Annotated in this window: 55 protein-coding genes and 1 pseudogene (1 of these 56 running past the window's edge); 26 read left to right on the plus strand and 30 right to left on the minus strand. The window is 63.7% G+C overall.

All coding sequences use genetic code 11. The features are described from left to right. Window positions 1-712: 712 nt before the first annotated feature. On the minus strand, window positions 713-3931 hold the full coding sequence (gene uvrB, locus GGR23_RS08530) for an excinuclease ABC subunit UvrB (protein ID WP_183365797.1): 3219 nt from the start codon (window positions 3929-3931) through the stop codon (window positions 713-715). A 188-nt stretch (window positions 3932-4119) separates the two neighbouring features. Between uvrB and GGR23_RS08535 the strand changes: the two genes are divergently transcribed. Continuing rightward, window positions 4120-4473, plus strand: coding sequence for a DMT family protein (locus GGR23_RS08535; protein ID WP_183365798.1), 354 nt, complete (start codon window positions 4120-4122; stop codon window positions 4471-4473). Here the strand turns inward: GGR23_RS08535 and GGR23_RS08540 are convergent. Both GGR23_RS08540 and GGR23_RS08545 read right to left on the minus strand, forming a co-directional pair. Next, entirely contained in the window at window positions 4463-5275 is an 813-nt protein-coding gene (locus tag GGR23_RS08540; protein ID WP_183365799.1) for an RDD family protein, read from the minus strand. The two genes, GGR23_RS08535 and GGR23_RS08540, sit on opposite strands and share 11 nt — an antisense overlap. Before the next feature lie 81 nt (window positions 5276-5356). Continuing rightward, window positions 5357-5764 (minus strand): acyl-CoA thioesterase, encoded by a 408-nt coding sequence (locus GGR23_RS08545; protein ID WP_183365800.1) that lies wholly within the window; start codon window positions 5762-5764, stop codon window positions 5357-5359. Between the two features lie 143 nt (window positions 5765-5907). Here GGR23_RS08545 and GGR23_RS08550 point away from each other — a divergent pair, with 143 nt between their 5' ends. From GGR23_RS08550 to GGR23_RS08560, 3 genes are all read left to right on the plus strand, one after another. Next, window positions 5908-7209, plus strand: a complete 1302-nt coding sequence (locus tag GGR23_RS08550) for an extensin-like domain-containing protein (protein WP_183365801.1) — start codon at window positions 5908-5910, stop codon at window positions 7207-7209. 123 nt (window positions 7210-7332) lie between these two features. Further along, window positions 7333-8262 carry an ABC transporter ATP-binding protein gene (locus GGR23_RS08555; protein ID WP_183365802.1) on the plus strand — a complete coding sequence of 310 codons (930 nt, stop codon included), beginning with the start codon at window positions 7333-7335 and terminating at the stop codon, window positions 8260-8262. Continuing rightward, window positions 8259-9020, plus strand: coding sequence for an ABC transporter permease (locus GGR23_RS08560; RefSeq protein WP_183365803.1), 762 nt, complete (start codon window positions 8259-8261; stop codon window positions 9018-9020). Before GGR23_RS08555 ends, GGR23_RS08560 begins: the two co-directional genes overlap by 4 nt. Window positions 9021-9023: 3 nt before the next feature. Here GGR23_RS08560 and GGR23_RS23175 read toward each other — a convergent pair whose 3' ends face one another. The 6 genes from GGR23_RS23175 to GGR23_RS08585 all read right to left on the minus strand — a co-directional run bounded on the left by GGR23_RS23175 (window position 9024) and on the right by GGR23_RS08585 (window position 11404). Further along, window positions 9024-9164, minus strand: a complete 141-nt coding sequence (locus GGR23_RS23175) for a type II toxin-antitoxin system RelE/ParE family toxin (RefSeq protein WP_246365292.1) — start codon at window positions 9162-9164, stop codon at window positions 9024-9026. After that, a complete protein-coding gene (locus tag GGR23_RS23180) occupies window positions 9124-9342 on the minus strand; it encodes a type II toxin-antitoxin system RelE/ParE family toxin (RefSeq protein WP_343066633.1) in 219 nt (72 codons plus the stop codon). The genes GGR23_RS23175 and GGR23_RS23180 overlap by 41 nt, the downstream gene beginning before the upstream one ends. Then, window positions 9287-9595 (minus strand): hypothetical protein, encoded by a 309-nt coding sequence (locus tag GGR23_RS08570; RefSeq protein ID WP_183365804.1) that lies wholly within the window; start codon window positions 9593-9595, stop codon window positions 9287-9289. The genes GGR23_RS23180 and GGR23_RS08570 overlap by 56 nt, the downstream gene beginning before the upstream one ends. A 61-nt stretch (window positions 9596-9656) precedes the next feature. Further along, the gene (locus tag GGR23_RS08575; protein ID WP_183365805.1) at window positions 9657-10358 is read right to left on the minus strand and encodes a retropepsin-like aspartic protease family protein; all 702 of its coding nucleotides are present in this window, start codon (window positions 10356-10358) and stop codon (window positions 9657-9659) included. Continuing rightward, entirely contained in the window at window positions 10355-10576 is a 222-nt protein-coding gene (locus tag GGR23_RS08580) for a DUF1289 domain-containing protein (protein ID WP_183365806.1), read from the minus strand. Before GGR23_RS08580 ends, GGR23_RS08575 begins: the two co-directional genes overlap by 4 nt. Before the next feature lie 48 nt (window positions 10577-10624). Further along, on the minus strand, window positions 10625-11404 hold the full coding sequence (locus GGR23_RS08585; protein WP_183365807.1) for an adenosylcobinamide-GDP ribazoletransferase: 780 nt from the start codon (window positions 11402-11404) through the stop codon (window positions 10625-10627). A 137-nt stretch (window positions 11405-11541) separates the two neighbouring features. Between GGR23_RS08585 and cobT the strand changes: the two genes are divergently transcribed. The 3 genes from cobT (at window position 11542) to GGR23_RS08600 (ending at window position 14689) form a co-directional block, all read left to right on the plus strand. After that, the gene (gene cobT, locus GGR23_RS08590) at window positions 11542-12558 is read left to right on the plus strand and encodes a nicotinate-nucleotide--dimethylbenzimidazole phosphoribosyltransferase (RefSeq protein WP_183365808.1); all 1017 of its coding nucleotides are present in this window, start codon (window positions 11542-11544) and stop codon (window positions 12556-12558) included. A 134-nt stretch (window positions 12559-12692) separates the two neighbouring features. Beyond that, complete coding sequence (locus tag GGR23_RS08595) at window positions 12693-14309, plus strand: phosphoethanolamine transferase (RefSeq protein WP_183365809.1); 1617 nt, start codon at window positions 12693-12695, stop codon at window positions 14307-14309. 2 nt (window positions 14310-14311) lie between these two features. Then, window positions 14312-14689: a diacylglycerol kinase gene (locus GGR23_RS08600; protein WP_183365810.1), complete on the plus strand. Its 378-nt coding sequence runs from the start codon at window positions 14312-14314 to the stop codon at window positions 14687-14689. Window positions 14690-14890: 201 nt separating this feature from the next. Here GGR23_RS08600 and GGR23_RS08605 read toward each other — a convergent pair whose 3' ends face one another. Beyond that, the gene (locus GGR23_RS08605) at window positions 14891-17236 is read right to left on the minus strand and encodes a protein kinase domain-containing protein (protein WP_183365811.1); all 2346 of its coding nucleotides are present in this window, start codon (window positions 17234-17236) and stop codon (window positions 14891-14893) included. Window positions 17237-17448: 212 nt separating this feature from the next. Continuing rightward, window positions 17449-18984, minus strand: coding sequence for a sensor histidine kinase (locus tag GGR23_RS08610; RefSeq protein ID WP_183365812.1), 1536 nt, complete (start codon window positions 18982-18984; stop codon window positions 17449-17451). Window positions 18985-19106: 122 nt separating this feature from the next. Between GGR23_RS08610 and GGR23_RS08615 the strand changes: the two genes are divergently transcribed. The 7 genes and pseudogenes from GGR23_RS08615 to GGR23_RS08645 all read left to right on the plus strand — a co-directional run bounded on the left by GGR23_RS08615 (window position 19107) and on the right by GGR23_RS08645 (window position 23368). Further along, on the plus strand, window positions 19107-19664 hold the full coding sequence (locus GGR23_RS08615) for a thermonuclease family protein (RefSeq protein WP_183365813.1): 558 nt from the start codon (window positions 19107-19109) through the stop codon (window positions 19662-19664). A 28-nt stretch (window positions 19665-19692) separates the two neighbouring features. After that, window positions 19693-20313, plus strand: coding sequence for a glutathione S-transferase (locus tag GGR23_RS08620; protein ID WP_183365814.1), 621 nt, complete (start codon window positions 19693-19695; stop codon window positions 20311-20313). After that, window positions 20310-20941: pseudogene (locus GGR23_RS08625) on the plus strand (uracil-DNA glycosylase family protein). The gene GGR23_RS08620 and the pseudogene GGR23_RS08625 overlap by 4 nt, the downstream one beginning before the upstream one ends. Before the next feature lie 158 nt (window positions 20942-21099). After that, entirely contained in the window at window positions 21100-21588 is a 489-nt protein-coding gene (locus GGR23_RS08630; RefSeq protein WP_183365815.1) for an Lrp/AsnC family transcriptional regulator, read from the plus strand. Between the two features lie 166 nt (window positions 21589-21754). Further along, window positions 21755-22498 carry a sulfite exporter TauE/SafE family protein gene (locus GGR23_RS08635; RefSeq protein ID WP_183365816.1) on the plus strand — a complete coding sequence of 248 codons (744 nt, stop codon included), beginning with the start codon at window positions 21755-21757 and terminating at the stop codon, window positions 22496-22498. 68 nt (window positions 22499-22566) lie between these two features. Then, window positions 22567-22776, plus strand: a complete 210-nt coding sequence (locus GGR23_RS08640) for a hypothetical protein (protein WP_183365817.1) — start codon at window positions 22567-22569, stop codon at window positions 22774-22776. Window positions 22777-22789: 13 nt separating this feature from the next. Further along, window positions 22790-23368: an AAA family ATPase gene (locus tag GGR23_RS08645; RefSeq protein ID WP_183365818.1), complete on the plus strand. Its 579-nt coding sequence runs from the start codon at window positions 22790-22792 to the stop codon at window positions 23366-23368. On the opposite strand, the gene GGR23_RS08650 is transcribed toward GGR23_RS08645, so the two are convergent. The 7 genes from GGR23_RS08650 to GGR23_RS08680 all read right to left on the minus strand — a co-directional run bounded on the left by GGR23_RS08650 (window position 23365) and on the right by GGR23_RS08680 (window position 29323). Continuing rightward, window positions 23365-24060 carry a DNA alkylation repair protein gene (locus GGR23_RS08650; RefSeq protein ID WP_183365819.1) on the minus strand — a complete coding sequence of 232 codons (696 nt, stop codon included), beginning with the start codon at window positions 24058-24060 and terminating at the stop codon, window positions 23365-23367. The two genes, GGR23_RS08645 and GGR23_RS08650, sit on opposite strands and share 4 nt — an antisense overlap. Next, a complete protein-coding gene (locus GGR23_RS08655; RefSeq protein WP_183365820.1) occupies window positions 24057-24926 on the minus strand; it encodes an NAD(P)-dependent oxidoreductase in 870 nt (289 codons plus the stop codon). Before GGR23_RS08655 ends, GGR23_RS08650 begins: the two co-directional genes overlap by 4 nt. 75 nt (window positions 24927-25001) lie before the next feature. After that, complete coding sequence (locus GGR23_RS08660; RefSeq protein WP_183365821.1) at window positions 25002-25817, minus strand: class I SAM-dependent methyltransferase; 816 nt, start codon at window positions 25815-25817, stop codon at window positions 25002-25004. A 54-nt stretch (window positions 25818-25871) separates the two neighbouring features. Then, a complete protein-coding gene (locus tag GGR23_RS08665; protein ID WP_183365822.1) occupies window positions 25872-26138 on the minus strand; it encodes an usg protein in 267 nt (88 codons plus the stop codon). A gap of 589 nt (window positions 26139-26727) precedes the next feature. Continuing rightward, window positions 26728-27558, minus strand: a complete 831-nt coding sequence (locus tag GGR23_RS08670) for an ABC transporter permease (RefSeq protein ID WP_183365823.1) — start codon at window positions 27556-27558, stop codon at window positions 26728-26730. Beyond that, the gene (locus tag GGR23_RS08675; protein WP_183365824.1) at window positions 27555-28358 is read right to left on the minus strand and encodes an ABC transporter permease; all 804 of its coding nucleotides are present in this window, start codon (window positions 28356-28358) and stop codon (window positions 27555-27557) included. The genes GGR23_RS08670 and GGR23_RS08675 overlap by 4 nt, the downstream gene beginning before the upstream one ends. A 185-nt stretch (window positions 28359-28543) precedes the next feature. Next, entirely contained in the window at window positions 28544-29323 is a 780-nt protein-coding gene (locus GGR23_RS08680) for an ABC transporter substrate-binding protein (RefSeq protein ID WP_183365825.1), read from the minus strand. Between the two features lie 403 nt (window positions 29324-29726). Here GGR23_RS08680 and GGR23_RS08685 point away from each other — a divergent pair, with 403 nt between their 5' ends. Further along, a complete protein-coding gene (locus GGR23_RS08685; protein ID WP_183365826.1) occupies window positions 29727-31910 on the plus strand; it encodes an OmpA family protein in 2184 nt (727 codons plus the stop codon). A gap of 468 nt (window positions 31911-32378) precedes the next feature. On the opposite strand, the gene mobB is transcribed toward GGR23_RS08685, so the two are convergent. The 4 genes from mobB to moaA all read right to left on the minus strand — a co-directional run bounded on the left by mobB (window position 32379) and on the right by moaA (window position 35501). Beyond that, window positions 32379-32894, minus strand: coding sequence for a molybdopterin-guanine dinucleotide biosynthesis protein B (mobB, locus tag GGR23_RS08690; RefSeq protein ID WP_183365827.1), 516 nt, complete (start codon window positions 32892-32894; stop codon window positions 32379-32381). Continuing rightward, window positions 32891-33502 carry a molybdenum cofactor guanylyltransferase MobA gene (gene mobA / locus GGR23_RS08695; RefSeq protein WP_183365828.1) on the minus strand — a complete coding sequence of 204 codons (612 nt, stop codon included), beginning with the start codon at window positions 33500-33502 and terminating at the stop codon, window positions 32891-32893. Before mobA ends, mobB begins: the two co-directional genes overlap by 4 nt. Next, entirely contained in the window at window positions 33499-34407 is a 909-nt protein-coding gene (locus GGR23_RS08700) for a DMT family transporter (RefSeq protein ID WP_183365829.1), read from the minus strand. The genes mobA and GGR23_RS08700 overlap by 4 nt, the downstream gene beginning before the upstream one ends. 104 nt (window positions 34408-34511) lie before the next feature. Continuing rightward, window positions 34512-35501 (minus strand): GTP 3',8-cyclase MoaA, encoded by a 990-nt coding sequence (gene moaA, locus GGR23_RS08705; RefSeq protein WP_183366360.1) that lies wholly within the window; start codon window positions 35499-35501, stop codon window positions 34512-34514. 456 nt (window positions 35502-35957) lie between these two features. Here moaA and GGR23_RS23425 point away from each other — a divergent pair, with 456 nt between their 5' ends. After that, window positions 35958-36083, plus strand: coding sequence for a hypothetical protein (locus tag GGR23_RS23425; protein ID WP_281375694.1), 126 nt, complete (start codon window positions 35958-35960; stop codon window positions 36081-36083). 77 nt (window positions 36084-36160) lie between these two features. Beyond that, window positions 36161-36544 carry a gamma-butyrobetaine hydroxylase family protein gene (locus tag GGR23_RS08710; RefSeq protein WP_183365830.1) on the plus strand — a complete coding sequence of 128 codons (384 nt, stop codon included), beginning with the start codon at window positions 36161-36163 and terminating at the stop codon, window positions 36542-36544. A 47-nt stretch (window positions 36545-36591) separates the two neighbouring features. Here the strand turns inward: GGR23_RS08710 and GGR23_RS08715 are convergent, their stop codons facing one another. Beyond that, window positions 36592-37059, minus strand: coding sequence for a MarR family winged helix-turn-helix transcriptional regulator (locus tag GGR23_RS08715; RefSeq protein ID WP_183365831.1), 468 nt, complete (start codon window positions 37057-37059; stop codon window positions 36592-36594). Between the two features lie 45 nt (window positions 37060-37104). Between GGR23_RS08715 and GGR23_RS08720 the strand changes: the two genes are divergently transcribed. Continuing rightward, complete coding sequence (locus GGR23_RS08720; RefSeq protein ID WP_183365832.1) at window positions 37105-38010, plus strand: alpha/beta hydrolase; 906 nt, start codon at window positions 37105-37107, stop codon at window positions 38008-38010. A gap of 69 nt (window positions 38011-38079) precedes the next feature. On the opposite strand, the gene GGR23_RS08725 is transcribed toward GGR23_RS08720, so the two are convergent. Next, window positions 38080-39147: a GGDEF domain-containing protein gene (locus tag GGR23_RS08725; protein WP_183365833.1), complete on the minus strand. Its 1068-nt coding sequence runs from the start codon at window positions 39145-39147 to the stop codon at window positions 38080-38082. A 224-nt stretch (window positions 39148-39371) separates the two neighbouring features. Continuing rightward, entirely contained in the window at window positions 39372-40979 is a 1608-nt protein-coding gene (locus GGR23_RS08730) for a fumarate hydratase (RefSeq protein ID WP_183365834.1), read from the minus strand. Window positions 40980-41221: 242 nt separating this feature from the next. Between GGR23_RS08730 and GGR23_RS08735 the strand changes: the two genes are divergently transcribed. Together GGR23_RS08735 and mazF are read left to right on the plus strand one after the other, a co-directional pair. After that, window positions 41222-41443: an AbrB/MazE/SpoVT family DNA-binding domain-containing protein gene (locus GGR23_RS08735; protein ID WP_246365160.1), complete on the plus strand. Its 222-nt coding sequence runs from the start codon at window positions 41222-41224 to the stop codon at window positions 41441-41443. Next, complete coding sequence (mazF, locus tag GGR23_RS08740) at window positions 41443-41802, plus strand: type II toxin-antitoxin system toxin MazF (protein WP_183365836.1); 360 nt, start codon at window positions 41443-41445, stop codon at window positions 41800-41802. Before GGR23_RS08735 ends, mazF begins: the two co-directional genes overlap by 1 nt. A 4-nt stretch (window positions 41803-41806) precedes the next feature. On the opposite strand, the gene fumC is transcribed toward mazF, so the two are convergent. Further along, entirely contained in the window at window positions 41807-43198 is a 1392-nt protein-coding gene (gene fumC, locus GGR23_RS08745) for a class II fumarate hydratase (protein WP_183365837.1), read from the minus strand. Between the two features lie 409 nt (window positions 43199-43607). On the opposite strand from fumC, the gene GGR23_RS08750 reads away from it, so the two are divergent. Further along, complete coding sequence (locus GGR23_RS08750; protein WP_183365838.1) at window positions 43608-45515, plus strand: L,D-transpeptidase family protein; 1908 nt, start codon at window positions 43608-43610, stop codon at window positions 45513-45515. A gap of 381 nt (window positions 45516-45896) precedes the next feature. Here GGR23_RS08750 and GGR23_RS08755 read toward each other — a convergent pair whose 3' ends face one another. Then, window positions 45897-46568: an HAD-IA family hydrolase gene (locus GGR23_RS08755; RefSeq protein WP_183365839.1), complete on the minus strand. Its 672-nt coding sequence runs from the start codon at window positions 46566-46568 to the stop codon at window positions 45897-45899. A 156-nt stretch (window positions 46569-46724) separates the two neighbouring features. Between GGR23_RS08755 and rpiA the strand changes: the two genes are divergently transcribed. The 4 genes from rpiA to GGR23_RS08775 all read left to right on the plus strand — a co-directional run bounded on the left by rpiA (window position 46725) and on the right by GGR23_RS08775 (window position 51095). Continuing rightward, a complete protein-coding gene (gene rpiA / locus GGR23_RS08760) occupies window positions 46725-47420 on the plus strand; it encodes a ribose-5-phosphate isomerase RpiA (protein ID WP_183365840.1) in 696 nt (231 codons plus the stop codon). Window positions 47421-47446: 26 nt separating this feature from the next. Beyond that, complete coding sequence (locus tag GGR23_RS08765) at window positions 47447-47983, plus strand: DUF2059 domain-containing protein (RefSeq protein WP_183365841.1); 537 nt, start codon at window positions 47447-47449, stop codon at window positions 47981-47983. 172 nt (window positions 47984-48155) lie between these two features. Beyond that, window positions 48156-49547: a glutathione-disulfide reductase gene (gene gor / locus GGR23_RS08770; protein ID WP_183365842.1), complete on the plus strand. Its 1392-nt coding sequence runs from the start codon at window positions 48156-48158 to the stop codon at window positions 49545-49547. A 174-nt stretch (window positions 49548-49721) separates the two neighbouring features. Continuing rightward, a complete protein-coding gene (locus tag GGR23_RS08775) occupies window positions 49722-51095 on the plus strand; it encodes a class II 3-deoxy-7-phosphoheptulonate synthase (protein WP_183365843.1) in 1374 nt (457 codons plus the stop codon). Between the two features lie 74 nt (window positions 51096-51169). On the opposite strand, the gene GGR23_RS08780 is transcribed toward GGR23_RS08775, so the two are convergent. Further along, on the minus strand, window positions 51170-51661 hold the full coding sequence (locus GGR23_RS08780; protein ID WP_183365844.1) for a hypothetical protein: 492 nt from the start codon (window positions 51659-51661) through the stop codon (window positions 51170-51172). Between the two features lie 224 nt (window positions 51662-51885). On the opposite strand from GGR23_RS08780, the gene GGR23_RS08785 reads away from it, so the two are divergent. Then, a complete protein-coding gene (locus GGR23_RS08785; protein ID WP_183365845.1) occupies window positions 51886-52308 on the plus strand; it encodes a GFA family protein in 423 nt (140 codons plus the stop codon). A gap of 12 nt (window positions 52309-52320) precedes the next feature. Here GGR23_RS08785 and GGR23_RS08790 read toward each other — a convergent pair whose 3' ends face one another. Together GGR23_RS08790 and GGR23_RS08795 are read right to left on the minus strand one after the other, a co-directional pair. Continuing rightward, window positions 52321-53247 (minus strand): hypothetical protein, encoded by a 927-nt coding sequence (locus GGR23_RS08790; RefSeq protein ID WP_183365846.1) that lies wholly within the window; start codon window positions 53245-53247, stop codon window positions 52321-52323. Window positions 53248-53441: 194 nt separating this feature from the next. Then, on the minus strand, window positions 53442-54947 hold the 3' portion of the coding sequence (locus GGR23_RS08795) for an LTA synthase family protein (protein WP_382340186.1). 375 nt of this gene lie beyond the right edge of the window; 1506 of the gene's 1881 nt are visible here — the last part of the coding sequence; its start codon lies beyond the right edge, outside the window — the gene reads right to left on this strand; the stop codon is at window positions 53442-53444.

The following is a 54947-nucleotide window of genomic DNA, read 5'->3' on the forward strand; positions in this document are numbered from 1 at the left end:
GAATATTATCCCACAGGTTTTGCTGCGGGGGATGAACGGGATGCAAATTTTTATCGGTGGAGAAACAGGGGGTTAGGGATTTGGGGGGAGTGGGGCGTGGAGTGTGCCGATGCGCACCCCCCTCTGTCGGCTTCGCCGACATCTCCCCCTCAAGGGGGGGAGATCATAGGCCGCGTTTGCCGATGCGCACCCCCCTCTGCCCCTGCACGGCGTTTCCTTTGCCGCACCGCACCCCCCTCTGTCCCTGCCGGGACATCTCCCCCTCAAGGGGGGGAGATCGACATTGTGGTTTTTGGTTTCCTCAAACAACAAACGTTTCACTTGCAGAAACGTCTGCTGGGGACTGCCCGCATCAACCCCATCCCGATCTCCCCCCTTGAGGGGGAGATGCCCGGCAGGGCAGAGGGGGGTGCGCAACCGCAAACGCGACGCTCAATCTCCCCCTCGCGGCGAGCGAAGCTCGTCCGCCCGGGGAGATGTCGGCGAAGCCGACAGAGGGGGGTGCGTATCGGCAAACTCCACGCCACGCAGGGCAGAGGGGGGTGCGGTGCCTCAAACGCAACGCCACGCCAGTCAGGGGGCGACGTGCAGGTGTTCAGGATCGAGGAGCGAGGAGCGGCGTGCCGAGGAGAGCGGAAGACCTCACCCCGGTTGGATGTTAGCGAAACCCGCCAGCATAGCTGCTTGGCTGGCAACTCTCGGCGCAAATCTCCTACCGTCCCGGCCGTCCCGTCTTGCCCTTTGTCCGGCCCTTGCGCTTCACGTCCACCGGGTCCTCGTAGGAGCCGACGCCGGCGCGGGCGCGGCGGAGGGGGGCGGGGTCGTCGGGGGTGCGGTCGGGCTGGCCTTCGAGCAGCGGGGAATGCCGCTTCGCGGTCGCCAGATGCTCCGGCGGCTTTGCCGGAAGGCGGTCAGGGGTGACCGGTTTTTCCGTGCGGCCCACCGTCATTTCGTCCAGCGTGTTCTTGCGGAACAGGGATTTGCCCGCGGGCTCCGCGATGTCGCGGCCCATCTCGTCCAGCTCCGGCTTGCGGAACAGCGGCTTCACGCCATCCGTGCCCGGGCCCATGTCGTCGAGCGAGGGTTTGGCGAAGTAGGAAGACGGGGTGCCCGCCGCCCCCTCATCCGGCGCTGACGCGCCACCTTCTCCCCGCCGGGGAGAAGAGGAGGCGCGCCCGCCTTCGGCTCCCGCAGCCTGCTGGCTTGCCTTCCCCTTCGGGCTTTCAGCCCTCGACGCCTCTGGGTTCTGCTTCCCCCTCGAGCCTTCGGCTCTCGACGCCTCTTGGTTCTGTTTCCCCCTCGGGCCTTCAGCCCTCGACGCCTCTTCCTTGGAAATCGGGTCGTCCATGGCGGCGAGTTCGGCGGCCTTGAGGCGCTTGATCTCGTCGCGCAGGCGGGCGGCCTTTTCGAAGTCGAGGTCGGCGGCGGCGTCGCGCATCTGCTTTTCCAGCGCGTTGAGATGGGCCTGCAGGTTGTTGCCCACCAGGTGCCCGCCATCGGCGAAGCCCTTGCCCGATGCGCCGGAGATGTCGGCGCGCACGTGGTCGCGCTCGTAGACGCTGTCGAGAATGTCGGAGATCTTCGCCTTCACCGATTCCGGCGTGATGCCGTTCAGGCGGTTGTATTCCATCTGCTTGTCGCGGCGGCGGTTGGTTTCCTCCATCGCCCGCTTCATCGAGCCGGTGATGTTGTCCGCGTAAAGAATGACCTTGCCGTCCACGTTTCGCGCGGCGCGGCCGATGGTCTGGATGAGCGAGGTTTCCGAGCGCAGGAAGCCTTCCTTGTCCGCGTCGAGGATGGCCACGAAGCCGCATTCGGGAATGTCGAGGCCCTCTCGCAGCAGGTTGATGCCGACAAGCACGTCGAAGGCGCCGAGGCGGAGATCGCGGATGATCTCGATGCGCTCCAGCGTATCGATGTCGGAATGCATGTAGCGCACCCTGACACCCTGCTCGTGCAGATATTCGGTGAGGTCTTCCGCCATGCGCTTGGTAAGCACGGTGACAAGCGTGCGGTAGCCCTTGGCGGAGGTCTCGCGGATCTCGCCCAGAACGTCGTCCACCTGGGTGCGGGCGGAGCGCACCTCCACCGGCGGATCGATGAGGCCCGTGGGGCGAATGACCTGCTCGGCAAAGACGCCGCCGGCCTGCTCCATCTCCCAGTTGCCGGGGGTCGCCGACACCGCGATGGTCTGCGGGCGCATCGCGTCCCATTCCTCGAAGCGCAGGGGGCGGTTGTCCATGCAGGAGGGCAGGCGGAAGCCGTATTCGGCGAGCGTCGCCTTGCGGCGGAAGTCGCCGCGATACATGCCGCCGATCTGCGGGATGGTCACATGGCTTTCGTCGATGAAGATCAGGGCATTGTCGGGGATGTACTCGAACAGCGTCGGCGGCGGCTCGCCGGGGCGGCGGCCGGTGAGATAGCGCGAATAGTTTTCGATCCCGGCACAGGAGCCCGTCGCTTCCAGCATCTCGATATCGTATTTGGTGCGCTGCTCCAGCCGCTGCGCCTCCAGCAGGCGGCCGGCGCGCTCCAGCTCGGCAAGCCGATGCTTCAGCTCCTCCTTGATCGCCTTGATGGCGCCGTTCAGCGTCGGCCGCGGCGTGACATAGTGCGAATTGGCGTAGATCTTCACGCTCTTCAGGTCGCCGGTCTTCTGGCCGGTGAGCGGATCGAACTCCGTGATCGAGTCGATCTCGTCGCCGAAGAGCGAGATGCGCCAGGCGGCATCCTCCAGGTGGGCGGGGAAGATCTCGATCGTGTCGCCCCGCACCCGGAACGAGCCGCGCTGGAAATCCATGTCGCGGCGCTTGTATTGCTGGGCCACGAGATCGGCGAGCAGCTGGCGCTGGTCGATGCGGTCGCCCACCTGCATCTGGAAGGTCATGGCGGTGTAGGTTTCCACCGAGCCGATACCGTAGATGCAGGAGACCGAGGCGACAATGATGCAGTCGTCCCGCTCGAGGATCGCGCGGGTGGCGGCGTGGCGCATCCGGTCGATCTGCTCGTTGATGGAGCTTTCCTTCTCGATATAGGTATCCGAGCGGGGCACATAGGCCTCCGGCTGGTAGTAATCGTAGTAGGAAACGAAATATTCCACTGCGTTGTTGGGGAAGAAGTTCTTGAACTCGGAATAGAGCTGTGCAGCCAGCGTCTTGTTCGGCGCGAGGATCACCGCCGGGCGCTGCGTTTCCTCGATCACCTTGGCCATGGTGAAGGTCTTGCCCGAGCCGGTGACGCCGAGCAGCACCTGGCTGCGCTCGCCGGAATTCAGCCCCTCGGTCAGGTCGCGGATGGCGGTCGGCTGGTCGCCGGCGGGCTTGTAGTCCGTGACCATCCTCAGCGGAATCCCGCCCTCCGATTTTTCCGGCCGGGCAGGGCGGTGCGGCACCCACAGCTTGCCGTCCTTGAACAGCGGATTGCCGCTCTCGATCAGCTTCGACAGCGCCTCGACGGTGGCGGTCACGCCGCTTTTCGAAAGCTGGTCCGCTTCCTCCAGGCTCACATCCATGCCGGCCACGGGGTTGAGCCCCGCCGCCGCGCGCGTCTTCGGATCGGTGGAGCCGCCCATCGACGTGCCGCGCGAGGATTTCATCGCGGTCGGTTCGGCGGCCTTGGCAGACTTTTTGCGGGGTTTTTCTCCGCTCACGCTGCCGGCGCCCTGCGCCTGCGCTCCGCGGGGGCCTCCGGCCGTTTCCCACTCGTCCCCGGCGGAGGTCTGGGTGCGGGCGGCGATTTCCACCTTCTTGCGGTGCTTGCCGGCCTTCGACGCGATCTCGCGCTGGGTCTCCATGCCGGAGGCTTCCGCCTCCGCCTCCAGCTGCTTTACCCAGTCGGATACGGAGCCCGAGAGCGGCGCGCCCTCGAAGGCGGACTGCGGCGCTTCTTCGAAACCGGAGGGACGGGACGGATTTTTCGGAGCTTTGGACATGCCCCGGAATATGGAGAGAGTCCCCCCGAAAGGAAAGGGCAAATGCGTACAAAAGGGAAACAAAAATTCAGGTGGCGGGCCGGCAAATCAACTCTTGGGGAGGTTGTCCGGGCCGGTGCTGTGCAAAGCGGCCCGGCACGCTATGTCATGGAGCCATCCAGGACCGATTCCATGCGAGGACCCCGCCCATGCCCTTTGCCCTTTCGCCCGCCGCCATCTGGCCCGTCGTCATGCTGCTGGCTTCCAACATCTTCATGACCTTCGCCTGGTACGGCCATCTGAAGCACAAGGGCACGGCCATCTGGCTGGCGATCGTGGTGAGCTGGGGCATCGCCTTCTTCGAATATTGCCTGGCCGTGCCGGCCAACCGCATCGGCTCGTCGGTCTATTCCACGGCGCAGCTGAAGACCATGCAGGAAGTCATCACGCTGGTGGTGTTCTCCGGCTTTTCCGTCTTCTGGCTGAAGGAAAGCCTGACGATCAACCACGCCATCGGCTTTGCGCTGATCGCGCTCGGCGCCAGCTTCGTCTTCAGGGCGTGACAACCCGGGTGCCGCTGAAGGTCTCGTAGTCGAGCTGGCCGGTATCGTGGTCGAAGCTGGCGAAGAACCAGTGGAACAGCACCGCGAGGAACAGCAGCCCTGCCAGCACGCCGGGCAGCATCACATACCACTCGCCGAGCGCATAAGCGCGGTTGACCGCCTCGGCCAGGCCGATGCCGGGCTCGCTCGGCAGGCGATGCACCAGCGGTGTCAGGGGCACGAGCACCGCGGCCAGCGTGGCGGCGAGGAAGGGCGCGATCTTCAGCGCCTCGCGGCGCAGCGCAAGCGGCGCGGAAAGGGGCTCGGCGCCCACGGTCTCCACCCTCAGCTTCATCACGCGCTTTCCGGGGCTTCGGCGTCCGCCGGCCGAAAAGACCGCGAGATAGCCGATCAGGATGACGTAGAAGACCGCCAGGCTCGCATTCTGCGACAGCGTGTCCGCAGGGCGGAAGCTGCCGTCGGGCTGGCGGGTCAGAACGAAGGTGAGGCGGCTTTCCGTGCCGTTCTCCCGCGAGCCGCGCGAAGCCAGCGCGACGATCTGGCGCTTGCTGCCGTAGGGCCAGGTGCCGATCTCGCAATCGGCCAGGATGAGCGAGTCGTAATAGTGCCGCGCAAAGGCGCTCATCAGCCGGTCGCGGATCGGCCCGGCCTTCAGGGTTTCGCAGGCGCTGGACTGGTTGACGGTCATCAGCGGCGGCATCAGCCCCGCCTTGACGAGCGGGACGGAGGCTGCGCTGCACAGAAACAGCACGATGAAGTAATCGATCCAGAAGGCCAGAAAGCGCCGCCAGAAATGGCGCATCGCCGGCCCCGCCGCCAGGGCTGCCCCGCCTTCGCCGGGCCTGTCCGCGATGTGCCCTCTTCCCCCCAAGGCCATGCGGCGTCAGCCTTCCGCCGGCACGGGCATGGGTTTGCCCTCGCCGTCGAGCGCCACCATGACGAAGGTCGCGTGGGTCACCTTTTCCATGACCGGGGTGAGGTAGCGCTGTGCCCAGGCTTCCACGTTGAGGGTGATGGAGGTGCGTCCCACGCGCTCGATATGGGTGTAGACGCAGAGCGTGTCGCCGATCTTGACCGGCATGGCGAAGGCCATTTCCTTCACCGCGGCGGTGACGACGCGGCCATGGGCCCGCTCGGCCGCGCGGATGCCGCAGGCAAGGTCCATCTGCGCCATCACCCAGCCGCCGAAAATGTCTCCGGCCGCATTCGCATCGCCGGGCATGGCGAGCGTCCGCAAGGTCAGCTCGCCCTGGGGTGTTGTCCTGTCTTCCACCGCATCAACCTCGTTCATCGGGAATCGCTTTCCTTCTTATAGCGGATAGAGACGGGGAGGGCATATGCTGCACTCGCCCGGAAAGACTCCCTTAACCATCCCGCCCTAGTGTGGGGAGGATTTGTGTGGCGGGTGTTCCGCCGGTCCGGAGTGGCATTCGTATGGCGTATCTTGCCCCCTTGCGGCGATCCCTGCTGCCGCTCCTCATTTCCGTTTCGCTTGCCGCCTGCTCGACCGACGGGCTGATGATCGACAGCAGCGCGCGCGTTTCCGCCATCGAGCCCCAGCCGCAAAGGCGGGCCCTGCCGGTGGCCGAAAGCCAGCAGACCTATGCCGCGCCCGTGCCGGTCGCCACCCAGGCCGCCGCCTATCCGCAGGCGGGCCTTGCCGCCCAGCCGCCGCGCGCGCTTCCCCCCATCGACAGCGACGAGGCGCTGGCGCTCAACGGCTCGACGCCCTCCGGCGGGCCGCAGCTCGGCGAACCGCCCCGGGTTCTCGGACAGCTCACCATGAACCAGGGCGGCCAGCTGGTCGCGCCGCAGGCCATGCAGCCCGCACCGGCCCAGCAGGTGGCCATGGCCGATCCGTCCGACCCCAACCAGCAGGGCGTGAGCATCGACGACGGGCTCGGCGTCGGTGGCGGCGCTACCAGCCTTGCGCAGGAAGAGGCGATGCAGATCGCCGAAACCAATCCCTCCGAACCGGTCGTGGGCGGGATCGGCACCGACAATCCGGTGGCCTATCCCTCGGCCCAGCCGGCCGATCCGCTTCTGGCAGAACAGGCGGGCTATCCCGAGACCGCGCCTGCGCCGCCGCGCCAGTCCTATCCGGCAAGCCAGCAGGTGGCCATGCTGCCGCGTCCCATCGACCCGACGGTCAACCCGGTGCTGCCGCCGCGCCCGGCGGCGATGCCCAATTCCGAAATTGCCTGCCGCAGCGCCTTGCAGAAGCTCGGCGTGAAATTCCAGGACGTGCCGGCAATCTCGAACGGCCGCGCCTGCGGCATCGCCTATCCCATCAAGGTCTACGGCTTCGCCAGCAACATCCAGATGAAGCCGGCGATCACGCTCAACTGCCAGGTGACCTACGCCTTCGCGCAGTGGGTGAAGAACGAGCTCAACCCCTCGGCGCGCTATCGCTACTGGTCGGGCGTGAAGACCATCATTCCGCTCGGCGGCTATTCCTGCCGCCGGATGAACTCGTCCGCCCGCAATCCCTGGTCCGAACATGCCCGCGGCAACGCCATCGATGTCGGCAAGTTCATCCTGAACAACGGCAAGGAAATCGACGTGCGCAAGCCGGGCTTCTTCTCGTTCCGGGAAAAGGGCCTGCTGAACGCCGTGCGCTCGGAAAGCTGCAAGTACTTCCACACCGTTCTCGGCCCCGGCAGCGACCCGCACCACAAGGACCACTTCCACTTCGACCTGAGAGCGCGGAAATCCGGCTATCGTCACTGCGACTGATGCCCCTTTCAGAATTCCTCAGCCTGCCCCCCTTGTTCTTGGCCTCGTCTCCCGGAGTTTCGGCGCTATAGTCAGGCGCGTTGCTGCGATTCCATTGCCTTTTCATCCAAGAACGGGGCCGCGATGCCGAAATCGATCATTTCTGTCGAAAGACTGACGAAAACCTATGCGAACGGCTTCGAGGCGCTGAAAGGCGTCGATCTGGAGATCGCCGAGGGGGAAATCCTGGCGCTGCTCGGGCCGAACGGCGCGGGCAAGACGACGCTGATCTCGATCATCTGCGGGATCGTCACGCCGTCCGGCGGGCGGGTGCTGGCGGGCGGCCATGACGTGGTGCGGGATTTCCGCGAGACGCGTGCGCTGATCGGCCTCGTGCCGCAGGAGCTCACCACCGACCAGTTCGAAACCGTGTGGAACACCGTGAGCTTTTCCCGCGGCCTGCACGGCAAGAAGCCGAACCCGGCCTATATCGAGCAGGTGCTGCGCGACCTTTCCCTGTGGGACAAGAAGGACTTCATGCTGCGCCAGCTTTCCGGCGGCATGAAGCGGCGCGTTCTCATTGCCAAGGCGCTGTCGCACGAGCCGCGCGTGCTGTTCCTCGACGAACCGACCGCGGGCGTCGACGTCAACCTGCGCAAGGACATGTGGCAGGTGGTGGGGCGGCTTCGGGAAAGCGGCGTGACCATCATCCTCACCACCCACTACATCGAGGAGGCCGAGGAGATCGCCGATCGGGTCGGCGTCATCGACGGCGGCCGGCTTCTGCTGGTCGAGGACAAGGTGACGCTGATGAAGAAACTCGGCGCCAAGCAGCTGATCCTCGAGCTTTCGGAACCGCTTGGCGCCATACCGGAAGCCCTTTCCGGCTACGGGCTCCGGCTGGAGAACGAGGGGCAGGCCCTGGTCTACGATTATGACGGCCATGACCAGACGGACCGCATCGGCCCCTTCCTGCAGGCGCTCAGCGCCGCCGGCATCTCCTTCAAGGACCTCTCGACCCGGCAGAATTCGCTGGAAGACATCTTCGTTTCACTGATTGGAGAGCGGGCATGAACTGGCAGGCGATGAAATCCATCTATCTGTTCGAGATGGCCCGCACCCGGCGCACGCTGCTGCAGAGCATCGTCTCGCCCGTGCTGTCCACCTCGCTCTACTTCATCGTGTTCGGTTCGGCCATCGGATCCCGCATCCAGAACATCGAGGGGGTCTCCTACGGCTCCTTCATCACGCCGGGGCTGATCATGCTTTCGCTGCTCACCCTCTGCATCTCGAACGGCTCCTTCGGCATCTATTTCCCGAAGTTCACCGGCACCATCTACGAGCTTCTCTCCTCGCCCGTATCGATGCCGGAGATCCTGGTGGGCTATGTGGGTGCGGCGGCCAGCAAGGGGCTGATCGTCGGCGCCATCATCCTCGGCACCGCCTATTTCTTCGTTGACGTGACGATCCAGCATCCCTTGCTGATGATCACCTTCTTCGTGCTGACGGCGATCACCTTCAGCCTGCTGGGATTCATCATCGGCATCTGGGCCACCAACTTCGAACAGCTGAGCCTGATCCCGAGCCTCGTCATCCCGCCGCTCACCTTCCTCGGCGGTTGCTTCTACTCGATCAACATGCTGCCGCCGCTCTGGCAGACGGTCAGCCACTTCAACCCGGTGCTCTATCTGGTCAGCGGCTTCCGCTGGAGCTTCTACGGCATATCCGACGTCAATCCCTGGATCAGCCTTGCCATCATCATCGCCTTCCTCGGCGTCTGCCTGGTGCTGGTGAGCTGGATGTTCCGCACCGGCTACCGGCTGAAGAGCTAAACCCTACTCCGCATCGAAGGACTGGGCAGCGACATCCTGCGCGCCGTGCAGGATGCGGAGGATCACGATGCGGTCCGGTTCGCGCAGGAAATAGATGCAGCGGTTACGGAAGGGTAAAGGCACGAATGCCCGGGCCAAGTTCATGCCGCGGAACCCCGGTAAAATCGACGTCGGCAATCCACTTCATCTTGGCCGTGATCTGATCGACCAGCATCGCCGCGGCCAGGGGGTTCGTTTTTGCGATGTGGTGCGAAAGGCGGGCGATATCACGCCGTGCGCGGGGCATCACCTCCAGCAATTTCCCCTTCGCTCGCGTCTTCATCCTCGGCCATGCTCATGATGTCGGCGTAAAGCTCGGCGGCGCTGCTGTAAACCTTGCAGCGCCCCGCCTCGTAGTCGTCGAGACCGAGCTGGATTTCGGCGCGCAGGCGTTCCAGTCGAACTTCATAACTCTCTAACATGGGCGTGTCGGCCTGTACAGGCGCGTCTTCGGGCGCGGGCGCACGCGGGCGGATGACGCCGTCGTCGAGCAGGTCGTCGTTGAATGGGCCGGGGCCGGGTCTTGCGCGCGCCATGGGGTGCTCCTTCCGAGACATCATGCCCGAGTGGGCGCGCGATGGCAAGGATTAGGCCGGGCTAATCCTTGAGCCGCAGCTCGTCGGTCTGCATGTGGAAGGAGGAAAGCGTCGACAGGAAGCTCATGCCGAGAAGGCTCTGGTCCATGGCGCCGCGGCGGGTGACGAGGGCAGGGATGTTCTGCCGGCGGATGGGCCCGAGATCGACCATGGAGAGATCGATGGGGGCGGCCGTGGCCTCGCCGTTGGCGGTCAGTACCCGGGTGGAATAGACGAGGTTTTCCGGGATGATGCCGACGGCGACGGCATCCTCGTAGGTAAGGGTGACGGTGCTGGCACCGGTATCCACCAGCATCGGGATATCCTGCGCATTGACGGTGACGACCGCGGTGAAATGGCCGGAAAGCCCCCGCGAGAGGATGACTTCGCGGCTGCCGTCCTCGCCGGTGACGGTGATGGCCCGGCCGGGCAGGAGGCCCGCCAGCATCCGCGCGCCGGCGCGCTTCATGTCCTCGCGGAAGAGGGAGGCGCCGGCAAGCACCAGGATGATCGCCAGCCATATCGACAGATGGCGGGCCGACTGGCCCCAGTTGCGGCGGCTCGCCAGAATGCCGGCGGCGAGCATGGTGAGGATCGGCAGGAGATAGACGAGCTGGCCCAGCTGCTGCTCGGACAGGCCCATGAGGCGGCTGTCCGGAGCCTTCATGAGCAGGATGAGCAATCCCGCCGCGAGAAGGGCAAGGGCAAGCCCGGCGCGCGTCATGCGGAACCGCTCTCCCGCGCCATGCGCTGGCGGCGGGTTTCGCGGCGCGGCTTGCGCTCCACCGTTTCGAGGCGTGCGGGCAGCGAGGCCATGATCTCGCGCCGCTCGCCATCGGTATAGGTGGTCCAGGCGCCGATTTCGGCGCGCGTGCGGCCGCAGCCGAAGCAATAGCCGGTCTTCATGTCGATCGAGCAGACGAGAATGCAGGGCGATTCCATCGTTCACCTTCGGAGGCTTCGTGCGCGCGGCTGCGCCTTGATAAGGCCTCAGGCCAGAAGCGCAAGCGTTGCGAGCAGCACCATATCAGAAATTTGTTGCGTTGCACCAATCGTATCGCCGGTATGGCCGGCAAGACGGCGGCCGATGTGGATGGTAAACAGAAACGTGGCGCCAAACCCCGCAAGAACCGTCACCGCCACCGCCGGCAGCGACAGGACGGGCAGCGTGAGGAGCAGGAAGGCCGCAAGCCCCGTGCCGACGGCCATGCGCAGCGCCGCACCGGTTGGCACGCCCACCCGCGCCGCCACGCCGTCCGCCTTGGCGGGAGGCAGGTGCCGCCAGTGCCAGACCATGGCCGACCGGCTGAGGGCCGCCGATCCCGCAAGGGCCAGGGCCGCCGCCGCCGGCGAGGCTTCGGTGATCAGCGCCGACAGCGCGGAGACCCGGACGAGCAGCGACAGGCCGAGCGCAAGCGCCCCATAGGTGCCGATCCGGCTGTCCTTCATGATCTCGAGCGCGCGCTCGCGGTTCCTGCCGCCGCCGAGGCCGTCTGCGGTATCGCCAAGACCGTCCTCGTGCAGCGCGCCGGTCAGCAGCACCAGAAGGCCGACGGCGATGGCCGCGGCGAGCAGCGGCGCCTCGGCATGGCCTGCCAGATAGAGGACCAGCGCCGGCAGCGCCGAAATCACCACCCCCGAGAGGGCAAATCCCTCCGGCGTCTTCTCCATCCTGCCGTCATCGCCCTCGAAATGATGGCCGGGCACGGGCAGGCGGCTGAGGAAGCCCGTGGAGCGGGCAATGCTGGTGATCAGTTCGCCAAGCGGCATGGCGGCATTTTCCTTCGAGAGGCGGGGAGACTGCGACAGCGAAAGCCGCTTTTGCGGTTGTTTGGCGCGCGCGCCCCGATTAAGACACGGAGCCAGAAAAACCTCATTCCCGTGCAAATTACAAGGAAGCCTCTTCCATGAGCCTCACCGGTCTGCCCTTCGACGATTTCCGTGCCCTGATCAAGGACCTGCCGGGTCCGAACCCGGTGGCGCTCGCGGCGGCGCGCGACCGGGACAGCCAGCTGACCAAGCCGCCGGGTGCGCTCGGCCGTCTGGAGGAGATCGCCTTCTGGCTTGCCGCCTGGACCGGCCGTGCGCCTGCGGTCACCCGTCCGCTGGTCGCGATCTTCGCCGGCAACCACGGCGTCGTCCGGCAGGGCGTCACGCCCTGGCCGTCCGACATCACCAAGCAGATGGTGGCGAACTTTTCCGCCGGCGGGGCGGCGATCAACCAGATCTGCCTCACCTACGATCTCGGCCTGAAGGTCTTCGATCTCGCGCTCGACATCCCGACCGGCGACATCACCTGCGAGCCGGCGCTTTCCGAGCGCGACTGCGCCGCCACCATGGCCTTCGGCATGGAGGCGATTGCCGGCGGCACCGATCTGCTGGCGATCGGCGAGATGGGCATCGGCAACACCACCATCGCGGCGGCGATCAACCTCGCGCTCTATGGCGGTACGGCGGAAGAGTGGGTCGGCCCGGGCACGGGCTCGCAGGGCGAGTTCCTGGAGCGCAAGATCAGGGCGGTGGAAGCCGCGGTCGAGTTCCACAAGGATCACCTCCACGATCCGCTGGAGATCATGCGCCGCGTCGGCGGCCGCGAGATTGCCGCCATGGCCGGCGCCATACTCGCCGCCCGCATGCAGAAGATCCCGGTGCTGATCGACGGCTATGTGGCGACCGCTGCCGCGGCCATCCTGAAGGCGGCCAATCCGTCCGCGCTCGATCACTGCCTGATCGGCCACGTTTCGGGCGAGCCCGGCCACCTGAAGGCCATCGAGAAGCTCGGCAAGACGCCGCTCCTGGCGCTCGGCATGAAGCTGGGCGAGGGCACCGGCGCCGCCATGGCCGCCGGCATCGTCAAGGCCGCCGCCGCCTGCCATTCCGGCATGGCGACCTTTGCCAGCGCCGGTGTTTCCACCAAGGACTGAGGCGAGCCCGCGCCCCGGCAAACGAGGCGCGCCGTCATAGATAGGCCGCAAAGCTTCTGCTAGACGGACGCCGGCAAAGCTTCCCGCGCATGACTCGCGCGGGAGGCGCATCGGCGCGACAGGAGGCCCTCGGCATGCGCATCTGGAGACCCGTCATCGGCAGCAGGACCGCAGCCTTGCTGGTCGGGATCTTTATCCTTGCCACCTGCAACCGGACCTTCTGGCCGATGCTGGTGGAGAGCTTCGGCGGCTTCACGCCCGTCGCCATCACCTTCGGCCTGTCGGTCTCGCTGCTGCTCCTGACCTTCTTCGTCGCGATTTCGGCGAAATACGTGTTCAAGCCGCTGGCGATCCTCTGCCTGCTGACGGCGGCCGGCGCCTCCTACTTCACCGATACCTTTGGCACGATCATCAACGAGCAGATGATCGACAGCGCCATGACCACCAACCAGCGCGAGGCGGGCGCGCTGATCAGCACGCGCTTCCTCGTCCACTTCTTCCTTCATGGCATCCTGCCGGTGCTGCTTCTCTTGTGGGCGAGGGTGCGGCACGAAACCTTCGGCACCAAGCTGCGGAACAATTCGAAGCTCATCGTTCCCATGCTGCTGGCGACCGGGGCGATGGTGTATCTTCACATCGGCTCCTACATCGTCACCATCCGCCAGAACAACCTGATGATGCAGACGCTGAACCCGGTCGCGCCCCTTGCAGCCGCCTACAACTATGCCAATACCCAGCTGACCCATGCGAATGTGGAGGTCCAGCCGCTCGGGACCGATGCCAAACGCGGCCCGGTCGCGACCGCCGCGCAGAAGCCGCTCGTGACGATCCTGGTGGCCGGCGAGACCGCGCGCGGCATGAACTTCTCGCTGAACGGCTATGACCGGGAAACCAACCCGAAGCTGAAGCAGCTGGACATCGTGAACTTCACCGACGTGACGAGCTGCGGCACCGACACCGCGACCTCGCTGCCCTGCATGTTCTCCGTCTATCCGCGCAAGGACTATTCCGAGGGCAAGGCGAAATCCACCCAGAACCTGCTCGACGTCTTCGGCCATGCGGGCGTCGCCACCCTGTGGTGGGACAACAATACCGGCAGCAAGGGCATTGCCGACCGCACCAGCTACGTGCCCTTCATGGACACCAAGGACCCCGTGCTCTGCCCCGACGACGAGTGCCGCGACACGGTGTTCCTGAAGAAGCTCGAGGAAACCCTTGCCGGGGTGACGAAGGATACGGTCATCGTGCTGCACCAGATCGGCAGCCACGGCCCGGCCTATTACCGCCGCTACACCGAGACGGAGCGCCTGTTCCAGCCCGACTGCCGCACGCCGGACCTGCCGAAATGCAGCCTCGAGGAGGTGCGCAATGCCTATGACAATTCCATCGTCGCCACCGATGCCTTCCTCGCGGCCGTGATCGATCTTCTGAAGGCCCATGACGACAGGATCAGCAGCGCCATGCTCTATGCCTCGGACCATGGGGAATCGCTCGGCGAGAACGGGATCTTCCTGCACGGGGCGCCCTATGCCTTCGCGCCGAAGGAGCAGACCCACGTGCCGATGATCGCCTGGTTCTCGCCCGCCTACCGGCAGCTCACCGGCCTCGATGCGTCCTGTCTTGCGAAAGGGACCGCGAATCCCTATTCCCATGACAAGTGGTTCCACACGGCGCTGGGCATGATGAATGTGGTGACATCGGTCTATGACCGGGATCTCGACATCTTCGCCGCCTGCCGTGCGAAAGGCTGACGATGAGCAACACGTTCGAAAAGCAGACGGGCATCCGCCACTTCATCGCCGCCGCGGGCTATTCGCTCGGCGGCTTCCGGCGCCTTCTCGGCGAAAGCGCCTTCCGCCAGGAAGCGCTGGCCTTCCTCGCCGGCATCGTGCTGCTGCCGCTCTTCGGCGCCGGCTTCACGCAGATGCTGGTCTTCGTCGCGCTGATGCTGCTGCTCTTCGCCTTCGAGGCGATCAACACTGCCATCGAGGAAATCGTCGACCGCGTCTCCCCCGAATATTCCCTTGCCGCCAAACACGCCAAGGACCTCGGCTCCTTCGCCTGCATGTGCCTCATCGTGCTGAACGGGGGTTATGTGCTGTATACGCTCTACGGACTGTGGTTCGGGTGAGGCGAGGCGGGGCGGGTGGGCCGACGCCAGAACGGCGGCTCTTCCAATGCACTGCACCGAAGCAGACAAAACCTTTGCAACAAAGTCAGTGACGGGCGATCACAAACAATCCGACGGTTGATAACGAATAGCTCGTAAACACATTTGAACAGACATCAGTAAGGCTCAAATTGTTCGGACCAGCACTTCCACTCTCGCATCTCAGCTCTTTTTGATCTCCACGACAGCGAAATCGATTCCGGACGCAGCCGCTTCAAGAGATCGTAAACTGGTTGGCACTTCAAACGTAAACTTAAGCTGATTGCCACCATGTACCGTGCCGGTGAAGTTTTCATCAACGTGAGCAAAGGTCATGGCCTTACTCTTGGCCTTGAATAACGCGTCAGATAGATCTCTGCCTCTTGTAACTCGATTACTGGTCTCTTTTAATGTGTGTCGAAGAACGCAAGTAATAACGCGACCGTCTGTGTGCATTTCAAGCGAGGTTCCAGCTGGAGATGTGTAGGTAGCCATCCTCATATTCATGTCGAAGTTTGCGTTAGAGACTGACGGTGAAATTCTACTAAGTATTTCAATGATGACAGAGTCGGCATCAAAAGGATATACGCCCTCACATATTCCTACCAATATTTTAAGAGAATCAATGAAGTCAGGGAGCTTCGGACGGTTTGTTTGTACTTCACTTGTCGCCCGGAAAACCAAATCTTCAAATAAGTATTTAGTAGATCTCCAATTCTTGCTAAATAAATTCGCGCTGGCGGCCTTGAGGCGCGCACCCCAGTCGACACGGCTAGATGCATTAGCAAGTGGGATCTCGCCAGAGACCATAAAGTAAAGAAGCATTGCTATGCCATACACATCAACCAATGCGGAGCGATTACTATATCTAGATTTAGCATCGATCTGTTCCGGAGCTAGAAAACCAAGGGCTTGCGACGCATTCATGTAAAATTCTGCGCCCGATGCGCCCTTGAACCAGGAGAGGTCGAAATCGAGTACTCTGATATCATTCTCTGTAACACCCTCCCAATATTCGCCCGTAATCATTATGTTGCTTGGTCTAAGATCTCTATGTAAAATAATTCTCTCGTGGGAGTGACACTCAAATATAATTTTTGCGATCCATAAGCATATATTTAGCTTATCCAGCGCAGAACGAGCCAAGCCATCATTTATATATTTATGAAGGTCAATTCCTTGAACGTATTCCATAATTATGCTTGGAGGTAGCTCCGAGGCATCTAGTATCTTTACGATTCCCCGGATGCCGCTTTGACTAAGAAAACGCATTGAATCGACGCCACGCCGGAAGCTGTTGAGCATAGCATCATCGTCGCGCACTTCCATATGAGCTACCTTTACGGCGATTGAGTTATCGGACGCGTCGAAAGCTTGGTAGACGCGTCCAAAGTTACCACGGCCAAGCTCAGCCTGTATTCTATTTCCCAGCCAGTACTGATTGGCATCGTTCGGGTTTACTCTAGTAGATATATGGATAGCCGTGTCATAAAGTTTGCAGAAATTTCTGTATGCGACGTAGTCGAATTCTCCGTTTTCTTGATAGAATTTCTTGGTAGCGGCCGATAGGTGTTTCCTTATAGTGTCTGGTTCTAGTTTTACAATTTCGTTCGGTGACGGAATGTCATCCTCTGGGGCCTTTACCGAGAAAACTGGATCAACTTTTTCTTCGGGAGACCTTGATTTTGTTAGCGTTAATACTAGTTCCCGAAACCCTTCTTCCCAGGATTTGTCCTCACCAGTATAGACGATGTTTAGAGGTAATTGCTTTATCAGATTTAGGTCTTCTTTCGACTGTTGCTTCTTAATCAAGAAGTAGTCACCGGTAACAAATCCAACTTTTCTGAGGTAGCTCAACTGACCCGAAACTGTAAGATCGTCTACACTTACACCATAGAATAAAACTAAGTTATGCGCGAACATACTCTTTAAGAACTCGAGGTAGGACTCTTGCTCTAGGAGGTTCTCTCTCTCTTCGTTTGTCAGAATCCATGATCTTGGAGTGTCTACGTTTCCATGTAGATCGACAATTAGTGGACGCCCATCGCCTAAACTGATCCGGCTGTTTGGCGCATCTATGCCTAGAAGGTGATTCTGCAGCCTTCCCGTTTTCCTCTGCACATAGGAAGTGTTTGCAAAATTATCGAGGTTAAAGGAAAGTAAAGCGTTAGGTTCTAGCTTCCAGACCTCTTTGTAGAATGTCGGTATGAAATTGCTATCAACATTTAGGTTGTTGCGCACCGCCACTTCGAAATGTTCCCCCATGATCTCCTTGAGGCGAGACATTCGATGCCAGTTAACAGGTAAACTTTTAATCTGTGAGTTTAATTCATCTGCTAATTTATGTCCAATATCAGTTTTAGCAATATCAAGATAGGAATCTTTAATCCGTACCACCAATTCGTCCCAAGTCGGCAGACCGCATTCCCGGGAAGCCCCAGCTCCACAAAAAATGACTAGACGTTTTGTTTTCTCTGAATAGACCTTTGCGAGGCGTTTAAATGAGGGCTGTTGCTCAAGTTGGCTCATTATACCATTTTCCTAGTGGTTGCTTCGCGCTATTTTGCGCGTCTCGCGGGTTAGTGCAAGCGTCCATGGTTTAGGGCGACGAGGTCTTCTTGATTTTTCGTTGATACGAATTTCGATACATCTGCTTTAGGCAAATCTTGTGGCCGAAAGGAATGTCCGAAACGACGGCATAAACCATCCCCTCCGCCACCCCGCCTGCTACCCGCACACCCTCACGCGAAGCTGCGTTTCTTGCGTTCCACGGCCTGGGCGTCCTCGACGGCGGGGACGGTCTGGAGGACGCGTTTGGCGGGGAGGATGGCGATCACTTCCGTGCCTTCGCGCAGCTTGGATTTCAGGATGAACTGGCCGTCGTGCTTGGCCATGATCGCCTGAACGATCGGCAGGCCGAGGCCGGTGCCCTGTTCGGCGCTCTTGATGGCGATGGAGCCCTGGCCGAAGGCGGAGAGCACCACGGGGATCTCGTCCTCGGGAATGCCCGGACCGTTGTCCTTGATCGCCACATATTGCCCGCCGGTGGAGGTCCAGCCGGCCTTCACCTGGATTTCGCCGCCCTGCGGGGTGAACTTCACCGCATTCGACAGGAGGTTCAGCACCACCTGGCGCATCGATTTCTCGTCCGCCCAGACATCGGGGAGGGAGGATTCGAAGACTTCGGTGATGGTGATGTTCTTGCCGCGGGCGCGCAGCTGCACCATGCCGATGCAGTCTTCCGCGATATCCAGCAGCGAGATCGCCTCTTCCTGCAGCTCGTAACGCCCGGCCTCGATGCGCGAGAGATCGAGGATCTCGTTGATGAGGTTCAGCAGGTGCTGCCCGGAGCGGTGGATGTCGTTGACATATTCCTTGTAGGTCGGGTTGTTGAGCGGCCCCATCACCTCCGTGGCGATCACCTCCGAAAAGCCGAGGATGGCGTTGAGCGGGGTCCGGAGCTCGTGCGACATGGAGGCAAGGAAGCGCGATTTCGCGAGGTTCGCCTCTTCCGCCCGCCGCCGCGCCTCGTCCGACATGGATTTCGCCGTCTCCAGCTCCGCGATCAGATCGTCCTTTTCCGACTGGAAGGAGAGCAGCTTGATGTTGGACATGTACATGCGGTCCGTCACGATCACGAAAAAGGCCACCGCGACGCACAGCATGGCCAGCAGGCCGACATCGAAGATGCTGCCGCCGAGCGCGGCATTGCCCACCAGCGTGACGATGACGGGGGCGAAGGTGACCGGCACCGAGCGCCGCAGCATGAAGCAGGACAGCGCCGTGAAGGACAGCACCACCAGAAGGATGGCGCCCTTGAACAGCGAGTAATTGTCCGGCGAGCAGGCGCCGCAGGTCTGGATCGAGAAGGCCGCCCAGCCGAAGCCGAGGATGGCCTGGCCCGACAGCAGCACGTGCTGCCACTTGCGTGCGTTCTCGTTGGTGATGTTCTGGCGCAGCGCAAAGCGCTGCAGCAGCGTGTTTGCCGCATGCAGCACCAGCGCCATGAAGGCCCAGCCGATCAGCCGCAGGTCGTCGTTGAAATAGGAGCCGACGATGGTGATGGCGACGATGAGGTAGGGGGTGATCGACGCGCTCTGCAGCGCCGTCGTCAGATGCATCACCAGCAGGTCGCGGTCGAAGGCGCGGCTGCCGTGGTCGCCATGCTGCAAGCGTTCGCGCGTCGCCTTCACCGCGCGGTTCACGGCGCGGTTACGGTGGCTGCGGGAACGGTCGACAATGATCTTGTCGGTCGATGAACTCACTTGCTGGGACATGAAACCGGTTGGCGAACACAGTGATGATCGCTAAACCTTAGCCACGAATTCTTAAGAAGATGCTGCCAGCAACCTTTTGTTTTCCATTTTTCTTAGGCGCCGGAGGACCCGTACGGCCCGCCATGTCCAGACGAAGACCTTCCTTCCGCATCTGGCGGGAACTCGCCATTCTCCTGATTTTTCTGGCACTTGCAGGCGGTTATGCACTTCTTTCGCGCAAGCCCGCGGCCTTCTTCACGCAAGGGCCGTTCGTGGCGGTCGATGGCGATACGTTAACGATTGACGGCATGCGGCTGCGCATCCGCGGCATCGATGCGCCGGAGCGCCGGCAGCTCTGCGGCGAGGGGCGGGCGCAATGGGCCTGCGGGCTGGAAGCGCGGCGGGCGCTGGCGGCCCGTCTCGCCGGCCTTTCCTGCGAGGTGAAGGGCCAGGACAAGTATCGGCGCCGGCTTGCCCGCTGCCGCATGCCCGCGGGAGACCTGGGGGCGGCGATGGTGCGCGAGGGCCTTGCGGTCGCCTATGGCGACTACGAGGCCGAGGAGGCGGAGGCCCGCCGGGCGCGGCGCGGCCTGTGGTCCGGGCCGTTCCTGAGGCCGGAAGACTGGCGCAAGGCCCACCGGCGCAAGGCCGAAATGGAGGATGTGCCCGACATGCTCGGTATCCTCCGATTCTGGTGGTAGAACCGATGGCACGGAAAGGAAGCCGGACATGAAGCTTTACGACGGCGGGCGGGCGCCCAATCCCCGCAGGGTGACCTATTTTCTCGCGGAGAAGGGCATCGCGCTCGAAACGGTGCCTGTCGACATGGGCCAGCTCGAGCACCGCTCCGATCTCATCAGCCGGCTGAACCCGCTGCAGCGCCTGCCGGTGCTCGAACTCGACGACGGCACCATCCTGACGGAGACGGTGGCGATCTGCCGATATCTGGAGGAGCTCCATCCCGATCCGCCGCTCTTTGGCACCGACCCGCTGGAACGGGCGCTGGTGGAGATGTGGCAGCGCCGGGTGGAGCTGCATTTCTTCATGGCGGTGGCGGCGGCCTTCCGTCACCTTCACCCGGCCATGCAGGGCTGGGAAGTGCCGCAGATCCCCGAATGGGGCGAGGCCAACAAGCCGAAGGCGATCGAGTTCCTGCGTCTTCTGGATGGCGAGCTGGCGGGCCGTGCCTTTGTCGCCGGCGACCGCTTCTCGATTGCCGACATCACCGCCTATGTGAGCGTGAACTTCATGAAGCTCGCCCGCATTCCCCTGCCGGAGGACCTGCCGAATGTTCGCCGCTGGCACGCGGAGATCGCGGCGCGGCCGGGCATGGGCTCCATCAAGCCGTGACGGAGACGCCTTCGCTCGAACGCCTTCGCCACGACATAAGCGCCTGCCGGCTCTGCCGCGATGCGCCGGCCGGTGGGCCGGAACGCCGGCTTCCGCACGAGCCAAGGCCGGTTGCCGTGCTGTCCCGGACGGCGCGGGTGCTGATTGCCGGGCAGGCGCCGGGTCTCAGGGTGCATGAAAGCGGACTGCCCTTCAACGATGCCTCGGGCGACCGGCTGCGCGCCTGGCTCGGCGTCGGCAGGGAGCAGTTCTACGATCCCGACACTTCGCCATCGTGCCCATGGGCTTCTGCTTTCCCGGCTACGACGCCAAGGGAAGCGACCTGCCGCCACGCAAGGAATGCGCGCCGCTCTGGCGGGCACGGGTGCTGGCGGCCATGCCGCAGGTGCGGCTGGTGCTGGCGGTGGGCGGCTATGCGCAGGCCTATCACCTGGGCGCGCTGGCCCGCGGCGGCATGACGGAGACGGTTCGCAACTTCCGCGTTTTTCTCGATCCGCCGGAAGGCCCCTCCATCCTGCCGCTGCCACACCCTAGCTGGCGCAACACCGGCTGGATCCGCCGGAACCCGTGGTTCGAGGAAGCGCTGCTGCCGGAATTATTTGCCCGCGTGCACGCGCTTATCAGGTGACACGCGCGCACAATTATTCTAATGGAAGGGCAATAGGGGAATGAAAATGCGAACGGTCCGAAAATGGTCGTTCGGTCTCCCGGGATATCGATTATGTGCTCCAAAGGGTTGCAGGCCGCAGCCCCGGAGTTCGGCCACGCCGAAGAAAGGATGCTGGAATGGATCGCCTCGACCGCAAAATTCTCCGTCTTCTGCAGGAGGACTCCACGCTCGCGGTGGCCGATCTCGCCAAGAAGGTGGGCCTTTCCACCACGCCCTGCTGGCGCCGCATCCAGAAGATGGAAGAAGACGGCGTCATCCGCCGCCGCGTGGCGCTGCTGGATCCGGCCAAGGTGAACACCAAGGTCACCGTCTTCGTCTCGATCCGCACCAACGCCCATTCCATCGAATGGCTGAAGCGCTTTTCGGAAGTGGTGGTGGAGTTTCCCGAGGTGGTGGAATTCTACCGCATGAGCGGCGACGTGGACTATCTCCTGCGCGTGGTCGTGCCTGATATCGCGGCCTATGATGCCTTCTACAAGCGGCTGATCGCCAAGATCGAGATCCGGGACGTCTCCTCGGCCTTCGCCATGGAGCAGATCAAGTACACGACGGAACTGCCGCTCGACTACATGGGCATCGACAACGTCAAGACCGGCGACGACTGAGCGACGGGTGCGGCCGGGCCTTCATCCGGTCTCGAACGGCCGTTGCGATGAAAGACGAGGCCGGATGTCGAGCGCGGCGCCGGCTTGCCCGCTGCCCCAATTTTTCCTGATGCTTTCTGCGGCCAAATCGGCGTAGGCTCCCTCCGGGATCAGGAGGGGCCGGTCGATGTCGTCTGTCTATGTCTATGCGTTCGTTTGCGTCTTTCTTGCGGGGATCGTGAGGGGTTTTTCCGGCTTTGCCTTTGCCGCGCTGGTGGTGATCTCCGTTTCCTTCGTGCTGCCGCCGGAGACCGTGGTGCCCGCGGTGCTGATCCTCGAGGTGATCGCCGGCATTCACCTGCTGCCGTCCATCTGGCGGACGGTGCACTGGCCGTCCATCACCATCATCGTCGTCGCCTCGATCATCGCCACCCCGCTCGGCGTCTATGTTCTCGCAAACGTGCCGGCCGAACCGATGAAGCTCGCGCTTGCGGTCATCACCTTTGTGGCGGCGGCTGTTCTGGCCACGGGCTACCAGCTGAAGCGCATGCCGCGCCCGGCGGAAACCGCGGCGACGGGGGCGGCGGCCGGGCTTCTCAACGGCGCCTTCGGCATCGGCGGACCGCCGATCATCGTGTTCTTCCTCGGCTCGCCGCTGGCGCTCGAGGCTGGCCGGGCCTCCATCGTCGCCTCCTTCCTTGCCATGGATATTGCCGGCCTCATCGCGCTCTTTGCCTTCGGCATGTATGACAGGGCGAGCCTGACGCTGACGGTGCTGGCGCTTCCGGCGCTCGTCGCCGGCGTCTATATCGGCTCGCGCCTCGTCGGCCGGCTCGACGAAAAGGCCGCCCGCAAGGGCGTCATCGCCATCCTGATGATCCTCTCGGTGATGATGGGCTATGGCAGCCTTATGGCCATCCGCGGCGGGTGAGGGGAGCTTCGGGGGGTGACAGCGACGGAAAATGATGTATTTTAGGGAAATGTGAGGAGACCATTTCCATGGCAATGCGCGCGCGCGACCTTCTGGACAAGAAGCGGGAACAGCTTGCCGTGCTCGGCAGCAAGGCCCAGGAAGAGGCGCGCGCTGCCGGTGTCAGCGCTTATTTTATCGATAAGAACAATCCTGATTTCATAACTGAAGAGCGCCCGGACGGAACCCGGGTGATTGTGGATCGTGTCGAACAGCCAGGGAAATTCGCCGCCGAATAGGCAGCCCGAATGCGTGGTTCTCGCCGGCCCAAACGGGGCCGGAAAATCCAGCCTCTACCGAACGATCCGGTTTGCCGGCGAATTCGTCAACGCCGACGATATTGCGCGAGGGCTCCGGCCGGACAGGCCGGACGACGCCGCCATCGAGGCCGGAAAGATAGCGCTTGAGCGCCTCGACGCGCTCGTCGCGGCCCATGACGACTTCGTTTACGAGACGACACTTTCCAGCCACCAGTCGATCCGGCTTCTGCGGGCCGCGAGGGATGCGGGCTATGCGGTTCTTCTGGTTTTCGTCGCCTTGCAATCGGCAGACCTCCATGTGCTGCGGGTAAGGCAGAGGGTGCTGCAAGGAGGCCATTCCATTCCCGAAGCGGCGATACGCCGACGCTACGACAAGACCTTCGATCAATTGCAGAGAGCCATTCCCTTCTGCACGGCAGCGGAGATCTACGACAACTCAGGCGAGGATGGGCCGAGGCACGTCGCATCCGTCGGGGAGGGGAGCGTTGCTGTCCTTCATGCCTCAGAGAACGCGTTCGACCTGCGCATTGAGGCCTGCCTTCGCGGTGCCGGCTGCCTGTTTCCGGTCTAACCCAACCCCACTTTGCGCAGGGCGATCCTGCCCTTCAGTTCGCGTGCGGCATCCTTGCCGATCCAGCGGGCGGTGCGGTCTTCGCTGGCGGCGAGCCTTTCGGCAAGCGCAAGCGCCGGGCCGTGGCAGCCGGGGCTCCGTTTGCCGATCTGGCGCAGCGCCCAGTTCACCGCCTTCTTCACGAAATTGCGGGGATCGGTGGCGTGGGCCTCGATCACGGGCAGGAAGGCGAGGAAGGTCTCGTCGGGCAGCTTCTTGAGGTGCACGGCGCTCCAGGCGATCATCACGAAACCGGTGCGGCGGACGAATTCCCTGTCGTCGGCAATGAATTCCGGGATCAGTTCCGGGCCGAGACCGGCGTCGGCGAAGGTGTCCGACCAGCTGTCCACCATCTCCCAGGAATTGAAGGTCGCGGCACAGGCGCGGGCCTGATCGGCGGTGATCTTCTTCGGCTCCTCCGTGTAGGACGCAAGGAGCCTTGCCTCGCGGATGCCGCTGTCCCAGAGCGCCAGCGCCCTTTCGTGGTTGCGGCGGATGATCCGGGCGATGGCCCGGAGATCCGTGTTCGATATGCCCAGGGCATGGTCCGTCACGATGCCGAAACGGGCCATGCCGGCCACGTTCTCCTCGTTGCGCAGGCTTTTCAGGTGCGCGATCACCTCAGCGGCGGTCGAGGAGGGGGAGAGCGTCATTTTTCGAGGCGCGCCAGAAGCGAGGACGTATCCCAGCGGTTGCCGCCCATGGCCTGCACGTCTCCATAGAACTGGTCGACGAGTGCGGTGACCGGCAGCTTCGCGCCGTTGCGGCGGGCTTCCGTCAGCACGATGTCGAGGTCCTTGCGCATCCAGTCGATGGCGAAACCGAAATCGTACTTGCCCTGGTTCATGGTCTTGTGGCGGTTTTCCATCTGCCAGGAACCGGCGGCACCCTTGGAGATCACCTCCACCACCTTCTCGATGTCGAGGCCGGCGCGCTTGCCGAAATGGATGCCCTCGGCAAGCCCCTGCACGAGGCCGGCGATGCAGATCTGGTTGACCATCTTGGTGAGCTGGCCGGCGCCCGCCGGGCCCATGAGGCCGACCATGCGGGCATAGGCATCGATGACGGGACGGGCCTTCTCGAAGGTTGCCTCCTCGCCGCCGCACATCACGGTGAGCACGCCGTTCTCGGCGCCCGCCTGTCCGCCCGAGACAGGGGCATCGATGAAGCCGAGGCCCTTCGCCCTTGCGGCTGCTTCCAGCTCGCGGGCCACTTCCGCGCTTGCGGTGGTGTTGTCGATGAGGATCGCGCCGGGCTTCATGGAGGAGAGCACGCCGTTTGCGCCTGTCGTCACCGAGCGCAGGTCGTCGTCATTGCCCACGCAGGTGAAGACGAAATCGGCATCGGCGGCGGCTTCCGCCGGCGTCGGGGCAGAGCGGCCGCCATGCTGCTTCACCCAGGCCTCGGCCTTCGCGGCGGTTCGGTTGTACACGGTGACATCGTGCCCGCCCTTGTTCTTCAGGTGGGCCGCCATGGGATAGCCCATGACGCCAAGACCGATGAATGCCACTTTCGCCATTGCGATCACTCCTCATAACGCATCCGGATTCCGGTGCCGAGGATTATCGGAAATGCTGCGCCGGCGAAAGCGGAATCAGGCGAGACGGGCCGTGACGAGAATGCCGGGCGAAGGCTCGCCCTCCTGCATGCGCACGTTGATGTCGAGCATCTCCACGATCTCGAAACCGGTGGCCTGCAGCCGTTCGCGGATATAGGCGGGCGAATGCACGAACCGGTGGAAGGGGTAGATCCGGTAGGGCTCGCCCTGCAGCTCGTCCTCGCCGCGCGTTTCGGCGGAAAAGATGAACAGACCCCCCGGATTGAGGTTCTCGGCCGCCCCGAAGAACAGCGCTTCCAGCCCGCCCAGATAGGGCACCACATCCGTTGCGGTGATGATGTCGAAGGGGCCGTCGTCATTGTCCTCGAGATAGTCCTCGACCTCCGCCACGTAGAGCGTGTCGTAGGCCTCCTTCTCGTCGGCGATGGCGACCATGTTTTCGGAGAGATCGAGCCCGGTGATGTCGTCTGCCATGTCGCGCAGCGCCGCGCCGGTGAGCCCGGTGCCGCAGCCGAGATCGAGCAGCTTGCCGAAGGGGCCGAGCTTCAGCTCCTGCAGCCGCTGGCGCACCATCACAGGCACGCAGTAGCCGAGCTGCTCCACCAGAATGTCCTCGAAGGCCTCGGCATGCTGGTCGAACAGCGTTTCCACATAGGCTTCCGGCGCCTTGGGCGGCGTGTCGCCACGCCCCAGCGCCGCCAGCCGCACGGCCACCCCGCCATGATCCTCGGGGTCGAGCGCCAGAACCTCGCCATAGGCGGCCACGGCCGCATCCACATTGCCGGATTTCTCCAGCGCCAGAGCGCGGTTATAGGCTTCCGCGAGAGCCTCTTCGTCGATCTTCTTTGCCATGCGCGCAGTCATAGGCCGCTGCCTTCTGCCGCGCAACCGGATTCAGCGGCCGGCTCAATGCAGGATGAACTCGCCCTTCAGCGCCCGCCACTCGTTGGGCCCGATCAGCTTGCGGTGGCAATAGCGCACCGAATGCAGCGGCCCATCGAGCTTTTCCTCCCAGAATTTCAGGAACTCCCGCATCTCCGGGAAATCCGGCGCGAGATCGTAATGCTGCCAGACATAGGTCTGGAGAATGGCCGGGTGATCCGGCAGGCGGTAGAGAATATGGGCCGTCGTCAGCCCGTAGCCACGCAACTGCAGTTCCATTTCCTTGTTCATGGTCACCTCTCGTGGTTTCCAAAACTCGAATGTCCATTCATGCGCCTGTCATCAAATGGAAACACCGGAAGGTTAACCGAAGCTTTACAAAGCCGGCCTGCGAGGGTCAATATGTTGTGAAATCAATGTGTTAGCAGCATGGGTGGGAGAGTGCTGCCAAAGGGGCGGGAGTGTGCCGTGCGGCACCCGCCTCTGTCCCTGCAAACCGTCGCGTTTGCCGTGCTGCACCCCCCTCTGCCCTGCCGGGACATCTCCCCCAGGCGGACGAGCTTCGCTCGCCGCGAGGGGGAGATCATCGGTGCCTCGCTCGATGTCGGGTTTGCCGTGCTGCACCCCCCTCTGTCCCTGCCGGGACATCTCCCCCTCAAGGGGGGAGATCGACCGTTATTTTAGGGTTTCCCCAGACAACCAGCGTCTCATTTGCTGAAACGGTGACGGGGGACTGCCCGCATCAACCCCATCCCGATCTCCCCCCTTAAGGGGGAGATGCCCGGCAGGGCAGAGGGGGTGCGGTGCCTCAAACTCGACATGGTGCGAGGCAGAGGGGGCTACCCAACCGCAAACTCCACCCCCGGCATCCCCCCGACACCTATCGCCGCAGATGGCGGGTGAGGCGGCGTTCGAGGTAGGCCCAGACGTGGCGGAGGGTTTCGACGATCAGGAGGTAGAAGATCGCGGCCCAGAGATAGGTCTGGTAGTCGAAGGTGCGCGAGAAGGCGTAGCGGGTCTGGCCCATGATATCGAGCACGGTGACGACCGAGACCACGGCGGAGCCCTTGATCATGAGGATGATCTCGTTGCCGTAGGGGCGCAGCGCGACGATGAGGGCCTGCGGCAGGATGATCTTGCGGAAGGCGACGCTGTCGGGAATGCCGAGCGACTTGGCGCCCTCGCGCTGGCCGCGGGGAACGCTTTCGATGGCGCCGCGAAGGATTTCCGCCTGATAGGCCGCGGTGTTGAGCGTCAGCGACAGGAAACCGCAATACCAGGCCTCGCGGAAGAACCACCAGAGGCCGACCGACTCCAGCTCCACGCGGAAGCTGCCGACCCCGTAGTAGAGCAGGTAGAGCTGGGCGAGCAGCGGCGTGCCGCGGAAGATGTAGACATAGCCATAGGCAATGCCGTTCAGCACCGGGTTCCTCGACATGCGCGCAAAGGCGATCGGCAGCGAGAGGATGGCCCCGCAGACGACGGAAACGAGCACCAGCGTGGCGGTGACGCGGATGCCGTCGAGATAGCGGGGGCCGTACTTGGCGAACTTCTCCGGATCCCAGCCCGTGACGATCATGTAGAGCAGGGCAAGGCCCAGCAGCAGCCAGATGGCCTGCGCGCCATAGCCGAGCACCGCGGAGCGGTTGAGCGGCGGGCGGTCGAGCTTCGGGGCAGGGCGGGCCGGAATGAGGGTTTCGGCGATGCTCATCGGGCGATCTCCGCACGCTTGGCCCAGCGTTCGACGAAGCCGAGCACGAATGAGGACAGGAGCGCCAGCACCAGATAGAGGCCGCAGGCGAGCAGATAGAAGAAGAAGGCCTGCTTGGAGACCTTGGCGGCCACGCCCGTCTGGCGCAGCAGTTCGGCAAGACCGATGACGGAAACGAGCGCGGTATCCTTCAGCAGGTTCATCCACAGGTTCACCAGGCCGGGCAGGGCGATCCGCACCAGCTGCGGCACGATGATCAGCCCCATGGTGCGGCCACGGCTGAGGCCGAGCGCATCGCCCGCCTCGTACTGGCCGCGCGGAATGGCCTTGAAGGCCGACAGCAGCACTTCCGAGCAATAGGAGGAAAACACCACCGAAAGCGCCACCATGCCGGCGACGAAGGCGTTGATCTCCACCCGCTCCTCATAGCCGACCCAGGAGAGGAAGCCCTGGATGAGGATCTGCGCGCCGTAATAGACGATGAACAGCGTGAGCAGTTCCGGCAGGCCGCGGAAGATGGTGGTGTAGATGCCGGCCGCGCGGCGCAGCGACGGCTCGCTGGATTGAAGCGCCAGCGCGATGAAGAAGCCGATGACGATGCCGAGCGGCAGCGTGGCAAGCGCCAGCGAAAGCGTCATCTTCAGGCCGAGCGCGATCTCGTCGCCCCAGCCGGTGTCGCCGCAGGCGACGATCGAGTCCGCCGGCAGGAAGGAAAACACCCCCACCGGCCCGCAAAGCGGATCCAATACATGTCCAAGCCAGCCCGTCAGCGAGCCGACCGCGGAGAATACTCCGTCCATCTCCCAATCCCCCTCGCACCGCTTTGGGTGCAGTCACCAGTTTCAGGCGTCTTGTGCGCCTTGTTGTGTATGGGCGTGCCCGTTTCGGGCGCGCGTCCATCAGCATAAACGAATTTTTCCCGAACAGGAAAGAAAATGGCGGAAGAACCGGTCTTCCGCCATGTTTCAGGGCATTTTCGGACGCCTTACTGACCGTAGACGTCGAAATCGAAGTATTTCTTGTTGATTTCCTGGTACTTGCCGTTTGCCCGGATGGCGGCAATGGCCTGGGTGAAGCGGTCGGCCAGCGCCTCCTCGCCCTTGCGGACGGCAATGCCGGCGCCTTCGCCGTTGATCGCGGGGTCGACGGGCAGCGTGCCGAGGATCTTGCAGCAGCTGCCGGCATCCGACTTCACCCACTGCGACAGGACCACCACATCGTCGATCACGGCATCGATGCGGCCGTTGGAAATGTCGAGCTTGTACTCGTCTGCGGTGGGGTAGAGCTTCAGCTCGGCGCCCTTCATGTGGGCTTCGGCGTAGTTGGCATGCGTGGTGGAGGACTGCGCGCCGAGCGTCTTGCCCTGAAGGGCGGCCTCGGTGGCCTCGGTCAGCGGGCTATCCTTCGGCACGGCAATGGCCGGGGGGGTGTTGTAATACTTCTTCGAGAAGGACACCTTCTCCTTGCGCTCCGGCGTGATCGACATGGAGGCGACGATCGCGTCGAACTTCTTCGCCTGCAGCGCGGGAATGATGCCGTCCCAGTCCTGGGTCACGAATTCGCAGGTCACCTTCATCTCGTCGCAGAGCGCCTTGGCGATGTCGATGTCGAAACCGGTCAGCGTGCCGTCGGCTTCCAGGTTGTTGAAGGGCGGATAGGCGCCTTCGGTGCCGATGATGATCTTCTCTTCAGCCATGGTGGCGCCGGCGGCAAATGCCAGAGCCGCAAAAGATGCAGCGGCCAGAAGGCGGGCAGACAATTTCATGGGATCCTCTCCTTTTGCAGGCACCGGTTTGTTGCGTTCCGGTGCTCCCCTTGTGGTTGGCGGACCGAAATCCGCGGCAACCGCATAATCTTACGCCCTCGCGACGAAAATCAATATTAATCACACCAATGATGTCGCAAAACGGAGATTTTGGCGAAAATTTCGGCTGTCCGCTCGCTTGGCCGGGGAAAAATCGTCCCGAGGCGATGAAGTCAAAGGGAACGCCCGAGCGCAGCCGGCGTTAACGGCCAAGTGAACGTGCCATTCATTCGCTATTCAGCCGGATGGCGCTACCCCTTGTTCTGGAATGATCGCCGGGAGCACCACATTGTCGCCAGGATATGCGGCAAGCTTTCGCCGACCCCCGCAATCGCGATTCTTTCGCGCCAAGAGGACTGTTGAGATGACGCTTCGATCCAAACTCTTTGCCACCGTGGCCCTGCCGGTGCTGTCGGTCTCGCTCGTCGTGGAGCCGGCGCTTGCCGCCGGAAACCAGGCCGGCCATCAGGGCACCTGGCTGATGGCCCAGGCGCTGGAAGGCGATCTGGACGGCGATGGCCAGCTGAGCCCGGAAGAGCAGCAGCTCCTCCAGCAGCAGAAGCAGGGTCAGCCCGAGGAACAGGCACCCGCCGAAGAACCGCAGCCCGAGCCGGAACAGGCTCCCGCCGAAGAGCCGCAGCCCGAGCCGGAACAGGCTCCCGCCGAAGAGCCGCAGCCCGAGCCGGAACAGGCTCCTGCCGAGGAACCTCAGCCCGAGCCGGAACAGGCTCCTGCCGAAGAGCCGCAGCCCGAGCCGGAACAGGCTCCTGCCGAAGAGCCGCAGCCCGAGCCGGAACAGGCCCCTGCCGAAGAACTGCAGCCCGAGCCGGAACAGGCCCCTGCCGAAGAACCGCAGCCCGAACCGGAACAGGCGCCTGCCGAAGAGCCGCAGCCCGAGCCGGAGCAGGCTCCCGCCGAAGAGCCGCAGCCCGAGCCGGAGCAGGCTCCTGCCGAGGAACCGCAGGCCCAGCCCGAGGAGCAGGCTCCTGCCGAGGAACCGCAGGCCCAGCCCGAGGAGCAGGCTCCTGCCGAGGAACCGCAGGCCAAGCCCGAGGAGCAGGCCCCTGCCGAGGAACCGCAGGCACAGCCCGAGGAGCAGGCACCTGCCGAGGAACCGCAGGCACAGCCCGAAGAGCAGGCTCCTGCCGAGGAACCGCAGGCACAGCCTGAGGGACAGGCACCCGCAGAACAGCCGTCGACGGATCAGCAGGGCGCCGAGCAGCCTGCCACCGAGCAGCCGGATGCGGCCGACACCGATGCAGCCGTACCTCCGGTTGAGGACAAGCTGACGGTCGAGGAAAAGCAGAAGATCGCCGAAGACCCGTCCAAGACCTCCGACACGGTGGTCCTGCCGGTGGATAACGGTGCTGCCGTTCTCGATAGCGACAAGGATGCCGATCTCACCGGCGGTGCAGAATCCCGCGAAACCCGCTCCAAGGAGCGCGAGCAGGTGGAAGTCGCCCCGCCGCCGGAGACGGATGCCGATGCCCAGGCCGCGCTGCCTGTGCTCGAGCCGGCTGCGGTAAACAAGGTGCTGGAGGAAAAGGGCAAGAAGGTCGAGCAGGCCCCTGCCTTCCAGATCCCCGGCGTTACCAATGTCAACAACAACGTGACCAACAACACGGTCAACAACACCGTGGTGAACAACAACACCACCAACAATACGGTGGTGAACAACGTCACCCAGGTGAACACCGTGACGGTGATCAAGAAGGAAGAGAACACCACGATCCTCAACGTGGGCAACCACATCGTGGTTCGCTCGGACGACCGCGAACGCCTGCGGATGGACAGCAACGACAGCTTCTACGAGCAGCTTTCGCGCGGCCGCAGCCGTGAAACCATCGTCCGCCCGGATGGCACGCGCCTCGTCACGGTCTACAACCGTTATGGCGACATCATCCAGCGCTCGCGGGTCACGCCCGATGGCGACGAGTATGTGATGATCTACGCGCCGGAGGCCGACTCGGAAGAACCGCGCCGGATCTATGACGCCGGTTACGACCTGCCGCCGATGCGCCTGACGGTTCCGGTCGACGACTACATCGTCTCCACCTCCCGCGAGCCCCGTGAGGATTACTACGCCTTCCTCGAGAAGCCGCCGGTGGAAAAGGTCGAGCGTGTCTACTCGATCGACGAGGTTCGCTACTCGGCCCGTATCCGCGACAAGGTGCGCCGCATCGACCTGGACACGATCACCTTTGCCACGGGCAGCGCGGAAGTGCCGCTGAACCAGGCGAAGACCCTGCGCAAGGTCGCCTCGGCCATGCTCAAGGTCCTGAAGAAGGACCCGGGCGAGACCTTCCTCATCGAAGGTCACACCGATGCCGTCGGCTCGGATCAGTCGAACCTGATCCTCTCCGACAAGCGCGCGGACTCCGTTGCCGCCCTTCTCACGGATGTCTACGGCATCCCGCCGGAAAACCTGGTCACCCAGGGCTATGGCGAGCGCTACCTCAAGATCCGCACCGCCAGCGCCGAACAGCAGAACCGCCGCGTCACCATCCGCCGCGTCACCCCGCTGATCCGCCCGGTGGCCCAGAAGTAAGGCACATCTTTTACCCAAGGACTGAAACCGCCCGGAGCAATCCGGGCGGTTTTTTCGTTGGGGGAAGAGGACGGGTTGAGGGGTGGCGTGGGGCGTCTGTGCCTTGCAAACCGTTGAGTTTGACGCACGGCACCCCCCTCTGCTCTGCAAACCGTTGAGTTTGCCGCACCGCACCCCCCCTCTGCCCTGCCGGGCATCTCCCCCAGGCGGACGAGCTTCGCTCGCCGCGAGGGGGGAGATCGGGATGGGGGTTGATGCGGGCAGTCCCTCGCCACCGTTTTGCGGATGAGACGCCGGTTATCTGGGGAAATCAAAAATTGCAATGTCGATCTCCCCCCTTGAGGGGGAGATGTCCCGGCAGGGACAGAGGGGGGTGCAGCCCGGCAAATTCGCCGACAGAGGGGGGTGCCCCCCCGCAAATGCAACCCCACACAAGGGGCAAACCGGCCTGCACCGCCAGGCGCGCGGTCAGCTCTGCCTGAGGCCGGTGATCCGTTCGACGAAGTCGGCGATGGCGGTGGTGTCGTCGAGGTCGAAGACGGGGAGGGGCGAGTCGCCGACGGGGTGGTCTGCGGCGATGGCGACGATGTGGGGGTCGCTGGGGGCGAGCGGTTCGCGGTTCTTGGCCTCCAGCCGGCGCGCCTCGATCTTCGGGATCGGCTCGCGCTTGTAGCCTTCGATCAGCACCAGATCGCAAGGGGCGATGCGGGCGAGGATTTCCTCGAAGGTGGGTTCGGGCGCGCCGCGCAGCTCGTGCATGATCGCGAAGCGCGTGCCCGACACGATGGTCACCTCGTGCGCCCCGGCCTGCCGGTGGCGGAAGCTGTCGGCGCCGACCTTGTCGATGTCGAAATCATGGTGGGCGTGCTTGATGGTGGAGATGCGGTAGCCGCGGCGGGTGAACTCCTCCACCAGCCGGACGGCGAGGCCGGTCTTGCCGGAATTCTTCCAGCCGGAGATGCCGAAGACGCGGGGCTTGGTCATGCCATGATTTCCCGAAGGGCGAGCGCCCGGCGGTAATCGTCGGGCGTGTTGATGTTGAAGAAGGGGTCTATCGCGCCTTCTCCAGTCGGGATCAAGGGGAATGACACCGCGCGATGCGGATGCCGGCGGATGAAGGCCTTGAGGCGGCGGTTACCGGGGTCGGAAAGCCAGTGCCGGAGATCGTCCTCCAGCGCAACCGGCCAGAGAGCGAAGGCCGGGTGCCATTCGCCGCCGATTTCCGCAACCGCGATGGCATCCGGTTCGGTGGCGGCCGCGCAGAGGGCGGCGACGAGGGTTTCCGGGAAGAAGGGCGTGTCGGCGGCAATCGTCACCACACGGGAAAAGCCGAGCCGCCGTGCCTGTGCAAGCCCGGCGGCAACGCCCGCCAGAGGCCCCGCATATCCGGCAATATCGTCCGGGATCACGTCGACGCCCGAAGGCAGGCCGGCACGGGAGCCCGCATTGACCGCTACCCGCGCACACTGGGCGCCAAGCCGCGCGAGCGCGTGGCCGAGAAGCGTATCGTCGCCGAAGGGAAGGGCGGTCTTGTCCTGCCCCATCCGCCGCGACAGGCCACCGGCCAGCACGATGCCGAGGGGCGCGCTCATCCCTCCATCACCTCGGGGCTCGGTTCCTGGGCGAGGCGGCCGTTGCGCCGCGCTTCCCGGTGGAAGGTGTAGAGGCCGGAGGCGACGACGATGCCGATGCCGATACCGGTGAGGAGATCGATCTTCTCCCCGAAGAACAGATAGCCCCAGGTGAAGGCCACCAGCAGGGCCGTGTAGCGGAAGGGGGCGATGAAGGAGATTTCGCCGGTGCGCATCGCGGCGATGACGAACTGATAGCCGACCAGCGAGAAGACGGAGGCGGCGGCAAGATGCATCACGACCGCCAGGGTCAGCGGCTTCCACCCGCCGAGCCACGGCATCAGCAGCCCGCCGGTCAGGGTGAGGCAGACGACGGTGACGGTCGTCAGCATCAGCGAGGGGATTTCCGGAGGCACCCGCTTGGTGGAGAGGTCGCGGCCGGCAGCCAGGAAGACGCAGGCGACCGCCAGCAGCGAGGCGGTGGTGAAGCCTTCAGGACCGGGGCGCATGATGATCAGCACGCCCGCAAAGCCGGCGACGATCGCCAGCCAGCGCCGCCAGCCGACCGGTTCCTTCAGGAAGAGCGCGGCGCCCAGCGTAACCGCGAGCGGCAGCGACTGCAGGATGGAGGTGATGTTTGCCAGCGGAATGTTGCCAAGCGCCGACAGGAACACGATGCCAGCGGCGATCTCGAAGAAGACCCGCATGCCCACCGTCGGCCGCGCCATGACGGTGAGCGGCCGCAGCGCGCCCATGCGCCAGGAGATCAGGAAGACGAGCACCGACGTCATGGCGCCGCGAATGAGCATGATCTGCCCGACGCTGACATCGTGGCTGATGGCCTTGATCAGGGCATCGTTGCTGGCAAAGCCTGCCATGGAAAGCGCCATGTAGAGCGCGCCCTGGCTGTTCCTGGACAAGGCCATGCCGCTGATTCCCTCTGTTCGACCCGATGGCGATCCTTAACGCAGGAAAGGCCGCGGATCGATGGCGAAATGCTGATGAATGGCAGGCGGGAATTGATGGATCGTCAGCCGCCGGTAACGCTCATGTGACGGGCGACGGCCGGCCTGTTGCGGGTGCGGTCGATGACGAAATCGTGCCCTTTCGGCTTGCGGGAAATCGCCTCGTCTATCGCGGCGGACAGATGGGCATCGTCTCCGGACGCCCGCAGCGCCGCGCGCAGGTCTGCCGCATCGTTCTGGCCGAGGCACATGTAGAGCGTGCCGGTGCAGGTGAGGCGCACCCGATTGCAGCTTTCGCAGAAGTTGTGGGTCATCGGCGTGATGAAACCGAGCCTGCCGCCGGTTTCCTGAACCTCGACGTAACGGGCCGGTCCGCCCGTGCGGTAGGGAATGTCCGAAAGCGTGAACTGCCGCTCGAGCGCCGCGCGAAGCTCCGAAAGGGGCAGATACTGGTCTGTCCTGTCCTCGTCGATCTCGCCCATGGGCATGGTCTCGATGACGGTGAAATCCATGCCGCGGGCATGGGCCCAGCGGATCATGGCGGGGATTTCCGCATCGTTGAAGCCCTTGAGGGCAACCGCGTTGATCTTGATCTTCAGCCCTGCAGCAAGGGCGGCATCGATGCCTTCCATCACCCGGGCAAGCTCGCCCCAGCGGGTGATCTGGCGGAACTTGTCGGCATCGAGCGTGTCGAGGGACACATTGATGCGCCGGACGCCCGCTTCGGCGAGCTCGCCGGCAAAACGGGCCAGCTGCGAGCCGTTGGTGGTGAGGGTCAGCTCCTCGAGCTCGCCCGACTTCACCCGTTCGCCGAGCGCGCGCACCAGATGCATGATGTTCTTGCGCACCAGCGGCTCCCCGCCGGTCAGCCGGATCTTCTTCACGCCCTTGGCGATGAAGGCGCGGCAGAGCCGCTCCAGCTCCTCCAGCGTGAGGAGGTCCTTCTTGGGCAGGAAGGTCATGTTCTCGGCCATGCAGTAGGTGCAGCGGAAATCGCACCGATCCGTCACCGAAACGCGCAGATACGAAACCATCCGCCCGAAGGGGTCGATCATCGGCGATGCCGTCTGGCCGGAAAAGGGGCCGGGTCTGCTGTTCACCTTCTCACTCCCGCTTGCTCTTCACCTAATGTGTTGGCTGACAGCACCAACGTCAAGACAATGGCATTTTTATCCGCCAGCCGATGCCCGGCGAGCGAAGGCAATCCGTCCGCCGGCGGCATCCTGCGTTTGACAGGTGAGGAAAATTAGGCAAACCTTACAAAAGGTGAGGAGCTGTTTCGTGCCGATGAGTGTTGTCTGGAACGAGAGAACCAAATTGCTGGCCAACGCGCTGGGCCGGGCATCGACGGCTTGCCTGACTGTCGGGGTGCTGGCGCCGACGGCCAGCGCTCTCTACATGGGCGCAAACGGACCTGCCAATCTGGCGCCTCTGGTCGCCGCCTTCTGCGGATGGCTATTTTCGGCCCTGGTGTTACACTTGGCTGCGCGCCGCGTGTTGGGGAGATTGTCTTGAGCGATGTCGAGCTGTTTGCCTATGTCGTCCTGCCGCTGGTGATTGCAGCGGGGGGTGGCCTGATTGGCTGGATCTACGGCCGGAACCGCGATCTGGACCGGGATAGCCACCCGGCGGAGTAGCCGATCGCCCAAACTTCATCTTGCGTCCGAATCGGGTAACCCCTAGATCAGCGGGACTGCGAAATGCGAGGCGCACCATGGCGGATACCCACAACATCTGGCCCACCGAACTGAGGGTCGCGAAGGACCGGCAGCGGCTGGTGATCACCTTCAACAATGGCAAGGCCTATGATCTCTCGGCCGAGATGCTGCGGGTGCTCTCCCCGTCGGCGGAGGTGCAGGGCCATGGCCCCGGCCAGCGGGTGACCGTGCCCGGCAAGCGCAACGTCGCCATCCTTTCCATGACCCCGACCGGGAACTATGCCGTGCGCATCGGCTTCGACGACGGCCACGATACCGGGATCTTCACCTGGTCCTACCTCGCCGAGCTCGGCGAGACCGGAGCGGAGAAGTTTGCCGAATACGAGCGCGAGCTCGCCGAAAAGGGCATGAGCCGCGTCGTGAGCGAAAAGCCGCGCTGAGAAAACGAGTCCGATCCTGCCGCCATGCGGTTGAAGGGAAAGGACAATCACTCCTCGTCGCGGATTTCGCGGATGAGCGATGCGGCCACGCTTTCCATGATTTCGGCAAGCTCCTGGCAGCGCTCGATCGGCGTGTGGGAGAGCGTGCGCTCGATCACCTCCGTCTGGATCTGCATGGCCTTTTCGGCCAGGCTGCGGCCCTCCTCCGTCAGCGAGAGGCGCAGGACGCGGCGGTCCCGGCTGTCGCCCGAGCGGGCAATCAGCCCCCTCTTTTCCATCTGCGGCAGCAGCATCGACATGTTCGACCGGCCGACCAGCAGCTTGCGCGCCAGTTCCTGCTGGGTCATGCCCTCGAAGCGGTAGAGATTGACGAGAATATCCAGGTGCGGCGGCTTGATGTCGAGGTCCGCCAGCGCACGCGTCAGCACCTGCTGCATGAGCTGGCAGGCGCGGCCAACGGCGATCCAGCTGCGGAAACGCGGGTGATCCCAGGGCAGGGCTTGATTTTTGTTCATAACTGTACTTTATTGTTCAATGTTGAACATTAGCGGAATCCCACTATGGCATCCTTTGCGCTCTCCGTCATCCGCCTCGGGCTCCGGCTCGTGTCCACCGTCTCACCCGAACATGGCGGGAGGCTGGCCTACCGTCTTTTCTGCACCACCGACAGCCGAAAGCCGAAGGGCGCCAAGCAGCGCGAGGCCCATGCGGAAGGCATGCGCCTCTTGTCCGGGGCGAAGGCGACGCGGATGTCCCTGTCGGACTGTTCGGTGATGGCCCATCGCTTCGACGGCGCGCTGCCTTCGGATGCGCCGCGGGTTCTGGTCGTGCATGGCTGGGGATCGGGCGCCGCCTATCTGGCGCCGATGGCGAAGGGGCTGCACGAGGCGGGAAACCGCGTGGTTGCCCTTGATCTGCCCGGTCACGGCCAGTCCAGCGGGCGCATCCTCGACATGCGCCGCGCGGTGGAGGCCATCCAGGCCGCGGCGCGGGAACATGGGCCCTTCGATGCCATCGTGGCGCATTCCTTCGGCGGAGCGGCGACCATCGCAGCCACATCGGGGCTCATTGCCTGCGTGCCGCGCACGCAGGCCGGCCGGCTGGTGATCATCGGTGCCCCGAGCCGTCTCGACTTCATCTTCGGCGGCTTTGCCAGGATCATGCGGCTCGGTCCGGCGATGCTGGAGCGGGTGGAACGGCAGGCGGAGATCGGCACCGGGCTTCACCCGGCCCGCTTCGACGGGGCAAGGCTGGTGGCCGCGCTTGGCGTGCCGGCGCTGATCGTCCATGCGCAGGACGACAAGGAAGTGCCGGCGGACAATGCCGCCGCCTATGAGGGGCGCTCGCCGCGCATCCGCGTGATGTGGGCGAACGGTCTCGGTCATCGGCGCATCGTGCGGGATGCGGGCGTCATTTCCGCCATTGCAGCCTTCATCGCGGAAGGCCGGGTGGCGGAAGCCGCCTGAACCGGCGCATGAAAAAAGGGCGCCAGCCTTTCGGCGGCGCCCTCCGGTCCCGTCCCGGTCCGACGGGTCCTATTTCTTGTAGATCAGCCAGCCCTTCTGGAATTCCTTGCGCATCCCGTCCTCGAAGGGAACGGTGCGATTGCGCCCGGCATTCTTGGCGCAGTAAAGCGCGATGTCGGTCTTGCTGTAGAGGTCGCTCGGATCCTCCGCCGCATCGGCCATGCAGACGCCCAGCGAAATGGTGATCGGGCCGTAATTCACCCCGGTCTTGGAGTTCTTGAAGGGCGTCTGCTCCAGGCTGCGGCGCACGCGCTCGCAGATCTGCAGCACTTCGTCCAGCGTGTTTCCTTCGAGGATGAAGGCGAATTCCTCGCCGCCGGTGCGGGCGACGAAGACGTCCTTGCGCAGATTGGCGCGGATGACGGTCGCGACAGTCGCGAGGATCTTGTCTCCGACCGGGTGGCCGTAGGTATCGTTGACCTTCTTGAAATGGTCGATGTCCGCAATGACAAGGGCGGTGATGGCGGTGCTCATCGAGTTGTCATAGACGGTCGCCAGCTTGTCGTCGAAGGCGCGGCGGTTGGAAAGGCGCGTCAGCGAGTCGGTGTTGGCGATGCGCTTGTACTCGTCGAGTTCCTGCCGGACGAGTTCCATCTCGCGGGACTTCAGCGACAGGCTTTCGGTCGTCTGCGCGCCCTTGGCCATGGTGGCGCCGGTGGCATCGGACAGAAGCGTGATGGCGTTGCGAAGGATGTCCGCGCTGCTGGCGTTCTTGCTGTTGATCCGGTTGTAGGTCTCGCCGAGCAGACGGTTGTAGCTTTCCAGCGAGTTCTGCTCCTGGCGCAGCATGCGCAGCAGGCCATCCAGCTCGGTCAGCAGCCGGGTATGGGCTTCGTCGACCACGGTGTGCTGGTGGCGGTTGAAATACTTGATGCCGATCGCATCGAGTTCTTCCTGGGTCGCCTTCTTGCCAAGAGCCGCGACCTCGCGGGTCAGTGCGGGGTTCGAACCGAGATAGGCTTCGTAGAAGAGTTCGTAGTTGCGCGGGATCGGTGAGACGCCCATGGTGCGCATGGCATAGGTGATCTGCCCGGCGATATCGGGAATCTGTGCCTTGAGGGCGTGCGCCGCTTCCATGGCAGTTGTCTCCGGATCTTCTGTTCCCTTGTTCCGGTCGGTAATAGCGCAGATCCGTTATAATTTGATTAAAAAGTGAGTTATCACTAATAACTTTTATGGATGACTTCTATTAGGTCCCGGTGCTCAAGCTGTTGATTTCTCAGGCATGAGACGAAAGTCGAAGGCAAGGCCAGAGGCCTTGCCTTTTGTCAAATATCAGGGGTTTTCAAGGGCTTTCTGAATCAGCCGAGGTTCAGCTCCTGGAAGAAGTCGTTGCCCTTGTCGTCGATGACGATGAAGGCGGGGAAATCCTCGACCTCGATCTTCCAGACGGCTTCCATGCCGAGTTCCGGATATTCGAGAACCTCGACCTTGCGGATGCAATCCTGGGCCAGACGCGCGGCCGGGCCGCCGATCGAGCCGAGATAGAAGCCGCCATGGGTCTTGCAGGCCTCGCGCACCTGACGGCCGCGATTGCCCTTGGCCAGCATCACCATGGAGCCGCCGAAGGACTGGAACTGGTCCACGTAGCTGTCCATGCGTCCGGCGGTCGTCGGTCCGAAGGAGCCGGAAACGAAACCTTCCGGGGTCTTGGCGGGGCCGGCATAGTAGACCGGGTGGTTCTTCATGTAGTCCGGCATGCCGCCGCCCTGTTCCAGCCGCTCGCGGATCTTGGCATGCGCGAGGTCGCGGGCGACGATGATGGTGCCGGTCAGCGACAGGCGGGTCTTCACCGGATGCTTCGAGAGCTCGGCGAGGATCGCGCTCATCGGCTGGTTCAGGTCGATCTTCACCACCGATTCCGACATCTTCTTCTCGTCGATCTCGGGCATGTAGTGGGCCGGGTTGGTTTCCAGCTGCTCGAGGAAGATGCCATCCTTCGTGATCTTGCCGAGCGCCTGGCGGTCGGCGGAACAGGAAACGCCGAGGCCGATCGGCAGCGATGCGCCGTGGCGGGGCAGGCGGATGACGCGGACATCGTGGCAGAAGTACTTGCCGCCGAACTGGGCGCCGACGCCCATCTGCTGGGTGAGCTTGTGGATTTCCTTTTCCATCTCGATGTCGCGGAAGGCATGGCCGCTTTCCGAGCCGGAGGTCGGCAGGCTGTCGAGATAGCGGGTGGAGGCGAGCTTCACGGTCTTCAGGTTCATTTCGGCGGAGGTGCCGCCGATGACGATGGCGAGGTGATAGGGCGGACAGGCCGCCGTCCCCAGCGTCAGGATCTTCTCCTTGAGGAAGTCGATCATCCGGTCATGGGTGAGCAGCGACGGGGTTCCCTGGAACAGGAAGGTCTTGTTGGCCGAGCCGCCGCCCTTGGCGACAAAGAGGAACTTGTAGGCATCCGTGCCCTCCTCATAGATGTCGATCTGGGCCGGCAGATTGTTCTTCGTGTTCTTTTCGGTGAACATCGAGAGGGGCGCGAGCTGCGAATAGCGCAGGTTCTTCCGCTCGTAGGCGTCGAGCACGCCTTTTGCGAGCGCGTCGTAATCGCCGCCTTCGGTCCAGACGCGGCGGCCCTTCTTGCCCATGATGATGGCGGTGCCGGTATCCTGGCACATCGGCAGCACGCCGCCGGCCGCGATGTTGGCGTTCTTCAGCAGGTCATAAGCGACGAAACGGTCGTTTTCGGTGGCTTCGGGATCCTCGAGGATCGAGGCCAGCTGCTTCAGGTGGCCCGGGCGCAGCAGATGGTTGATGTCGGCAAAGGCCGCTTCCGCCAGCAGGCGAAGGCCTTCCGGCTCCACCGTCAGGATTTCCTGGCCCTTGAAGGTGTCGACGGACACATAGTCGGAGGTCAGCTTGCGATAGGGAGTGGTATCTTCGCCAAGAGGAAAAAGATCGTCAGCCATGTCTGGGGCCCTTTGTGCCGTAGGAAGCGTCGAGGCGGCCAATGCCACGCGGGCATTGCGTCAGCGTTGCTCTATTCGGCAGGGGGGCAATTTGCAATCCGCCGGAAGTCGGAAGGGTGCACGACCGGTTGACGCAGGGCCGCCGCCTTGATCGAAATCCCGATTGTGCTACTTTCGTTGCACATTAGGAGATTGCGATGGGTGTGACGACAAGAATCCGGCGGCAGGGCGGAGCCGCAATCATGACCATACCGCCAGCCATCCTGAAGCTGATGGGGGCTGAGGTGGGGGGAGAGCTCGTGCTCGCGGTCAGGGACGGCACGCTGGTGGCGAGCCCCGTGAAGGCAGAGCACAGGCGTTACTCCCTCGCGGAGCTGCTTGAAGGCTCGGAGGACCTGGACGGGTTGAGCCGCGAGATCGATGGTTTCGGGGATGGCGAGGCCATGGGCAAAGAAGTGCTTTGATGGTGCGCAATCCCGTACCGCAGCGCGGCGATGTCTATCTCGTGGATCTCAATCCGGTGGTGGGAAACGAACTGCGCGATCCGCATCGCTGCGTGATTATCACGCCGCGGGAAATCAATGCGCTGGGTCTTTGCCTCGTGGCACCGGTCACGACGGGCGGGCTGCATGCCCGTCGGGTGGGCCTCGCCGTTGCCGTCACGGGCCACGATACCACTGGCATGATCCTCTGCAACCAGCTGCGCACGCTGGATATCCTCGCCCGGGTGCAACAGAAGCGTGCGCGCTATATCGAAACGATCGATTCCTTGATCATGGATGAGGTCGTGGCGCGGGTCGCCAGCATGATTGATCCGCGATGACCCCTTACTCCCCGATCATCAGCTCGGGGCGCACGACGCGGTCGAAATCCTCTGCCGAGACGAGGCCCGATTTCAGCGCCTCCTCGCGCAGCGTGGTGCCGTTGCGGTGGGCGGCCTTGGCGATCCGGGCGGCGTTGTCGTAGCCGATCACCGGCTGCAGCGCGGTGACCAGCATGAGGGAGCGTTCCATGGCGGCGCGAATATTGTCCTCCCGCGCTTCCAGCCCGTTGACGCAATGATCGATGAAGGAAATCGCCGCATCGGCGATCAGGTCCGCCGACTGCAGGAAGTTGTAGGCAATCACGGGCTTGAAGACATTGAGCTCGAAGTGCCCCTGGCTGGCGGCGAAGGTGATGGCGGCATGGTTTCCGAAGATCTGGACCGCAACCTGGGTGAGCGCCTCCGCCTGCGTCGGGTTGACCTTTCCGGGCATGATCGAGGAGCCCGGCTCGTTTTCCGGAAGCGCAAGTTCGCCAAGGCCGGAGCGCGGACCGGAGCCGAGAAAGCGGATGTCGTTGGCGATCTTGAAGAGCGCCGTCGCGGCGGCATTCAGCCCGCCATGGGCGAAGACGAGCGCTTCGTGCCCGGCAAGGGCGGCAAACTTGTTCGGTGCGGAAACGAAGGGCAGGGCGGTGAGCGTGGCGATCTCGTGGGCGATCCGTTCGGCAAAACCCTTCGGCGCATTCAGCCCGGTGCCGACGGCCGTGCCGCCCTGGGCGAGCTGGTAGAGCCCGTCCATGGAGCGCTCGATCTGGGCGATGGAAAGGGCCAGCTGCGCGGCATAGCCCGAAAATTCCTGCCCCAGCGTCATCGGCGTCGCATCCTGCGTGTGCGTGCGGCCGATCTTGATGATGCCGGCGAAGGCGCGGGCCTTCTCCTCCAGCGCCCGATGCAGGTATCGCAGCGCCGGCAGCACCTTCTGCTTCAGCGACAAGGCGGCGGCGATGTGCATCGCCGTCGGAAAGCTGTCGTTGGAGGACTGGCTCATGTTGACGTGATCGTTCGGGTGGACCGGGCTCTTGGAGCCGATGACGCCGCCCAGAATCTCGATGGCGCGGTTCCCGATGACCTCGTTGACGTTCATGTTCGTCTGGGTGCCGGACCCGGTCTGCCAGACGGGCAGGGGGAAATGCCCGGAGAGCTTGCCCTCGATGACCTCCAGCGCGGCCTGTTCGATGGCGCGGGCCAGGGTGGTGTCGAGCTTGCCGAGTGCGGCATTGGTGCGGGCGGCAGCGAGCTTCACCATGGCCAGCCCGTCGATCAGCGCGCGCGGCTGCTTTTCCGAACCGATCCGGAAATTGCCGAAGGCCCTCTCGGTCTGCGCGCCCCAGTAGCGGTCGGACGCGACCTCGATGGGGCCGAATGTATCGCTTTCGGTGCGGGTGGCGTCGGACATGATCTCTCCCTCGCGGTGATGTTTGCCTGCGGTGCAGGGCCAGTATGGGGGACCGGCTGAGCCTCGCGATATTCTTCTATTTGGGGTGGTGGCCGCCGAACGGAAACCCCTTTTTCCCCGTGGCTTTTTGGCCACGAGCGGTAAAATTCGCGAGAGCGGCGATTTTCCGCCTGCGACGCGCGATCTTCCCTCCGGAAAGCAGGAAAAAATTAACCAGTTATTTCATAAGTTTGTAAAGGATATCCGGCAGAACCGGCGCCTTGGCGCGCCTGCGTGGCCGGATCGTCGAATGAACGCGCCGTGGCGGGCCTTTCTTTTCTTCACTGTTCCGATCGGATAAATTTCCGACACAAGGAAGAGCGGAGCCGCCAGGCTGAAGCTGGTCGCCGGACCGCGGGGTTGTGAGAACATGAAGTCTATGAAATTGGCGGGAGCTCTGGTGGTGGCGCTCTCTTCCGGAGTGGTTCTGGCGGGTGCGGGGCAGGCGAATGCCGGGACGCTCCTCGATTTCTTCTTTCCGAAGAAGCCCCGATCCCAGACGCTGATCGAGCAGCAGGAACCGATGCCGGGCGTGCGCGAGCAGCCCGTGCCGGGCACGGTGGCAGGCACCCGCTCCGCCGGTTTTGCCGACAACGACCCGTTGCCGCGCGTGAAGGCGCCGAGCTACTACACCTACAAGGCCGAGCCGATGCGCCTCGTCGCGTCGTCGCGGTTTGCCGATCCCGTGGTCACCAGCGCCGTGAGCGCCAGCGATGCGCCGCAGGCGGGAATCGATGCCGCTACCGATCCGCGCCATTTCCTCGTCGAGGCGCAGGTGAAGGCAACGGATTCGGTCGCCAAGGCGCTCGAGGCCCATTACGCCGCCGGCAAGCCGCTGCTGTGGGTTTCCGGCAGCATGATGAACGACCGCGCCCGCTCCGTTCTGCGCGTGCTCGAACGGGCCGACGAAGTGGGTCTCGATCCTGCGGATTACGATGTCGCGGTTCCGCCGCTCAATTTCGATTCTGCCGATGCGGCGGGACGCAACAAGGCGCTGATGCAGTTCGAGCTGACGCTGTCGGCAAAGGTGCTCGCCTATGTGCAGGACGCGGTGCGCGGCCGCATCGATCCGAACAAGCTCAGCGGCTACCACGATTTCAAGCGCAAGGATGTCGATCTCGATTCCGCGCTGAAGCTGATTGCCATGTCGCCCAATCCGGGTGCCTATCTGGAGAGCCGCAATCCGTCGAACCCGCAGTTCGAGGCGCTCAAGGCGGAGCTTGCCCGTCTGAAGGCCGAGGAAACCGGCGCCGACAAGCCGATCATCATCAATCTCCAGTCCTCGCTGAAGCCCGGCATGTCCAGCCCGGAGGTGGCCAACATCGTCGCCGCGCTCCAGCGGCACGGCTCGGAAGGCCTGAAGGCCCGCCACGCGGCCACCTTCGCCTCCTACACGGGCACGCCGGACTATACGCCTGAACTCGTTGCGCTCGTCGAGGATTATCAGAAGGAAGCCGGGCTCAAGCCGGACGGCATCGTCGGCAAGGCGACCGCCGGACGCATGATGGGGGTTTCCAACGAGGCCAAGATCGACAAGCTGGTCGTGGCGATGGAGCAGCTGCGCTGGCTGCCCAAGGATCTCGGCTCGCGCTACGTCTTCATCAACCAGCCGGCCTTCATGGCCTATTATCACAACGACAACCGCGAGCAGTTCTCCATGCGCGTGGTGGTCGGCGGCCCGCACACGCAGACCTATTTCTTCAACGACGAGATCGAGACGGTCGAGCTTCATCCCTACTGGGGCGTTCCGGCCTCCATCATCGTCAACGAGATGCTGCCGAAGCTGCGCCAGGACCCCTACTATCTGGACCGCCTCGGCTACGAGGTGACCTATGCCGGCTCCAAGGTTTCCTCGGCCGACATCAACTGGTCGGATACCAAGAAGGTCGGCGTGCGCCAGCCTCCGGGCAGCGACAACGCGCTGGGCGAGCTGAAGATCCTCTTCCCCAACACCCATTCCATCTACATGCACGACACGCCCTCGAAGAGCTTCTTCAAGCGTGACATGCGCGCCCTCAGCCACGGCTGCATCCGCCTCGCCGAACCGCGCGTCATGGCGGCCGCCGTGCTCGGCACCACGGTGGAAGACATCGGCAAGCGTCTCTCCCAGCCGGGCAACAAGGCAATCTCCGTACCCCAGAAGGTGCCGGTCTACGTCTCCTACTTCACCGCCTGGCCGGACAAGGACGGCGTGGTGCGGTACTACGACGACGTCTACCAGCGCGACGACTACACCCGCAAAGCCTTCGCCACCACCACCAGGGCCCGCGGCGCCTGATAGCACCAGCCCCGCTTCGGCGGGGCTTTTTCATGGGACGTGGCCTTGGGGTGGGGTAGGGTGTGCACCATGTCGCGTTTGACGTTGTGCACCCCCCTCTGTCCCTGCCGGGACATCTCCCCCTCAAGGGGGGAGATCGACTTTGTTGTTTTTGATTTCCCCAGACAATAAACGTCTCATCCGCAGAAACGGTGGCTGGGGACTTCCAAGATAAAGTCATCCCGATCTCCCCCCTTGAGGGGGAGATGCCCCGGCAGGGGCAGAGGGGGGTGCAGCACGGCAAACACAAAGCCCTGCCGGCAGAGGGGGGTGCAGCACGGCAAACACAAAGCCCTGCCGTCAGAGGGGGTGCCGCACGGCCACCTCCTCGCCGGTGCAACGTCACCCCAGCAGGCGGTCCAGGAGATCGACGGTCAGTTCGTCGTAATGGCCGATGATGTGGCTGGGCTGCAGCTCGGCGATGGGGCGGTCGGAGTAGCCGAAGGGGACGGCGATCGAGGGGACGCCGGCGTTGCGGGCGACGAGGATGTCGTTGAGGCTGTCGCCGATCATGACCGTGCGGCGCGGATCGGCGCCGGCGCGCTCGACGGTGCCGAAGAGATGGGCGGCATCCGGCTTGCGCACCGTGAAGGTGTCGCCGCCGGTGATCGCGGCGAAGCGCTCCGTCAGGCCGTTGGTTTCGATGAGCCGGCGCGCCAGGCCTTCCATCTTGTTGGTGCAGACGGCAATCTTCCAGCCGGCGGCGGACAGGCGATCGAGCGCGTCCAGCAGGCCGGGATAGGGCGCTCCCTTTCCGGGCATGCCGGCCTGGTAATGGGTGATGAAGCGCTCCAGCATGGCCGGATATTCGCCGTCGGAAAGCGGCCGGCCACGCAGCGCAAAGGAGCGCTCGATCATGGCGCGCGCGCCGTGGCCCACCAGATGGGTGAGGTCGTCATAGGTGACGGGCGCAAGGCCGGCGGCATCGATGGTGTGGTTGAGGCTGTCGACCAGATCCGGCGCGGTATCGATGAGCGTGCCGTCGAGATCGAAAACGGCGAGCGGTGCTGCCACGGCAGGGGTCCTTTCCTCTAGTCCCGGTTTCCGGGGCGAAGGCGTAAGGGAAAGCGCCGGCCAATGCAATCCGCCACGGCGCGCTCTTTTAGCTTTCGTTTGCCCATCGAGCCGTGTAAACAGCGGTCATCGTCAACAGTCGGGAGCGAATGGCGCATGGACGCCCGCGAAATGAAGATCAAGGCCGCCGCTGCGGCGCTCGAGCATGTCGAAAGCGGTATGAAACTCGGCATCGGCACCGGATCGACCGCGGATGAATTCGTCCGTCTTCTGGCGGAAAAGGTGGCGGCGGGCATGAAGGTGGAGGGCGTTCCGACCTCCGAGCGCACCGCGCGTCTCTGCCTCGAGCTCGGCATCACGCTGCGCTCGCTCGACGAGCTTCCCGAACTGGACCTGACCATCGACGGCGCCGACGAACTGGACGCACGCCTGACCCTGATCAAGGGCGGCGGCGGCGCGCTGCTGCGCGAGAAGATCGTCGCCTGCGCCTCCAGGAAGATGATCGTCATCGCCGACGAATCCAAGCAGGTGGAAACGCTCGGCGCGTTTCCCCTGCCCATCGAGGTGAACCCCTTCGGCCATGTCGCGACACGCATCGCCATCGAGCGTGCCGCCAGCCGTCTCGGCCTTTCCGGCGCGCTCAACCTGCGCATGGCCGGCTCCGAGCGCTTCCACACCGACGGCGGTCACCTGATCATCGATGCATCATTTGGCCGTATTCCTGATGCAGAGGCGCTGTCAGCCGAACTGGCTGCGATTCCCGGCGTCGTGGAACATGGCCTGTTCATCCATATCGCATCGCTTGCCATCATTGCCGGACCGGCAGGGGCGCGCACGGTAACAGCTCAGTGAATAAGAAAAAGGAGCATGGGACACTCATGATCACTCTTGCGGGATTCGGCCGGTGGGCCGCTGCGACCATCCTCGTTTCGGCCATTGCGTTCGGCTCTCAGGTTCGTGCTGACGATGCGGTGACCGAGGAACAGCTGAAGGCTGCGCGCGCGGCCATCGCCGCCATCAACGCGACCGCCCAGTTCGACGCCATCCTGCCGAACCTCGCCGAGCAGCTGAAGAACCAGCTGATCCAGGCGACCCCGAACTACCAGGGCGAAATCTCGGCCGCCGTCGACGAAGAGGCGCTGGCGCTTGCCGCGCGCCGTGGCGATCTCGAGAAGGAAGCCGCGACCATCTATGCCAAGACCTTCACGGTCGACGAGCTGAACGCCATCACGGCCTTCTACACCTCGCCCGCCGGCAAGAAGCTTCTCTCCGACGGCCCGATCGCCACGCGCGAAATGGCCAAGGCCGCCGACATCTGGGCTGCCGGCATCTCGCGCGATCTGGCGACGGAAACCGACAAGAAGCTGGAAGAAGTGATCGGCAAGCAGAAGGCTGCCGAACCGGCCCAGCAGTAAGCGCTGTCAGAAAAACTGAAGCCTGAGGATAAGCCCGGACCCGTTTCCGGGCTTTTCTTTTGTGGGTGCCACCACCTATATGAAGCGCACAGCAGGGGCTTGCTCCTGATCTCATCCAATTGCCATCCGGGTGAACCTTCAGGGGACGCCCGCCAGGAACGCGAGGGCCGCCATGTCAGGTTTCGATTATGATCTCTTCGTCATCGGTGGCGGTTCCGGCGGCGTCCGCAGCGCCCGCGTGGCCGCATCGCTGGGCAAGAAGGTGGCGATTGCCGAGGAATACCGTTTCGGCGGAACCTGCGTGATCCGCGGCTGCGTGCCGAAGAAGCTCTTCGTCTACGCCTCCCAGTTCCACGAGCATTTCGAGGATGCCACCGGCTTCGGCTGGACGGTGGGCGAAACGTCCTTCGACTGGAAGGCGCTGATCGAGGCGAAAGACAAGGAGATCGCCCGTCTGGAAGGCCTCTATCGCAAGGGTCTCGACAATGCCGGCGCGGAGATCATCGAGAGCCGGGCGGAGCTGGCGGGGCCGAATTCCGTGCGCATTCTCGCAACCGGCAAGGTCGTGACCGCAGAGCGCATCCTGATTGCCGTCGGCGGCTCGGCAAACCACCATCCGGCGCTGCCCGGCCACGAATTCTGCATCACCTCCAACGAGGCCTTCCACCTGGAAACGCTGCCGCGCTCGATCCTGATTGCCGGCGGCGGCTATATCGCGGTGGAGTTCGCCAACATCTTCCATGGCCTCGGGGTGGAGACGACGCTGATCTACCGCGGCAAGGAGATCCTCTCCCGCTTCGACCACGACCTGCGCCAGGGCCTGCACCAGGCGATGGAGGCGAAGGGCATCCGCATTCTGTGCGAGGACCTGATCCAGGAGGTTTCCCTGACCGCAACGGGCGAGCGGCTGGTGAAGACGAAGGCCCATGGCGAGCTGACGGTCGATGCGGTCATGCTGGCGCTTGGCCGCGACCCGAATACGAAGGGGCTGGGGCTCGAGACGGCGGGCGTTGCGACCGACGATAAGGGCGCCATCGTCGTCGACGACTATTCGCGCACCAATGTTCCCGGCATCTTCGCGCTGGGCGATGTCACCGACCGGGTACAGCTGACGCCGGTGGCGATCCACGAGGCCATGTGCTTCATCGATACCGAATATCGCGGCAAGCCCACCAGGCCGGACCTCGATCTCATCGCGACGGCCGTCTTCTCCCAGCCGGAGATCGGCACGGTCGGTCTGTCCGAGGAGGCGGCGGCGAAGAAATATCCCGAGCTCGAGATCTATCGCGCCCAGTTCCGTCCGATGAAGGCGACGCTTTCGGGGCGGCAGGAAAAGATGATCATGAAACTCGTCGTCGACGCGGCGAGCCGCAAGGTTGTGGGTGCGCATATTCTGGGGCATGATGCGGGGGAGATGGCCCAGCTGCTCGGAATTACGCTGAAGGCCGGCTGCACCAAGGACGATTTCGACCGCACCATGGCCGTTCATCCCACCGCCGCGGAAGAGCTCGTGACCATGTACAGCCCCAGCTATCGCATCGTGAACGGCGAAAGGGTCGGCTGAGGCCGACGGCAGGCGGGCCACAGCGGGCGCGAAAAAATCCGCAAAGCCGTCGATCTCGGGCTTTCGACGGCTTTGCAAGACTTTCTTAAATGTCTATAAGCGCGCGATCTATCGACGCGTAGGCCGCCTCGTGCCCAACCGGGACCGGGCGTCATTGTGAAAACAGGTGAGACCATGGCACAGAATTGGACCCCGAGCAGCTGGCGGAGCAAGCCCATCCAGCAGGTTCCGGATTATCCGGACCAGGCGGCGCTGGCCGCGACCGAGGAGCGCCTTTCGAAGTTTCCGCCGCTGGTCTTTGCCGGGGAAGCCCGCCGCCTGACCAAGTCGCTTGCCAACGTGGCCGAAGGCAATGCCTTCCTGCTGCAGGGCGGCGATTGCGCCGAAAGCTTCGCCGAGCATGGCGCCGACAACATCCGCGACTTCTTCCGCGCCTTCCTGCAGATGGCCGTGGTGCTGACCTATGGCGCCCAGCTGCCGGTGGTGAAGGTCGGCCGCATCGCCGGCCAGTTCGCCAAGCCGCGCTCGTCCAACACCGAGACCATCAACGGCGTCTCGCTGCCCAGCTACCGCGGCGACATCATCAACGGCATCGAATTCACCGAGGAAGCCCGCGTGCCGGCGCCGGAGCGGCAGGTCATGGCCTACCGCCAGTCCGCCGCGACGCTGAACCTGCTGCGCGCCTTCGCCATGGGTGGCTATGCCAACCTGGAAAACGTGCACCAGTGGATGCTGGGCTTCGTCAAGGACAGCCCGCAGGGCGAGCGCTACAAGGCGCTGGCCGGCCGCATCAGCGAAACCATGGATTTCATGCGCGCGATCGGCATCACCTCGGAAAACCAGCCCGCGCTGCGCGAGACGGACTTCTTCACCAGCCATGAGGCCCTGCTGCTCGGCTATGAAGAGGCGCTGACCCGCGTCGATTCCACCTCGGGCGACTGGTATGCCACGTCGGGCCACATGATCTGGATCGGCGACCGCACCCGCCAGCCCGATCACGCCCATGTGGAATACTGCCGCGGCATCAAGAACCCCATCGGCCTGAAGTGCGGCCCGTCGCTGTCCGCCGATGGCCTGCTGGAGCTGATCGACATCCTCAACCCGGCCAACGAGCCGGGCCGCCTGACGCTGATCTGCCGCTTCGGCCACGACAAGGTCGCCGAGCACCTGCCGCGCCTCATCCGCGCCGTGGAGCGCGAGGGCCGCAAGGTGGTCTGGTCCTGCGATCCGATGCACGGCAACACGATCACGCTCAACAACTACAAGACCCGCCCCTTCGAGCGCGTTCTGTCGGAAGTGGAAAGCTTCTTCCAGATCCACCGCTCGGAAGGCACGCATCCGGGCGGCATCCATGTGGAAATGACCGGCAAGGACGTGACGGAATGCACGGGCGGCGCCCGCGCGGTTTCCGCCGAGGACCTGCAGGACCGCTACCACACCCATTGCGACCCGCGGCTGAATGCCGACCAGGCACTCGAGCTCGCCTTCCTGCTGGCCGAGCGCATGAAGGGCGGCCGCGAGGAGAAGCGCCTCGCCGCTGCCGGCTGAGGCTTCAGGCATGAAGACATGAGAAAAGGGCGCCGTCGGCGCCCTTTTTTTGTCCCGGGATTCGGTGCGGCCGGCTATCGCCCCGCGAGAAGCCGCAGCTGGCGGCTGAAGGTGAAGATCGCCTGCATGATGGCGAAGGGCGGCGCCTGGAAGGTGACGGCCACGTGGATCATGGAGCCGGCGCCATTGGGCTCGACGCGCCAGATCTTCCGGTGATGGCGGCCAAGCGGGTAGGGCTGGCCGTTGGCCTTCACGCAGGTGATGGTGAGGCTGCGGGGAGCGGAAGGCGGCAGCCTCTGGAGGCTTGTCCTGTATTCGCGGTCGTCGACGCTGAGGGCAAAGGACTTCAGCGTGTCGGTGCTGTCGGGCAGGATGCGCACCGGCTCGAAGGTGAGGGCGTGGTCCGTCCAGCCTTTTTCGATGTCGCTCCAGATCTTCTCCGGGCTGCGGCGGGAGCGCCGCTTCAGTGTGATCCACCGCCCGCCATGGGAGGCATCTTCGACAAGCCGCCAGCTGGAGAAGGCGAGGACAGGTACCAGTAAGAGACCGAACAGCGAAATGGGCATTGCGCAGAATTCCTGGAAGGGAGCGATGTGCAGATCGCGGGCCCGGAAGCCCGCCTGCAGTCGGCAGGTGGCGCGCTCCGGATCTTCGACATCCGCCGGTTGCGCCCCGCATGCCGCGCATATCATGAAAATGCCGTTCAGAAAAAGGCAAAGATGTTCGCGATTTAGGAATTTGACGCTGACGCTGCCGCCCGATAGCGTCTGGGCGAAAAGAGGAGAAGGCAATGAGCGAAATTCATGAGGGTGGATGCCTGTGCGGAGCGGTGCGTTATCGCGCCCGGGGGCCGTTGCGCGAGGTGATCGCCTGTCACTGCACCCAGTGCCGCAAGCAGACCGGCCACTTCCTGGCCTCCACCAACGTGGCGGACGACCAGCTGGACGTGGAGGATGGCGGCAAGCTGCGCTGGTACAGCGCCAGCGATTTTGCCCGCCGCGGCTTTTGCGGCGAGTGCGGTTCGATCCTGTTCTGGAAGGCGAACAGCGAGCGCTACACCTCGATCTGCGCCGGTGGTTTCGACAAGCCGACAGGGCTGACGCTCACATCCCACATCTTCTGCGCCGACAAGGGCGATTACTACGAGATCACCGACGGTCTGCCGCAATATGCGGCGGGCAGCCCCGGTCTGGTCGTGGACGGCAGCGCCTGACGCCGTGCGGCCTCACGCGGGATAGGGGATCGCCAGCGTCTGGCAGGCGTGATGGAAGGCGGCATCCAGCGCGGCGAGCTTCTCCGCTTCCCAGCGCAGATAGTCGCCGACCATGGCCTCGCTCATCCAGAAGGTGCCCCGGCGGCGCTGCTGCGTCCAGCCGGCCAGTTCCTCCTTCTCGACCCGCGAGAACATCCGCTTCACGTTGCTGACCGAGATGGTGTAGCGCTCGGCGAGATCCGAGAGCACCACCTGTCCGATCATGACGCGCCCGCCTTCCCGGTGGCCTTCGGGTATCATCGTCATGAGGTGGTGCAGGATCATGCCGCCCGCATCGGACCAGGCGAAGCCCGTAATGCTATCAGGAGGATTGCGCCAGGCCGGATTCTCGACGAGCGCCCGCGCGGCATGACGCTGGGCCAGCGGGAAGAGGGCGGGTTCCGCCGCGCTCACCGCAACGCGCGTCCCCCCGTCAAGCGTGTCCAGCGCCTGCATGTGCGCCTCGAACCATGTGCGCATGCCGAGAATGCTAATGTCCGTGAGCTCCAGGATGCGCACGCGCTTGTCCGGCACGTCGGGCACTTCGCGCAGGAACTTGTAGGTGAGCATTTCCAGCAGGAAGGCGCTGGCGGTGTTGCGGCTCGCCGCCCCGATCTCGATCACGGTATCGATGAGGCGCGAGGCCGTGAGCCCGGAGAGCGGCTCGGCGGGATCCCGCTGGCTGGCGATCGCGTAGAGCGACTGGGTGATCAGCCATTTGCGGTGATTGGATTTCAGCCGCGGGAGCTTCGGCGACGCACCCTGGAGCGCGATGAGCCGGGCGGCGACCAGCGCTTCCGCAGCCGGGAAGGCCGGGTTTGCCGCAAGGCTCTCCACATCCATCGGTGTGGATTTCGGGGCGGGCTTGCCGGCGGAATGACGGGCGAGGTTGTCAACCATGAACAGGATAACCAACTGAGATTTCAGAATGTTCTGACCTCAATTATCGCATTCGTCAATGACGCGCGCTTGTCATGCCGGGCGTTCTCCCGAAAAACCGCGGGGGCCGCCCGTCCCGATCCCCGGGGGTGAACGACAAAAAAGAAAGCCGGCGTCTGAGCGCCGGCTTGCCTGTCATCCTCGCTCTGTTCGTCCTAGCTTGCCGGTCCGGAGACCGCCAGCTGTCCGGGGAAGAACTTTCCGAGGCCATACTGTTTCCCGAACATCATGTCGTGCTGGAGGTAACGGTAATCGCGGATCAGCGGGTCGAGCTTGCCGCCGCGCGACCAGTCGGGGGTCGGCTCGTTGGCGGTGCTGACAAGCTGGTAGCGGTCGACGATATCGTATTTCTCGTGCACCTTGCCCAGGAAGCCGGTGTAATAGGGGTGCTCGAAGCCCGCCAGCTTCACGAGGTAGTAGGGAATGAAGGCCGGGCTGATGGTGCCGATGTCGGTCTTCGGACCGGTCTTGTTCGACCAGACGATGAGCGGCGTCTCGTGCTCGCGCTTCATGGTGTCCACGTCGCCCTTGCGGGTCGCGACCTGCTCCGGCATGTAGCCGCTCGAGGTATAGACCGGCCCCAGCGGCGGCAGATGATCGCCCCACAGCACGATGATGGTCTCGCGCTTCCGCTTCGATGCCCAGTCCATCAGCATCTTCAGGCTGTCGTCCGATTCCTTCACGCCCTGGACATAGGTGGACAGCGCTTCCACCTCGGCTGCCGGCAGGTTGCCGTCGACGCGGATGGTGTTCTTCGGATAGCGGTGCGGCTCGTAGGGGCCGTGGCCCTGCAGCGTCACCGAGAAGAAGAAGAACGGCTTTTCCATCGCGTCGCCTTCTTCCATGATTTCGCGGAAGAGGGCGTCGTCCGAAGCGAAGATGCCGCGTTTCGACATGGGAGGCAGGTTTTCCTCCGACTTGAATTCCTCGAAACCGAATTCCTTGTAGACCTCGCCACGGTTCCAGAACCAGCTCTGATAGGGATGGATGGCGCGCGCGGCATAGCCCTGGCTGCGGAAGAAGGTCGCGAGCGTCGGCATCTTGCGGCGGATGTACTGCTGGTAGGGAATGCTGCCATAGGGCAGGAAGGCATTGGAGAAGCCGGTCAGCGCCTCGAATTCCACGTTGGGCGTCATGCCGCCGAATTCCGGCGAGAAGACGTGGCCCGCGAGGTTTTCGCGCATGAAGGGCATCGGATCCGGCGAAAGCTTCACGTTCGTCAGGCGCGTGGCATCCCACAGCGACTCGCTCATCAGCATGATGACGTCGGGACGTTCCTGCTTGGTGGTGGTCACGGCGGGGACGGGCGGCTGGATCTGCCCGAGCGCATCCGCCGAATAGCCGGCAGGCGCCGTCACGTTGGCCATGGGCAGGTTGAAGGCAAAGGCCATGATGAAGCCGTTGTGCCGGTAGTTCTCCTTCTGGTCCCACATCATCGGGATGACCTGCAGCCGATCCCGGACATAGGAGAAGGTGGAGTAATCCATCAGCGAGACGAAGGACATCAGCAGCGGCGCGGCAAGCGCGACCTGCACGATGCGCCGCTTGCCCGTCATGCGGGGAAAGTTGCGCCACGCATACCGCGCAGCCCAGGCGATGCCGAGCACCCCGACGATCAGCCCGATGCCCACCAGCGCAGCCGCCATCGGGCGGTCCTTCAC

It is taken from the genome of Gellertiella hungarica, assembly GCF_014197145.1.
GTDB lineage: Bacteria > Pseudomonadota > Alphaproteobacteria > Rhizobiales > Rhizobiaceae > Gellertiella > Gellertiella hungarica.

Coding starts and splice junctions, on each gene's coding strand:
- uvrB (WP_183365797.1), bottom strand. CDS start 3,931: ATGTCCAAAGCTCCGAAAAATCCGTCCCGTCCCTCCGGTTTCGAAGAA.
- GGR23_RS08535 (WP_183365798.1), top strand. CDS start 4,120: ATGCCCTTTGCCCTTTCGCCCGCCGCCATCTGGCCCGTCGTCATGCTG.
- GGR23_RS08540 (WP_183365799.1), bottom strand. CDS start 5,275: ATGCGCCATTTCTGGCGGCGCTTTCTGGCCTTCTGGATCGATTACTTC.
- GGR23_RS08545 (WP_183365800.1), bottom strand. CDS start 5,764: ATGAACGAGGTTGATGCGGTGGAAGACAGGACAACACCCCAGGGCGAG.
- GGR23_RS08550 (WP_183365801.1), top strand. CDS start 5,908: ATGGCGTATCTTGCCCCCTTGCGGCGATCCCTGCTGCCGCTCCTCATT.
- GGR23_RS08555 (WP_183365802.1), top strand. CDS start 7,333: ATGCCGAAATCGATCATTTCTGTCGAAAGACTGACGAAAACCTATGCG.
- GGR23_RS08560 (WP_183365803.1), top strand. CDS start 8,259: ATGAACTGGCAGGCGATGAAATCCATCTATCTGTTCGAGATGGCCCGC.
- GGR23_RS23175 (WP_246365292.1), bottom strand. CDS start 9,164: ATGAACTTGGCCCGGGCATTCGTGCCTTTACCCTTCCGTAACCGCTGC.
- GGR23_RS23180 (WP_343066633.1), bottom strand. CDS start 9,342: ATGAAGACGCGAGCGAAGGGGAAATTGCTGGAGGTGATGCCCCGCGCA.
- GGR23_RS08570 (WP_183365804.1), bottom strand. CDS start 9,595: ATGGCGCGCGCAAGACCCGGCCCCGGCCCATTCAACGACGACCTGCTC.
- GGR23_RS08575 (WP_183365805.1), bottom strand. CDS start 10,358: ATGACGCGCGCCGGGCTTGCCCTTGCCCTTCTCGCGGCGGGATTGCTC.
- GGR23_RS08580 (WP_183365806.1), bottom strand. CDS start 10,576: ATGGAATCGCCCTGCATTCTCGTCTGCTCGATCGACATGAAGACCGGC.
- GGR23_RS08585 (WP_183365807.1), bottom strand. CDS start 11,404: ATGCCGCTTGGCGAACTGATCACCAGCATTGCCCGCTCCACGGGCTTC.
- cobT (WP_183365808.1), top strand. CDS start 11,542: ATGAGCCTCACCGGTCTGCCCTTCGACGATTTCCGTGCCCTGATCAAG.
- GGR23_RS08595 (WP_183365809.1), top strand. CDS start 12,693: ATGCGCATCTGGAGACCCGTCATCGGCAGCAGGACCGCAGCCTTGCTG.
- GGR23_RS08600 (WP_183365810.1), top strand. CDS start 14,312: ATGAGCAACACGTTCGAAAAGCAGACGGGCATCCGCCACTTCATCGCC.
- GGR23_RS08605 (WP_183365811.1), bottom strand. CDS start 17,236: ATGAGCCAACTTGAGCAACAGCCCTCATTTAAACGCCTCGCAAAGGTC.
- GGR23_RS08610 (WP_183365812.1), bottom strand. CDS start 18,984: ATGTCCCAGCAAGTGAGTTCATCGACCGACAAGATCATTGTCGACCGT.
- GGR23_RS08615 (WP_183365813.1), top strand. CDS start 19,107: ATGTCCAGACGAAGACCTTCCTTCCGCATCTGGCGGGAACTCGCCATT.
- GGR23_RS08620 (WP_183365814.1), top strand. CDS start 19,693: ATGAAGCTTTACGACGGCGGGCGGGCGCCCAATCCCCGCAGGGTGACC.
- GGR23_RS08630 (WP_183365815.1), top strand. CDS start 21,100: ATGGATCGCCTCGACCGCAAAATTCTCCGTCTTCTGCAGGAGGACTCC.
- GGR23_RS08635 (WP_183365816.1), top strand. CDS start 21,755: ATGTCGTCTGTCTATGTCTATGCGTTCGTTTGCGTCTTTCTTGCGGGG.
- GGR23_RS08640 (WP_183365817.1), top strand. CDS start 22,567: ATGGCAATGCGCGCGCGCGACCTTCTGGACAAGAAGCGGGAACAGCTT.
- GGR23_RS08650 (WP_183365819.1), bottom strand. CDS start 24,060: ATGACGCTCTCCCCCTCCTCGACCGCCGCTGAGGTGATCGCGCACCTG.
- GGR23_RS08655 (WP_183365820.1), bottom strand. CDS start 24,926: ATGGCGAAAGTGGCATTCATCGGTCTTGGCGTCATGGGCTATCCCATG.
- GGR23_RS08660 (WP_183365821.1), bottom strand. CDS start 25,817: ATGGCAAAGAAGATCGACGAAGAGGCTCTCGCGGAAGCCTATAACCGC.
- GGR23_RS08665 (WP_183365822.1), bottom strand. CDS start 26,138: ATGAACAAGGAAATGGAACTGCAGTTGCGTGGCTACGGGCTGACGACG.
- GGR23_RS08670 (WP_183365823.1), bottom strand. CDS start 27,558: ATGAGCATCGCCGAAACCCTCATTCCGGCCCGCCCTGCCCCGAAGCTC.
- GGR23_RS08675 (WP_183365824.1), bottom strand. CDS start 28,358: ATGGACGGAGTATTCTCCGCGGTCGGCTCGCTGACGGGCTGGCTTGGA.
- GGR23_RS08680 (WP_183365825.1), bottom strand. CDS start 29,323: ATGAAATTGTCTGCCCGCCTTCTGGCCGCTGCATCTTTTGCGGCTCTG.
- GGR23_RS08685 (WP_183365826.1), top strand. CDS start 29,727: ATGACGCTTCGATCCAAACTCTTTGCCACCGTGGCCCTGCCGGTGCTG.
- mobB (WP_183365827.1), bottom strand. CDS start 32,894: ATGACCAAGCCCCGCGTCTTCGGCATCTCCGGCTGGAAGAATTCCGGC.
- mobA (WP_183365828.1), bottom strand. CDS start 33,502: ATGAGCGCGCCCCTCGGCATCGTGCTGGCCGGTGGCCTGTCGCGGCGG.
- GGR23_RS08700 (WP_183365829.1), bottom strand. CDS start 34,407: ATGGCCTTGTCCAGGAACAGCCAGGGCGCGCTCTACATGGCGCTTTCC.
- moaA (WP_183366360.1), bottom strand. CDS start 35,501: ATGATCGACCCCTTCGGGCGGATGGTTTCGTATCTGCGCGTTTCGGTG.
- GGR23_RS08710 (WP_183365830.1), top strand. CDS start 36,161: ATGGCGGATACCCACAACATCTGGCCCACCGAACTGAGGGTCGCGAAG.
- GGR23_RS08715 (WP_183365831.1), bottom strand. CDS start 37,059: ATGAACAAAAATCAAGCCCTGCCCTGGGATCACCCGCGTTTCCGCAGC.
- GGR23_RS08720 (WP_183365832.1), top strand. CDS start 37,105: ATGGCATCCTTTGCGCTCTCCGTCATCCGCCTCGGGCTCCGGCTCGTG.
- GGR23_RS08725 (WP_183365833.1), bottom strand. CDS start 39,147: ATGGAAGCGGCGCACGCCCTCAAGGCACAGATTCCCGATATCGCCGGG.
- GGR23_RS08730 (WP_183365834.1), bottom strand. CDS start 40,979: ATGGCTGACGATCTTTTTCCTCTTGGCGAAGATACCACTCCCTATCGC.
- GGR23_RS08735 (WP_246365160.1), top strand. CDS start 41,222: ATGACCATACCGCCAGCCATCCTGAAGCTGATGGGGGCTGAGGTGGGG.
- mazF (WP_183365836.1), top strand. CDS start 41,443: ATGGTGCGCAATCCCGTACCGCAGCGCGGCGATGTCTATCTCGTGGAT.
- fumC (WP_183365837.1), bottom strand. CDS start 43,198: ATGTCCGACGCCACCCGCACCGAAAGCGATACATTCGGCCCCATCGAG.
- GGR23_RS08750 (WP_183365838.1), top strand. CDS start 43,608: ATGAAGTCTATGAAATTGGCGGGAGCTCTGGTGGTGGCGCTCTCTTCC.
- rpiA (WP_183365840.1), top strand. CDS start 46,725: ATGGACGCCCGCGAAATGAAGATCAAGGCCGCCGCTGCGGCGCTCGAG.
- GGR23_RS08765 (WP_183365841.1), top strand. CDS start 47,447: ATGATCACTCTTGCGGGATTCGGCCGGTGGGCCGCTGCGACCATCCTC.
- gor (WP_183365842.1), top strand. CDS start 48,156: ATGTCAGGTTTCGATTATGATCTCTTCGTCATCGGTGGCGGTTCCGGC.
- GGR23_RS08775 (WP_183365843.1), top strand. CDS start 49,722: ATGGCACAGAATTGGACCCCGAGCAGCTGGCGGAGCAAGCCCATCCAG.
- GGR23_RS08780 (WP_183365844.1), bottom strand. CDS start 51,661: ATGCCCATTTCGCTGTTCGGTCTCTTACTGGTACCTGTCCTCGCCTTC.
- GGR23_RS08785 (WP_183365845.1), top strand. CDS start 51,886: ATGAGCGAAATTCATGAGGGTGGATGCCTGTGCGGAGCGGTGCGTTAT.
- GGR23_RS08790 (WP_183365846.1), bottom strand. CDS start 53,247: ATGGTTGACAACCTCGCCCGTCATTCCGCCGGCAAGCCCGCCCCGAAA.